56 protein-coding genes (1 of these 56 cut by a window edge) are annotated in these 55309 nt (G+C 73.9%); 37 read left to right on the forward strand and 19 right to left on the reverse strand.

Annotated elements, in window-relative coordinates:
• The 4 genes from ACIBCT_RS23515 to ACIBCT_RS23530 form a co-directional block, all read left to right on the forward strand.
• On the forward strand, positions 1-459 hold a 459-nt coding region (locus tag ACIBCT_RS23515), incomplete at its 5' end, for an alpha-L-arabinofuranosidase C-terminal domain-containing protein (protein WP_399191853.1).
• Positions 460-479: 20 nt separating this feature from the next.
• Positions 480-1805: an extracellular solute-binding protein gene (locus ACIBCT_RS23520; protein WP_399191855.1), complete on the forward strand. Its 1326-nt coding sequence runs from the start codon at positions 480-482 to the stop codon at positions 1803-1805.
• On the forward strand, positions 1802-2707 hold the full coding sequence (locus ACIBCT_RS23525) for a carbohydrate ABC transporter permease (RefSeq protein ID WP_399191857.1): 906 nt from the start codon (positions 1802-1804) through the stop codon (positions 2705-2707). Before ACIBCT_RS23520 ends, ACIBCT_RS23525 begins: the two co-directional genes overlap by 4 nt.
• Positions 2704-3540, forward strand: coding sequence for a carbohydrate ABC transporter permease (locus tag ACIBCT_RS23530; RefSeq protein WP_399191859.1), 837 nt, complete (start codon positions 2704-2706; stop codon positions 3538-3540). Before ACIBCT_RS23525 ends, ACIBCT_RS23530 begins: the two co-directional genes overlap by 4 nt.
• A 218-nt stretch (positions 3541-3758) precedes the next feature.
• On the opposite strand, the gene ACIBCT_RS23535 is transcribed toward ACIBCT_RS23530, so the two are convergent.
• Both ACIBCT_RS23535 and ACIBCT_RS23540 read right to left on the reverse strand, forming a co-directional pair.
• On the reverse strand, positions 3759-4676 hold the full coding sequence (locus ACIBCT_RS23535; protein WP_399191861.1) for a glycosyltransferase: 918 nt from the start codon (positions 4674-4676) through the stop codon (positions 3759-3761).
• Positions 4673-5212, reverse strand: coding sequence for a D-glycero-alpha-D-manno-heptose-1,7-bisphosphate 7-phosphatase (locus tag ACIBCT_RS23540; RefSeq protein ID WP_399191863.1), 540 nt, complete (start codon positions 5210-5212; stop codon positions 4673-4675). The genes ACIBCT_RS23535 and ACIBCT_RS23540 overlap by 4 nt, the downstream gene beginning before the upstream one ends.
• Before the next feature lie 111 nt (positions 5213-5323).
• Between ACIBCT_RS23540 and ACIBCT_RS23545 the strand changes: the two genes are divergently transcribed.
• From ACIBCT_RS23545 to ACIBCT_RS23590, 10 genes are all read left to right on the forward strand, one after another.
• Positions 5324-6964 carry a carbamoyltransferase gene (locus ACIBCT_RS23545; protein WP_399191865.1) on the forward strand — a complete coding sequence of 547 codons (1641 nt, stop codon included), beginning with the start codon at positions 5324-5326 and terminating at the stop codon, positions 6962-6964.
• Positions 6961-8016 carry a glycosyltransferase family 2 protein gene (locus ACIBCT_RS23550; protein WP_399191867.1) on the forward strand — a complete coding sequence of 352 codons (1056 nt, stop codon included), beginning with the start codon at positions 6961-6963 and terminating at the stop codon, positions 8014-8016. The genes ACIBCT_RS23545 and ACIBCT_RS23550 overlap by 4 nt, the downstream gene beginning before the upstream one ends.
• 146 nt (positions 8017-8162) lie before the next feature.
• A complete protein-coding gene (locus ACIBCT_RS23555) occupies positions 8163-9164 on the forward strand; it encodes a glycosyltransferase family 9 protein (RefSeq protein WP_399191869.1) in 1002 nt (333 codons plus the stop codon).
• Positions 9161-10375 carry a glycosyltransferase gene (locus tag ACIBCT_RS23560; RefSeq protein WP_399191871.1) on the forward strand — a complete coding sequence of 405 codons (1215 nt, stop codon included), beginning with the start codon at positions 9161-9163 and terminating at the stop codon, positions 10373-10375. Before ACIBCT_RS23555 ends, ACIBCT_RS23560 begins: the two co-directional genes overlap by 4 nt.
• Before the next feature lie 2 nt (positions 10376-10377).
• Entirely contained in the window at positions 10378-10929 is a 552-nt protein-coding gene (locus ACIBCT_RS23565) for an SIS domain-containing protein (RefSeq protein WP_344904015.1), read from the forward strand.
• Positions 10926-12500, forward strand: a complete 1575-nt coding sequence (locus ACIBCT_RS23570) for an adenylyltransferase/cytidyltransferase family protein (protein ID WP_399191873.1) — start codon at positions 10926-10928, stop codon at positions 12498-12500. The genes ACIBCT_RS23565 and ACIBCT_RS23570 overlap by 4 nt, the downstream gene beginning before the upstream one ends.
• 40 nt (positions 12501-12540) lie before the next feature.
• On the forward strand, positions 12541-13221 hold the full coding sequence (locus ACIBCT_RS23575; protein ID WP_399191875.1) for an SDR family oxidoreductase: 681 nt from the start codon (positions 12541-12543) through the stop codon (positions 13219-13221).
• The gene (locus tag ACIBCT_RS23580) at positions 13212-14204 is read left to right on the forward strand and encodes a glycosyltransferase family 9 protein (RefSeq protein WP_399191877.1); all 993 of its coding nucleotides are present in this window, start codon (positions 13212-13214) and stop codon (positions 14202-14204) included. Before ACIBCT_RS23575 ends, ACIBCT_RS23580 begins: the two co-directional genes overlap by 10 nt.
• Positions 14201-15187, forward strand: coding sequence for a UDP-glucuronic acid decarboxylase family protein (locus ACIBCT_RS23585; RefSeq protein ID WP_399191879.1), 987 nt, complete (start codon positions 14201-14203; stop codon positions 15185-15187). The genes ACIBCT_RS23580 and ACIBCT_RS23585 overlap by 4 nt, the downstream gene beginning before the upstream one ends.
• A gap of 3 nt (positions 15188-15190) precedes the next feature.
• A complete protein-coding gene (locus ACIBCT_RS23590; RefSeq protein WP_399191881.1) occupies positions 15191-16081 on the forward strand; it encodes a glycosyltransferase family 2 protein in 891 nt (296 codons plus the stop codon).
• Positions 16082-16090: 9 nt separating this feature from the next.
• On the opposite strand, the gene ACIBCT_RS23595 is transcribed toward ACIBCT_RS23590, so the two are convergent.
• The gene (locus tag ACIBCT_RS23595) at positions 16091-16600 is read right to left on the reverse strand and encodes a nuclear transport factor 2 family protein (protein ID WP_399191883.1); all 510 of its coding nucleotides are present in this window, start codon (positions 16598-16600) and stop codon (positions 16091-16093) included.
• Between the two features lie 109 nt (positions 16601-16709).
• Here ACIBCT_RS23595 and ACIBCT_RS23600 point away from each other — a divergent pair, with 109 nt between their 5' ends.
• Positions 16710-17693 carry a LysR substrate-binding domain-containing protein gene (locus ACIBCT_RS23600; RefSeq protein WP_399191885.1) on the forward strand — a complete coding sequence of 328 codons (984 nt, stop codon included), beginning with the start codon at positions 16710-16712 and terminating at the stop codon, positions 17691-17693.
• Here the strand turns inward: ACIBCT_RS23600 and ACIBCT_RS23605 are convergent.
• On the reverse strand, positions 17690-18814 hold the full coding sequence (locus ACIBCT_RS23605; RefSeq protein WP_399191887.1) for a hypothetical protein: 1125 nt from the start codon (positions 18812-18814) through the stop codon (positions 17690-17692). The two genes, ACIBCT_RS23600 and ACIBCT_RS23605, sit on opposite strands and share 4 nt — an antisense overlap.
• 130 nt (positions 18815-18944) lie before the next feature.
• Between ACIBCT_RS23605 and ACIBCT_RS23610 the strand changes: the two genes are divergently transcribed.
• The 5 genes from ACIBCT_RS23610 to ACIBCT_RS23630 all read left to right on the forward strand — a co-directional run bounded on the left by ACIBCT_RS23610 (position 18945) and on the right by ACIBCT_RS23630 (position 22327).
• Positions 18945-20075, forward strand: coding sequence for a sensor histidine kinase (locus ACIBCT_RS23610; RefSeq protein ID WP_399191889.1), 1131 nt, complete (start codon positions 18945-18947; stop codon positions 20073-20075).
• Between the two features lie 106 nt (positions 20076-20181).
• Positions 20182-20832, forward strand: coding sequence for a response regulator transcription factor (locus tag ACIBCT_RS23615; RefSeq protein ID WP_399191891.1), 651 nt, complete (start codon positions 20182-20184; stop codon positions 20830-20832).
• A 95-nt stretch (positions 20833-20927) separates the two neighbouring features.
• A complete protein-coding gene (locus ACIBCT_RS23620) occupies positions 20928-21200 on the forward strand; it encodes a type II toxin-antitoxin system RelE/ParE family toxin (protein ID WP_399191893.1) in 273 nt (90 codons plus the stop codon).
• Between the two features lie 138 nt (positions 21201-21338).
• Positions 21339-21551, forward strand: a complete 213-nt coding sequence (locus ACIBCT_RS23625; protein WP_399191895.1) for a helix-turn-helix domain-containing protein — start codon at positions 21339-21341, stop codon at positions 21549-21551.
• Positions 21551-22327, forward strand: coding sequence for a Clp protease N-terminal domain-containing protein (locus tag ACIBCT_RS23630; RefSeq protein WP_399191897.1), 777 nt, complete (start codon positions 21551-21553; stop codon positions 22325-22327). Before ACIBCT_RS23625 ends, ACIBCT_RS23630 begins: the two co-directional genes overlap by 1 nt.
• 281 nt (positions 22328-22608) lie before the next feature.
• Here ACIBCT_RS23630 and ACIBCT_RS23635 read toward each other — a convergent pair whose 3' ends face one another.
• Entirely contained in the window at positions 22609-23502 is an 894-nt protein-coding gene (locus ACIBCT_RS23635) for a hypothetical protein (RefSeq protein ID WP_399191899.1), read from the reverse strand.
• Positions 23503-23659: 157 nt separating this feature from the next.
• Between ACIBCT_RS23635 and ACIBCT_RS23640 the strand changes: the two genes are divergently transcribed.
• Positions 23660-24865 (forward strand): sensor histidine kinase, encoded by a 1206-nt coding sequence (locus ACIBCT_RS23640; protein ID WP_399191901.1) that lies wholly within the window; start codon positions 23660-23662, stop codon positions 24863-24865.
• Positions 24862-25542: a response regulator gene (locus ACIBCT_RS23645; RefSeq protein ID WP_399191903.1), complete on the forward strand. Its 681-nt coding sequence runs from the start codon at positions 24862-24864 to the stop codon at positions 25540-25542. Before ACIBCT_RS23640 ends, ACIBCT_RS23645 begins: the two co-directional genes overlap by 4 nt.
• A 33-nt stretch (positions 25543-25575) precedes the next feature.
• On the opposite strand, the gene ACIBCT_RS23650 is transcribed toward ACIBCT_RS23645, so the two are convergent.
• The 5 genes from ACIBCT_RS23650 to ACIBCT_RS23670 all read right to left on the reverse strand — a co-directional run bounded on the left by ACIBCT_RS23650 (position 25576) and on the right by ACIBCT_RS23670 (position 30859).
• Positions 25576-26466: a hypothetical protein gene (locus tag ACIBCT_RS23650; RefSeq protein ID WP_399191905.1), complete on the reverse strand. Its 891-nt coding sequence runs from the start codon at positions 26464-26466 to the stop codon at positions 25576-25578.
• 270 nt (positions 26467-26736) lie between these two features.
• On the reverse strand, positions 26737-27282 hold the full coding sequence (locus ACIBCT_RS23655) for a hypothetical protein (RefSeq protein WP_399191907.1): 546 nt from the start codon (positions 27280-27282) through the stop codon (positions 26737-26739).
• Positions 27283-27398: 116 nt separating this feature from the next.
• Complete coding sequence (locus ACIBCT_RS23660; RefSeq protein WP_344904078.1) at positions 27399-28151, reverse strand: lysophospholipid acyltransferase family protein; 753 nt, start codon at positions 28149-28151, stop codon at positions 27399-27401.
• Positions 28152-28298: 147 nt separating this feature from the next.
• A complete protein-coding gene (locus ACIBCT_RS23665) occupies positions 28299-30089 on the reverse strand; it encodes a thiamine pyrophosphate-binding protein (protein ID WP_399191909.1) in 1791 nt (596 codons plus the stop codon).
• Positions 30086-30859: a cyclase family protein gene (locus ACIBCT_RS23670; protein WP_399191911.1), complete on the reverse strand. Its 774-nt coding sequence runs from the start codon at positions 30857-30859 to the stop codon at positions 30086-30088. Before ACIBCT_RS23670 ends, ACIBCT_RS23665 begins: the two co-directional genes overlap by 4 nt.
• Before the next feature lie 218 nt (positions 30860-31077).
• Between ACIBCT_RS23670 and dhaK the strand changes: the two genes are divergently transcribed.
• Genes dhaK through dhaM form a run of 3 tightly spaced genes read left to right on the forward strand, consistent with a single transcriptional unit; the run spans position 31078 to position 33137 of the window.
• Entirely contained in the window at positions 31078-32070 is a 993-nt protein-coding gene (gene dhaK / locus ACIBCT_RS23675) for a dihydroxyacetone kinase subunit DhaK (protein WP_399191913.1), read from the forward strand.
• Between the two features lies 1 nt (position 32071).
• Positions 32072-32725: a dihydroxyacetone kinase subunit DhaL gene (dhaL, locus tag ACIBCT_RS23680; protein ID WP_399191915.1), complete on the forward strand. Its 654-nt coding sequence runs from the start codon at positions 32072-32074 to the stop codon at positions 32723-32725.
• A 40-nt stretch (positions 32726-32765) separates the two neighbouring features.
• The gene (gene dhaM, locus ACIBCT_RS23685) at positions 32766-33137 is read left to right on the forward strand and encodes a dihydroxyacetone kinase phosphoryl donor subunit DhaM (protein WP_399191917.1); all 372 of its coding nucleotides are present in this window, start codon (positions 32766-32768) and stop codon (positions 33135-33137) included.
• Between the two features lie 107 nt (positions 33138-33244).
• On the opposite strand, the gene ACIBCT_RS23690 is transcribed toward dhaM, so the two are convergent.
• The 3 genes from ACIBCT_RS23690 to ACIBCT_RS23700 form a co-directional block, all read right to left on the reverse strand.
• Positions 33245-33607, reverse strand: a complete 363-nt coding sequence (locus tag ACIBCT_RS23690) for a hypothetical protein (protein ID WP_344904096.1) — start codon at positions 33605-33607, stop codon at positions 33245-33247.
• A gap of 277 nt (positions 33608-33884) precedes the next feature.
• Positions 33885-34055 (reverse strand): hypothetical protein, encoded by a 171-nt coding sequence (locus ACIBCT_RS23695; RefSeq protein WP_399191919.1) that lies wholly within the window; start codon positions 34053-34055, stop codon positions 33885-33887.
• A 128-nt stretch (positions 34056-34183) separates the two neighbouring features.
• Positions 34184-35128, reverse strand: coding sequence for an NADP-dependent oxidoreductase (locus tag ACIBCT_RS23700; protein ID WP_399191921.1), 945 nt, complete (start codon positions 35126-35128; stop codon positions 34184-34186).
• A 79-nt stretch (positions 35129-35207) separates the two neighbouring features.
• Here ACIBCT_RS23700 and ACIBCT_RS23705 point away from each other — a divergent pair, with 79 nt between their 5' ends.
• Together ACIBCT_RS23705 and ACIBCT_RS23710 are read left to right on the forward strand one after the other, a co-directional pair.
• Entirely contained in the window at positions 35208-35636 is a 429-nt protein-coding gene (locus ACIBCT_RS23705; protein ID WP_399191923.1) for a winged helix-turn-helix transcriptional regulator, read from the forward strand.
• Positions 35637-36052: 416 nt separating this feature from the next.
• The gene (locus ACIBCT_RS23710; protein ID WP_399191925.1) at positions 36053-36355 is read left to right on the forward strand and encodes a hypothetical protein; all 303 of its coding nucleotides are present in this window, start codon (positions 36053-36055) and stop codon (positions 36353-36355) included.
• Between the two features lie 175 nt (positions 36356-36530).
• Here ACIBCT_RS23710 and ACIBCT_RS23715 read toward each other — a convergent pair whose 3' ends face one another.
• A complete protein-coding gene (locus ACIBCT_RS23715) occupies positions 36531-36785 on the reverse strand; it encodes a Smr/MutS family protein (protein ID WP_326638573.1) in 255 nt (84 codons plus the stop codon).
• The gene (locus ACIBCT_RS23720) at positions 36782-37045 is read right to left on the reverse strand and encodes a hypothetical protein (RefSeq protein ID WP_399191927.1); all 264 of its coding nucleotides are present in this window, start codon (positions 37043-37045) and stop codon (positions 36782-36784) included. The genes ACIBCT_RS23715 and ACIBCT_RS23720 overlap by 4 nt, the downstream gene beginning before the upstream one ends.
• A gap of 382 nt (positions 37046-37427) precedes the next feature.
• On the opposite strand from ACIBCT_RS23720, the gene ACIBCT_RS23725 reads away from it, so the two are divergent.
• Entirely contained in the window at positions 37428-40736 is a 3309-nt protein-coding gene (locus ACIBCT_RS23725) for a S8 family serine peptidase (protein ID WP_399191929.1), read from the forward strand.
• Between the two features lie 182 nt (positions 40737-40918).
• Here the strand turns inward: ACIBCT_RS23725 and ACIBCT_RS23730 are convergent, their stop codons facing one another.
• Positions 40919-41347 (reverse strand): CBS domain-containing protein, encoded by a 429-nt coding sequence (locus tag ACIBCT_RS23730; protein ID WP_399191931.1) that lies wholly within the window; start codon positions 41345-41347, stop codon positions 40919-40921.
• Between the two features lie 93 nt (positions 41348-41440).
• Positions 41441-42640 carry a helix-turn-helix domain-containing protein gene (locus ACIBCT_RS23735; protein WP_344904129.1) on the reverse strand — a complete coding sequence of 400 codons (1200 nt, stop codon included), beginning with the start codon at positions 42638-42640 and terminating at the stop codon, positions 41441-41443.
• 183 nt (positions 42641-42823) lie between these two features.
• Here ACIBCT_RS23735 and ACIBCT_RS23740 point away from each other — a divergent pair, with 183 nt between their 5' ends.
• The 6 genes from ACIBCT_RS23740 to ACIBCT_RS23765 all read left to right on the forward strand — a co-directional run bounded on the left by ACIBCT_RS23740 (position 42824) and on the right by ACIBCT_RS23765 (position 49480).
• Positions 42824-43657: an ABC transporter ATP-binding protein gene (locus ACIBCT_RS23740; protein WP_399191933.1), complete on the forward strand. Its 834-nt coding sequence runs from the start codon at positions 42824-42826 to the stop codon at positions 43655-43657.
• A 59-nt stretch (positions 43658-43716) separates the two neighbouring features.
• Entirely contained in the window at positions 43717-44550 is an 834-nt protein-coding gene (locus ACIBCT_RS23745) for an ABC transporter ATP-binding protein (protein ID WP_399192267.1), read from the forward strand.
• On the forward strand, positions 44547-45437 hold the full coding sequence (locus tag ACIBCT_RS23750; RefSeq protein WP_399191935.1) for a branched-chain amino acid ABC transporter permease: 891 nt from the start codon (positions 44547-44549) through the stop codon (positions 45435-45437). The genes ACIBCT_RS23745 and ACIBCT_RS23750 overlap by 4 nt, the downstream gene beginning before the upstream one ends.
• Entirely contained in the window at positions 45430-46557 is a 1128-nt protein-coding gene (locus ACIBCT_RS23755) for a branched-chain amino acid ABC transporter permease (protein ID WP_399191937.1), read from the forward strand. The genes ACIBCT_RS23750 and ACIBCT_RS23755 overlap by 8 nt, the downstream gene beginning before the upstream one ends.
• Before the next feature lie 4 nt (positions 46558-46561).
• Positions 46562-47842: an ABC transporter substrate-binding protein gene (locus ACIBCT_RS23760; RefSeq protein ID WP_399191939.1), complete on the forward strand. Its 1281-nt coding sequence runs from the start codon at positions 46562-46564 to the stop codon at positions 47840-47842.
• 231 nt (positions 47843-48073) lie between these two features.
• Positions 48074-49480 carry an aminopeptidase P family protein gene (locus ACIBCT_RS23765; RefSeq protein WP_399191941.1) on the forward strand — a complete coding sequence of 469 codons (1407 nt, stop codon included), beginning with the start codon at positions 48074-48076 and terminating at the stop codon, positions 49478-49480.
• 124 nt (positions 49481-49604) lie between these two features.
• Here the strand turns inward: ACIBCT_RS23765 and ACIBCT_RS23770 are convergent, their stop codons facing one another.
• The gene (locus tag ACIBCT_RS23770) at positions 49605-50738 is read right to left on the reverse strand and encodes a cation diffusion facilitator family transporter (protein ID WP_399191943.1); all 1134 of its coding nucleotides are present in this window, start codon (positions 50736-50738) and stop codon (positions 49605-49607) included.
• A gap of 201 nt (positions 50739-50939) precedes the next feature.
• On the opposite strand from ACIBCT_RS23770, the gene ACIBCT_RS23775 reads away from it, so the two are divergent.
• From ACIBCT_RS23775 to ACIBCT_RS23785, 3 genes are read left to right on the forward strand one after another with little or no spacing between them, the layout of a single operon-like run.
• Complete coding sequence (locus ACIBCT_RS23775) at positions 50940-51530, forward strand: MarR family winged helix-turn-helix transcriptional regulator (protein ID WP_399191945.1); 591 nt, start codon at positions 50940-50942, stop codon at positions 51528-51530.
• Positions 51531-51589: 59 nt separating this feature from the next.
• Positions 51590-52273 carry an LppX_LprAFG lipoprotein gene (locus tag ACIBCT_RS23780; protein WP_399191947.1) on the forward strand — a complete coding sequence of 228 codons (684 nt, stop codon included), beginning with the start codon at positions 51590-51592 and terminating at the stop codon, positions 52271-52273.
• 2 nt (positions 52274-52275) lie between these two features.
• The gene (locus ACIBCT_RS23785; protein ID WP_399191949.1) at positions 52276-53988 is read left to right on the forward strand and encodes an MFS transporter; all 1713 of its coding nucleotides are present in this window, start codon (positions 52276-52278) and stop codon (positions 53986-53988) included.
• Positions 53989-54153: 165 nt separating this feature from the next.
• Here ACIBCT_RS23785 and der read toward each other — a convergent pair whose 3' ends face one another.
• On the reverse strand, positions 54154-55309 hold the 3' portion of the coding sequence (gene der / locus ACIBCT_RS23790; RefSeq protein WP_399191952.1) for a ribosome biogenesis GTPase Der. The gene runs 290 nt beyond the window's last position; only the last 1156 of its 1446 coding nucleotides appear in the window; its start codon lies off the right edge, out of view; its stop codon occupies positions 54154-54156.

The raw sequence follows: 55309 nt of genomic DNA on the forward strand, positions 1-55309 counted from the left end.
AACGTGATCGCCCCGATCAGGACCGAGCCGGGCGGCCCGGCCTGGCGACAGAGCATCTTCCACCCGTTCGCGCTGACCGCGAAGTACGCCCGCGGCCAGGTGCTGCGGGTCGAGCCCGAGTGCGCCACCATCCCCACCGACAGGTACGGGGAGGTGCCCGCGATCTGGGCGACCGCCACGCACGACGAGGAGACCGGCGAGCTGGCCCTGTTCGTGGTCAACCGCGACCGGCACCGCCCCTGCGAGCTGGAGCTCACACTGCCCGAGGGTCTGCGGCCGGTGGAGCACATCGAACTCGCCGACGACGACCCCTCGGCCGTCAACACCGCCGAGGCGCCCGACCGCGTCGTGCCCCGGCCCGGCGCGGGCGCCCGCATGGAGGGCCACCACGCATCGGTGACCCTGACGCCGGCCTCCTGGAGCGTCGTCCGCTTCACCGGCGTTCCTGACCGGGAGTAAGCTTTTCCCGGGAGCAAGAAATGACCGGTACCCTTTCGCGCCGTTCGGCCCTCGGCCTCTGCGGCGCCGCGGGCCTCGCCGCGGCGCTGCCCTCCTGCGGAAGGGACGCCGGGACCGGTTTCGCCCCGGCCTCGCCCGCGCTCCCGGCCGGGGAGTACTCCGGGCCCAGGGTGACGCTGGACTGCTGGAACGGCTTCACCGGCGGTGACGGCCCGTACCTGCGCGCCATGCTGGAGGCGTTCAACCGGAGGTTCTCGGGCCGGATCGCGGTCCGCAACGTCACCCGCCGCTGGGAGGACCTCTACCCCGCGATACCGATGGCCATCGCCGCGGGCAGGGGGCCGGACGTCGCGATCGTCCACAACGACTGGATCGCCACCCTCGCCGCGCGGCGGACGCTGGTCCCCCTGGACGACCTGGCAGGCGCGCTCGGGCTGACCGGGTCGGACTTCGTCCCCGCGGTGTGGAACGCCGGGATCTACCGGGGCAGGCGCTACAGCGTGCCGTTCGACGTGCACTGCCTGGGCGGCTACTGGAACCGGGCCCACCTGGAGAGGATCGGCCTGACCGGCGCCCCGGCGGACGGGGTCTCCTACGAGGAGGCGCTCGGACGGCTCCGGCAGGCCGGGATCGCCGCCCCCTTCTGGGTGCCGAACAGGTGGCCCGGGCATCTGATGTTCATGAGCCTGCTGTGGCAGTTCGGCGGCGAGCTCTACAGCGAGGACGGCTCGAAGGCGCTGTGGGGCTCCGACGCGGGGGCCAAGGCCCTGGGCTGGATGGTCGAGCAGATCGACAAGGGCCTCAGCCCGGCCAAGGTCGCCCAGGACGGCCAGTACGCCGCCTTCAAGAACGGCGCGAGCAGCTTCACCTGGGACGGGATCTGGCAGATCAACGATCTGACGTCCAACACCGGATCGCTGCGGTGGGGTCTGTCCCCGCTCCCCGTCGTCGGCGGCACGGCCGCGGTGTGGAGTTCCTCCCACAACTTCGTGATGACCTCCCGCGCGGGCGGGGACCCGGACAAGGTCCGGGCGGCCGGTCTCCTCATCGACCACATGAGCCGGCTGTCCGCCCGGTGGGCCGGGGCCGGGATGATCCCGGCCCGCACCTCCGTCCGCCTGGATCCCTCGCTCGCCGGTCTGCCCCAGATCAGGCTGGCCGCCGACCCGGGCGTCCTGCGTTTCCTGCCCTCGCTCCCCGGGGTCGGGGACGTGCAGACCAAGGCGCTGGAGCCGGCGGTGGCCAGGGCCGTGCTGAAGGAGGCGTCCCCGGCGGAGGCGTTGAAGGCGGGCGTGGCGCTGGCCGACAGGCTGCTGGCCGAGAACACGCGGAAGTACGGGCGATGAGCACGCGGACCGCCGGGTCCCCCGGTGTCGTCCGCAGGATGCGCCCCTGGACGCCGTACCTGTTCGCCGCCCCCTACCTCGCCCTGTTCGCCGTCTTCATGCTGCTGCCCATCGGCTTCGGGTTCTGGACCGGCCTGCACAGATGGGACATCGGCCTCCCGGACAGGCCGTTCGTCGGGCTGGAGAACTACGCCGAGCTGTTCGACCCCGCCGGCGTGGAGGGGGCGCGCTTCTGGACGGCGATGCGGGCCACCGGAATCTTCACGGTCGCGTCGGTGCCGCCGCTCATCGTGCTGCCGCTGCTCACCGCGCTGCTGATGAACGGGCGCTTCGCCGGGCGCGACGTCTACCGGGCCGTCTACTTCGCGCCGTACGTGCTGGGCGTGGCGGTCGTCGGGTTCGTCTGGCGGTTCCTGCTGGACGGCAACATCGGCCTGGTCAACCACTACCTGGGCCTGGACGTGCAGTGGACCACCGACGTGCCGGCCGCCTGGGTCGCCCTCGTCGGGGTGACGGTCTGGTGGACGCTCGGCCTGAACGCCGTCATCTTCCTGGCCGGGCTGCAGGACATCCCGCGCGAGCTGCACGAGGCCGCGATGGTCGACGGTGCCTCCGCCTGGCAGCGGTTCCGCTCGGTGACCCTGCCCGGCCTGCGGCCGGTGACGATCTTCGTCCTGAACACCACGATCCTGGCCTCGGCCAACATGTTCGGCCAGTCGTACCTGATCACGGGCGGCGCTCCCGCCGACCAGACCAAGACCGCGATCCACCTCATCGCCGAGACCGGCCTGCGCCAGTTCGACCTGGGCACCGCCTCGGCCATGAGCTTCATCCTGGCCGCCTTCCTGATGGTGACCAGCGCGCTGGTGTTCGGCGCCCTCGGGAACAGGGGCGGATCGTGACCCGGGACGTCCGCGGCCTGCGGCGGGCCCTGCTCCATCTGACCCTCGTCACGATCGCGGCGCTGTACCTGAGCCCGCTGGCCTACATGCTGTCCACCTCGTTCAAGACCCGCCGGGAGGCCGGGGTGGCCGAGCCGCGGTGGATCCCCGCCCCGGCGACCCTGGACGCCTACCGGGAGATCCTCACCGGTACGGACAGCCCGATCGCCAGGTGGTTCGTCAACAGCCTCGCCGCCGCCACCGGCCACGCCGCCCTGGTCCTGGTGACCGCCGCACCGGCCGCGTACGCACTGGCCCGGCTCCGCTTCCGCGGCCGGAACACCATCTTCGCGACGGTCGTGGCGACCCTGTTCGTGCCGCCGGTGGTGCTGCTGGTCCCCACCTTCCTGATCGTCAACGAGCTCTCCTGGGTGGACGACCTGCCCGCGGTGATCGTCCCGGCGGCGGCGGGGGCGTTCGGCGTGTTCTTCCTGCGGCAGTTCTTCGTCACGCTGCCGCGGGAGCTGGAGGAGGCCGCCGAGCTGGACGGCTGCAACCGGTGGCAGATCTTCACCACCATCGCGCTCCCGCTGGCCCGCCCCGCCCTGGTGACGCTGTTCCTGCTGTCGTTCCTGACCAACTGGAACGACTTCCTGTGGCCGCTCTACGTCCTGTTCAGTCCCGAGTCGCTGACCCTGCCCGCGGGCCTGGGCAACCTCCAGGGCGCCAACAGCATCCGCTACGACCTGCTGATGGCCGGGGCGGTGATCGCGGGCCTGCCGGTGATCGTGCTCTACCTCGTCGCCCAGCGCTGGGTGATCCAGGGGGTCTCCCGGTCCGGGCTCAAGGGATGAGGGGGGCGCGACGCGCGGCCGTCCGGCGGGGCCGTTCACCCGGACCGGCCTCGCACCCGTCCCGGCCGCGGAACGGTGGCGCACGACCGGGATGAAGATCACATGGAATACGGTTAGGCTTCGCTGCCTACTTCATTACACAGAGTATCCGTTCTGTCGCCCTACGCCATGTCACCCTATGAGTGACTATTTGGGGTGAAAGGGACAGAGCTCATATGTCACATCGTGACCAGCAGGCGATCCCAGTCGGACAGGAAGCGGCCGAGCCCGTACCTGCCGAGCGCGGCCTCGCGCCCGGCCTCGCCCGCCCGTCTGGCGCGGCCGGGATCGGCGACGAACTCCCGCAGCGCGGCGGCCAGGGTCTCGACCCTGGTGGAGATCACTCCCGCCGCCGCGGGCACGGCCTCGACGGCCTCGGTCGTGGCGAGCGCGACGACCGGCATGCCCAGGTGCATGGCCTCGACCAGCGCCAGGCCCAGCGACGTCCAGCGGTAGGGGTGCAGGTAGACGCGGCGCCTGGCCAGCTCGGCGTGCATCGCGGCCTGCGGCAGGTCGTAGGCGGGGTAGGCGAGCCCGTCGGCCTTCATCCCGAACACGTCCAGCGGCGCGGCCCCGGCGAGCCGGGGCAGCAGGTCGGTGCCCGCGACCCGGGTGCGGCGCACCGGCTCGTTGACGACCACCCCGGCCCGGGGCAGCTCCCCGGTGTAGAGGGGGCCCGGGTCGACGACGCCGTGCTCGATGACGCGCGTGGGCGCCCGGCCGTTGTCCCAGAACAGCTCGTTGAAGTGGGTGACGTGCACGATCGGGACGTCGCTCCGCCCGGCCAGCGGGTGGCGGGTGTGCGGCACGTCCCCGGCCGGGGTGTTGTGCTCGACGTACACGCCGGGCAGGTCGCGGCCCAGCCACTCGCGGGCCAGCTCCATCTCGTGCGGGCGCTGGTAGACCACCGCGTCCAGGGGCTCGTGGCGCAGCGCGTCCCAGGGGACCTCGCGCACGCCCTCGGGCCAGGCGAACGTCCGCGCCCTGCCGCGCCCGTCCGGGCCCCGGCCGGGGACGAGCGGCACCACGTAGTCGTGGCGGCCCTGGACGAACGCCGTGGTCCACGAGCCGTGCACGTGCCACAGCATGATCCTCATCGCCGTACCCGCACGCCCAGCGCCCTGGTGACGGCCTCGGTGAGGTCGGCGGCCACCTCCGGCGCGGCGGCCACCTCTCCGGCCAGGGTCTCCGCGGTCGGCACCAGGATGCCGCGCGCGCCCGCGGCCGCGGCGGCCTCCATGTCGCCGCCGATGTCGCCGATCACGACGCAGTCGCGCGGATCGACGCCGAGCGCCGCGGCGGCCCGCAGCACCAGCCCGGGGGCGGGCTTGCGGCACGCGCAGCGGTCGTCCTCGCCGTGCGTGCAGACCGCCCAGGTGTCGAACGTCCCCAGCAGCCGCTCGACCTCCGCGTTGACCAGGTCGAGCTGCTCGCGGGTGATCAGACCCCTGGCGACGCCCGACTGGTTGGTGATCACTCCGGTGGGCACCATCGCGCGGCGCAGCCGGTCGAGCGCCTCCCGGGCGCCCGGCACCGGCTCGACCAGGGCGGGGTCGGCGTTGTAGGGCACGTTCCTGATCAGTGTCCCGTCCCTGTCGAACAGGACGGCGGCCGGTGGCCGGATACGGTGCATGAGCTGCGGCTACCCGGTCTCCGATCAGCCCAAACGGCGACCGGCGAGGCCCTGACCTCCCCTTTCGCCATCACAGCCGATACGTGAGACACCTTTCGGAAGGGGAGCTCGATGAGGTTCCTGGGCATCAACGCGATCTTCCACGATCCCGCCGCGGCCCTCGTGGTCGACGGGGAGGTCGTGGCCGCCGCCGAGGAGGAGCGCTTCAGCCGCCGCAAGCACGGCAAGCGGCCGGTGCCGTTCTCGGCGTGGGAGCTTCCCGAGCAGGCGGCCGGCTGGTGCCTCCGCCAGGCGGGCCTGAGGCCGGAGGATTTGGACGCCGTCGCCTACTCCTACGACCCCGACCTGGTACGGCCGGGCCAGGAGGGGCTCGACGGCGGGTGGGAGGAGCTGCGCACGACCTACGCCCGGCGGGCGCCGGCCTTCCTGGCCACCGCGCTGCCCGGCCTCGACCCGGCGCAGGTCTCCTACGTCCCCCACCACGTGGCGCACGCCGCGTCGGCCGGGCTGGCCTCGCCGTACCGCGACTGCGCGGTGCTGGTGTGCGACGGCCGGGGCGAGGCCGTGTCGCACCTGGCGGGGCACTACCGCGACGGCGAGCTGACCGTGCTGGCCGCCCAGGCACTGCCGCACTCGCTCGGGCTGATGTACGAGGAGGTCACCGAGCACCTGGGGTTCCTGCGCTCCTGCGACGAGTACAAGGTGATGGCGCTGGCCTCCTACGGCACGCCCCGCCACCTGGCCGCGCTGCGCGAGCTGATCGTCACGACCGGCGACGGCGGGTTCAGGGTGGAGCCGATCGACTGGGGCGGCTACGCCAAGGCCCTGGCGGCCGGGGAGCCCTGGTCCGCCGACCACGCCGACCTGGCCGCCAGCGTGCAGGCCAGGCTGGAGGAGGTGCTGCTGGAGCTGGCGACGTGGCTGCACGGCCGTACCGGTGACCGCTATCTGACGCTCGCCGGGGGCGTCGCGCTCAACTGCGTCGCCAACACCCGGCTGCTGGCACAGAGTCCGTTCGAGGAGGTGTGGGTGCAGCCCGCGGCGGGCGACTCGGGCACCGCGCTCGGCGGGGCGCTGCACCTGGCCAGGGCCCACGGCGAGGTCACGGTACCGATGCCAGGCGCCGACCTGGGGCGGGGCTGGAGCGAACAGGAGCTGGCCGCGTGGCTGGACGTGGCGCGCGTGCCGCACACCCGGCCGCGCGACCTGGCCGCCGCGGTCGCGGCCGAGCTGGCCGCCGACCGGATCGTGGCCTGGTTCCAGGGTCGCGCCGAGTACGGGCCCCGGGCGCTGGGGAGGCGCTCGCTGCTGGCCCATCCGGGGTACGCGCGCAACACCGAGCGGCTGAACGACGTCAAGGGCCGCGAGCAGTTCCGGCCCATCGCGCCGATGGTGCTGGCCTCGCGCGCCGGGGAGATCTTCTCGCGGGGGCCGGCGTGCTCGCCGTACATGCTGTTCGTGCACGACGTGGAGCCGTCGTGGCGGGAGCGGATCCCCGCGGTGGTGCACGTGGACGGGACCGCGCGGGTGCAGACGGTCTCGGAGCGGCAGGAGCCGCTGCTGGCCCGGATGCTGGGCGAGTTCGAGGCGCGCACCGGCCTTCCCGTGGTGGTAAACACCAGCCTCAACACCGCAGGGCGGCCCATGGTCGACGACCCGCGCGACGCGTTGGAGTGCTTCGGTTCCTCACCGGTGGACGTGCTGGCGCTCGGCCCGTTCCTGGTACGGCGCGGGGAGGTGTTCGCCTCGTGACCCGCCTCGTGACCGGCCCCGTGACCGGCCCCGTGACCGGCCCCGTGACCGGCCCCGTGACCGGCCCGGTGACCGGCCTCGTGATCTCCGTCGTGGTGCCCACCGTCGGCCGGCCGAGCCTGGCCGCCACGCTGGCCGCCCTCCCGCCGGAGCTGGAGGTCGTCGTCGTCGACGACCGGCCGCCGGGACCGGGCCGGGGCGAGTTGGGCGGGCTTCCCCGGCACGCGCGCGTCGTGCGCTCCGGCGGGCGCGGGCCCGCCGCGGCCAGGAACGCGGGCTGGCGGGCCTCGGAGGGGGAATGGGTCGCCTTCCTCGACGACGACGTGGTCCCCGGGCCGGGCTGGGCGCGGGCGCTGCTCGCCGACCTCGCGGGCCTGCCCGCCGACGTGGCCGCCTGTCAGGGTCGCATCGAGGTGCCGCTCCCGGCGGACCGGCGGCCCACCGACGCCGAGCGCGACACCGCCGGGCTGGCCGAGGCCGAGTGGATCACCGCCGACATCGCCTACCGCCGCTCGGCGCTGGAGCGCACCGGCGGGTTCGACGAGCGTTTCCCGCGCGCCTACCGCGAGGACGCGGACCTGGCCCTGCGCGTGTCCGGGGCCGGTCTGCGCCTGGTGCGGGGAAGGCGGGTCAGCCTGCACCCGGTGCGCGACGACGGTTTCCTGGTCAGCCTGCGCCGCCAGCGCGGCAACGCCGACGACGCCCTGATGCGGCGCCTCCACGGGCCCGGGTGGCGCGAGCGGCTCGGTGGCGCCCCCGGACGCCTGCGCCGCCACGCGCTGACCAGCGCGCTGGGGGTGGCGGCGGCCGGGCTGGCGGCGTCCAGGTGGACCGCGCCCAGGTGGACCGCGGCCGGGTGGGCGGCGGCCGGGTGGGCGGCGGCCGTGGCCGGGCTCGGGTGGGCCGCGCTCACCGCGGAGTTCGCCTGGGCGCGCATCGCCCCCGGCCCCCGCTCCGCCGGGGAGGTCGCGCGCATGCTCGTGACCAGCGCGGCGATCCCGCCCGCCGCCTGCCTGCACCGCGTACGCGGTGAGCTGAGGGCGCGCCGGTGAGCGCCGCCACCGCCGGTCGGGCCGGGCCCGGCGCACGGGCCGGGCGGAGAGCTCGGGCCGCGCCGGGGGGACGGGCCGCGCCGGGGGAACAGGCCGGACCGGCGGAGCAGACCGGGCCGAGGGGACGGGCCGCGCCGAAAGGACGCGTGCTCGTCGCCCGGACCGACAACGCCGGTGACGTCCTGCTGGCCGGTCCCGCCGTCAGGGCGGTGGCCGCGTCCGCCGCGCACGTCACCTTCCTGGCCGGCCCGCACGGCCGGGCCGCCGCCGGGCTGCTGCCCGGCGTGGACGAGGTCGCCGAGTGGCGTACCCCCTGGATCGATCCCGCCGCCCCGGCCGTGACGCCCGGGCACGCCCGGGCGCTGCTGGACCTGGTCGCCGCCGCCCGCCCCGACGAGGCGCTGATCCTGACCTCCTTCCACCAGAGCGCGCTGCCGCTGGCGCTGCTGCTGCGCCTGGCGGGGGTCGCGCGGATCGCCGCGATCAGCCAGGACTTCCCCGGCGCGCTGCTCGACGTGCGGGTACGGGTGGACGAGGAGCGCGACGTCCCCGAGGCCGAGCGGATGCTCGCCGTCGCCGAGGCCGCGGGCTTTGCGCTGCCGCCCGGCGACGACGGGGCGCTCGCCGTCCGGCGCCCGCTGCCCGCCGCCGCGCACCTGACCGGGCCGCCCGGCTACGTCGTCGTCCACCCGGGGGCGTCGGTGCCCGCCAGGACCTGGCCGGCCGAACGGCACAGGGACGCGGTCGCGGAGCTGGCGGGCGACGGCCACCGGGTCGTCGTCACCGGCACCGCGGCCGAGCGGGACCTCACCGCGTACGTGGCCGGCCGCGACGGTCTCGACCTCGGGGGGCGCAGCACGTTCGCCGGGCTCGCGGCGGTGCTGGACGGCGCGGCGGCGCTCGTGTCGGGCAACACCGGGCCCGCCCATCTCGCGGCGGCGGTCGGCACGCCCGTGGTCAGCCTGTTCTCCCCGGTCGTGCCCGCCGGGCGCTGGGCGCCCTACCGCGTGCCGTGCGTTCTGCTGGGCGACCAGCACGCGCCCTGCCGCGCCACCCGGGCGCGCGTCTGCCCGGTACCCGGCCATCCGTGCCTGGCCTCCGTCGGCCCGGAGGAGGTCGTCAAGGCCGTGAGGGAGCTGATCGCATGAGAATCGAAATGATCTCCGAGCACGCCGATCCGATGGCGGCCGTGGGCGGGGCCGACGCGGGCGGCCAGAACGTGCACGTCGCCGCCCTGGCCGTCGAGCTGGCCCGGCGGGGACACGACGTCGTCGTGCACACCCGGCGCCACGACGCAGCCCTGCCGCTGACGGTGTCCCTGGCACCGGGGGCGACCGTGGAGTACGTGCCCGCGGGACCCGCCCTGCCGCTGCCCAAGGACGAGCTGTTCGGGCACATGCCCACGTTCGCCGCGCACCTGGCCAGGCGCTGGGCCACGCAGCGGCCGGACGTGGCGCACGCGCACTTCTGGATGAGCGGCGTGGCGGCGCTCGGGGCGACGCGGGGCGTGGCCACGCTCGGGGCCGCGTACGGCGTGCCGGTCACGCAGACCTTCCACGCGCTCGGCGTCGTCAAGCGGCGCTGGCAGGGGGCGGCCGACACCAGCCCCCCGGAGCGCATCGCGATCGAACGCGAGATCGGCCACCGCGTGGACGCGGTGATCGCCACCTGCGACGACGAGGTGACGGAGCTGCGCGCGATGGGCGTGCCCCACGAACGGGTGCGGGTCGTGCCGTGCGGGGTGGACCTCGGCCGGTTCCGGCCCGAGGGGCCCGCGGCCGGGCGCACCGGCGCGCACCGCGTCCTCAGCATCGGCCGCCTGGTACCGCGCAAGGGGGTCGACACCGTGATCAGGGCCCTGGAGGAGCTGCCCGGGGTCGAGCTGGTGATCGCCGGCGGCCACCCGGACGACGAGGAGTCGCGGCGGTTGCGCGCCCTGGCCGAGTCCCGGGGCCTGTCCGGCCGGGTCCACCTGCTCGGCAGCGTCGGCCGCGAGGAGGTGCCGGGCCTGATGCGCTCGGCCGACGTGGTGGTGAGCGTGCCCTGGTACGAGCCGTTCGGCATGGTGCCGCTGGAGGCGATGGCCTGCGGCGTCCCCGTGGTCGCCTCGGCCGTCGGCGGGCACCTCGACACGGTCGCCGGCTGCGGGCTGCTGGTGCCTCCGCGCGACCCGGCGGCCCTGGCGGAGGCGCTGCGCGGCCTGCTCGCCTCCCCGGGGCGAAGGCGGGCCATGGGCGAGGCGGGCGTCCGCAGGACCGCGGAGAGGTACAGCTGGCCATACGTGGCCGGGCAGACCGAGGCGGTCTACCGGAGTGTCGTCGCGGCACGCCAGGACCGGCTCGCGGTATCGGGAGGCTGATCATGAACGCACATCTGGCCGACCTCACCGGGACCCTGGCGAGGATGGACGGGAAATGCGCCCTGGTCCAGGCCTGGGGCATGAAGCTGGCCACCGTCCTCGAGAGCGGCGGCAGGCTCCTGGCCTGCGGGAACGGCGGATCCGCGGCCGAGGCCCAGCATCTGACGGCCGAGCTGGTCGGCAGGTTCAAGAAGGACCGCCGCCCTTTCGCGGCGATACCGCTGCACGCCGACGGCTCGTCGGTGACCGCCATCGCCAACGACTTCGGGATCGAGGAGGTCTACGCCCGCCAGGTGCGCGCCCACGGCCGGACCGGGGACGTGCTGATCACCCTGTCGTGCAGCGGCACCAGCCCGAACGTGCTGGCGGCGGCCAGGGCCGCGCAGCAGACCGGCCTGCTCGTGTGGGCGCTGACCGGACCGGCCCCCAACGCGCTGGCCGAGCTGAGCGACGAGGTCGTGGCCGTGCCCTCGCCCGACACCTCGATCGTCCAGGAGGTCCACCTGGTGCTGATCCACATGCTCTGTTCCGCGACCGAGGAGGCCCTGACATGAGGGGTGCCACCGGACCGCTGGTCGTCGTCGGCGACACCGTGCTCGACGTGGACGTCGAAGGCGAGAGCGAGCGCCTCTGCCCGGACGCGCCCGCGCCGGTCGTCGACGTCGGCGCCGAGCACCCGCGACCGGGCGGCGCGGGCCTGGCCGCCCTGCTGGCCGCCCGTTCCGGCGCCGAGGTCGTCCTGGTCACCGCGCTGGCCGACGACCCCTCCGGCCGGGTGCTGGCCGGGCTGCTGACCCCGTACCTGAGCGTGGTGCGGCTGCCGTCGCGCGGCACGACGGTCCGCAAGAGCAGGATCAGGGTGCGCGGCCGGACGCTGCTGCGGCTCGACACCGGTGACGGCGTGACCCCCGCGGGCGGCGGGGAGGCCGCGGCCCGTGCCCTGCGCGGGGCCGGGGCGGTGCTGGTCTCCGACTACGGCAGGGGCGCCGCGGACGCGGTGCGGGACCTGCTCGGCGGCCTCGGCGTGCCGGTCGTGTGGGACCCGCACCCCCGGGGGTCGCCGCCGCCGCCGGGGTGCGCGCTGGTGACACCGAGCGAGGCCGAGGCGGCCGTGCTGTGCGGGCGGACGCCCGGCGGTGCCCGGACGGCCGGCGCGTCGTACGGGCGGGCGCCCGCCGATCCCGGGCGGGCCGCCCTTCACCTGGTGGCGGCGCTCCGCGCCGGGGCCGTGGCGGTCACGCTCGGCGCCCGCGGGGCGGTACTGGCCTGCGAGGACGGTCACCGCTCGCACCTGCCCGTCCCGCCGTCCGTGCCGTCCGCGCCGTCCGCGGTGTCTCTGCCGTCCGCGGTGTCTGCGGCGCCTGCGGTGTCTCTGCCGGCCGCGCCGTTCGAGGGGCGTGACACGTGCGGCGCGGGCGACCGGCTGGCCGGTGCCGCGGCGCTGGCGCTGCGCGACGGCGCGCCGGTGCGGGACGCGGTCGCGGCCGGGGTGCGGGAGGCCGCGCGGTTCGTGAACGAGGGAGGGGCCGCGTCGGTCCGGCCGGTCCCGTCCCGCGGGGAGGCCGTCCCGGACGGGGACGACCGCGGGGCCTCCCGGATCCGCTCCCTGAACGGGGACGGATCCGCAACGGCGTCGCTCCGGCCGGCCGCCCCGGCAGCGGGCGACGGGCCGCGCGACGCGCTGCGGACCGCCGAGGCGGTCAGGGCGGGCGGCGGGCGCCTGATCGCCACGGGCGGCTGCTTCGACCTGCTGCACGCCGGGCACGTCAGCCTGCTGCGCAGGGCCAGGGCCCTGGGCGACGCGCTGGTCGTCTGCGTCAACTCCGACGCCTCGGTGCGCAGGCTCAAGGGCCCCGGCAGGCCGGTCGTCGGGCAGCACGACCGGGTCGAGGTGCTGCGCGCCCTGGGGTGCGTGGACGCCGTGCTGGTGTTCGACGAGGACACCCCGTGTGCGGCCATAGAGCTGCTCCGGCCCGAAGTATGGGTGAAGGGCGGCGACTACGACGGCCGGGTACTGCCGGAGACGGCGGTGCTCGACCGGCTGGGCGCCGAGAGCGTCGTACTGAGCCACGTCCCCGGCCGCTCCACGACCGGACTGATCGCGGCCGCGCAGGCGGCCTCCTGACCGTCGCCGTACGGGCGGCACGCCGAGAAGGGGAACACCGATGCTGGGAAACATACTGATCACCGGAGGAGCGTCCGGGCTGGGCCAGGCGACCGCCAGGGCCGTCGCCAAGGCGGGCGGGCGGCCGCTCGTCGTCGACCTGCGGGCCCCCGGCGACGGCTTCGACCACGTCACGGCCGACCTGGCCGACCCCGAGCGGGCCGCGGGGGCCGTACGGGAGCTCGCCGCGCTGGCCGGAGGGCTGGACGGGGTGGTGACCGCCGCGGGCGTCGACGCCTGCGGGCCGCTGGCCGAGGTGCCCGCCACCGACTGGGAGCGGGTGATCAGGGTCAACCTGCTGGGCACGGCGACGGTCGTGCGGGCGGCGCTGCCGTACCTGATGGAGTCGCGCGGCCGGGTGGTGACCGTGGCCTCCACCCTGGGGCTGCGCGCGGTGGGCGACGCCACCGCCTACTGCGCCAGCAAGTTCGGCGTGGTCGGCTTCACCCGGGCGCTCGCCACCGAGCTGGCGGGCATCGTCGGGGTGACGCTGCTGGTGCCCGGGGGGATGCGGACCGCCTTCTTCGACGACAGGACCGAGCAGTACCGGCCCGGTGCCGACGCTCTGCTCAACCGGCCCGAGGACGTCGCCGACACCGTGGTCTTCGCGCTGGGCCAGCCTCCCGGCTGCGAGGTACGGGAACTGGTCGTCTGCCCCTCGACGGAGCCCTCGTGGCCCTAGAGGTGCTGGTGCTGCGCGGGCTCGGGCTCGGCGACCTGCTCACCGCGGTGCCCGCGCTGCGGGCGCTGCGGCGCGCCTTCCCGGACGGCCGGATCACGCTGGCCGCGCCGGCCGTCTACCGCGGGCTGACGGCCCGCACCGGGGCGGTGGACGACCTGGTCGACGTCTCGGGTCCGGGCCCGGTGCCGTACGCGAGGGCCGTCACCGCTCGCGGGCGACCGTGCCCGGCCCCGCGCGAGAGGTCCGTCGCCGCCCCGCAAGGGCCGGGCCCCGCCCCGTACGGGGGTCCCGACGTCGCGGTCAACCTGCACGGCAGGGGTCCGCAGAGCGTCGAGGCGCTGCGCCGCACCGATCCGGGCAGGCTGCTGAGCCACGAGGTGGACGGCGGCCCGCCGTGGCGTGCGGACGTCCACGAGACGCGCCGCTGGTGCGACCTGCTGGGGTGGTACGGCATCCCCGCCGACCCCGCCGACCTGTCCCTCGGGACCTCGGACCTGCGCGGGCCCGTCGTCGTCCATCCGGGGGCGGCCTCGCCCGCGCGCAGGTGGCCGCCCGGGCGGTTCGCGCTCGTCGCGGCCGCGCTGCGCCGCGGTGGCGCCGAGGTCGTGGTGACCGGCGGCCCGGCGGAGGTCGCACTGGCCCGCGAGGTGGCCGGAAGGGCGGGCCTGCCGGCCGGGAGCGTGCTGGCCGGGCGGACCGGGCCCGCCGAGCTGGCCGACCTGATCGGCGGCGCCAGGCTGCTGGTCTGCGGCGACACCGGGGTGGCCCACCTGGCCACCGCGTACCGGACGCCCTCGGTGGTGCTGTTCGGCCCCACCTCCCCCGCGCTGTGGGGACCGCCACCGGGCGGCCCGCACGTGGCCCTGTGGACCGGCCGCACCGGCGACCCGCACGCCGCGTCGCCGGATCCCGGCCTGCTGGAGATCGAGACATCCGAGGTTGTCGACGCGGCCCTGGGGCTGCTGGAGGTGAGGGCGTCATGAGAGCGGTGGTGGCCGGCGGTGCCGGATTCCTGGGTTCCCATCTGTGCGAGAGGCTGCTGGCCGACGGCACCGAGGTGGTCTGCATGGACAGCTTCCTCACCGGCTCGCCGGACAACGTCTCCCACCTGCTGGGACGGCCGGGCTTCCGGCTCGTCGAGTGCGACGTGACGGGCTTCGTGCACGTGCCGGGCGAGGTGGACCTGATCCTGCACCTCGCCTCGGCCGCCTCCCCGGCCGACTACCTGGCCTACCCGATCGAGACGTTGAAGGTGGGCAGCCTGGGCACGCTGCACCTGCTCGGCCTGGCCAAGGAGAAGGGCGCCAGGTTCGTGCTGGCCTCGACCAGCGAGGTGTACGGCGATCCGCTGGAGCATCCCCAGCGGGAGACCTACTGGGGCAACGTCAATCCGGTCGGCCCGCGCAGCGTCTACGACGAGGCCAAGCGGTTCGCCGAGTCGCTGACGGTGGCCTACCGCCAGACCCACGGCGTCGACACCGGCATCGCGCGCATCTTCAACACCTACGGCCCCCGGATGCGGCCCTTCGACGGCAGGGCGATCCCGACGTTCGTCAGGCAGGCCCTGCGCGGTGAGCCGATGACGGTCACCGGGGACGGGCGGCAGACGCGTTCCATCTGCTACGTCGACGACACGGTCGAGGGCATCCTCGCCCTGGCGAGCCGCGACGTCGCCGGGCCGGTCAACATCGGCAACCCCGGTGAGCTGACGATGACCGCACTGGCCGAGACGATCCGTGACCTGGCCGGTTCGTCCTCGCCGATCGAGTACGTCGCGCGTCCCGCCGACGACCCCCGGGTGCGCAGGCCCGACACCACGCTGGCCGCCCGCTGTCTCGGCTGGCACGCCGGGATCGACGCCGCCGAGGGGCTGCGCCGCACGATCGGCTGGTTCCGCGCCGAGCTGGAACGCGACGGCGTCGACGCCTCGGCCCGCCCGGCCACGCCGCCGCTGACGAGAGGCTGAGGGGTGCGCGACCGGCCGTCCGCGGAGACCTGGGTCGGCGGGCGGGCGGACCCGCGCGCGCGGGTGACGGTGGTGGTGGCCAGCCGCGACCGGCGCCGGGAGCTGGAACACTCCCTGTCCCGTCACGAGGGGGCCGTGATCCTGCTCGACAACGGCTCGGCCGACGGCACCGCGCCCGCCGTACGGCGGCGCTTCCCGCACGTCGAGGTCGTCGAACTGGGCCGCAACCTGGGCGCCCCGGCCCGCAACATCGGGGTACGGCTGGCCACGACGCCCTACGTGGCCTTCGCCGACGACGACTCCTGGTGGGCGCGGGGCGCGCTGGCCCGCGCCGCCGGCGTGCTCGACGCCCACCCCCGGCTGGCGGTGCTGGCGGGACGCGTGCTGGTGGGCCCGAAGGAGCGTCCCGACCCGATCTGCGCGGCCATGGCCGCCTCTCCGCTGGGCACCGAACCGGACCTTCCCGGGCCGAGCGTCCTGGGGTTCCTGGCCTGCGGCGCGGTGGTGCGGCGGGACGCCTACCTCGCCGCGGGCGGGTTCGACGACGTCGTCTTCTTCTTCGGCGAGGAGGAGCGTCTGGCCCTGGACCTGGCCGCGGCCGGCTGGGGACTGGCCTACGTCCCGGACGTCGTCGCCCACCACCATCCCTCCCCCTCGCGCGAGCCGCGGGGCAGGCGGACCCTCGCCGCCCGCAACGCGGTGCTCACCGCGCTGCTGCGGCGGCCGTGGCCGGTGGTCGCGCGCAGCGTGCTCGCCGCCGCGTGCGGCGGTCCCGAGGGACGGCGGGGTCTGTGGGACGCCGCCCTGCGGTCGCCCGCGGCGCTGGCGGACCGGCGCAGGCTGCCTCCGCCGGTCGAGACGGCACGGCGGGCCCTCGACGCGGCCCGGCCGTGACGGTGCCCCTCAGCCACCGAAGATCGCGACGGGGTCGCCGGTGTACCAGGTGTTCTCGATGCGCAGGCGCTGGATGACCCAGCGCTCGCCGTCGCGTACCAGGTCGACGTCGTAGGGGTTCTTCAGCAGCGCGAAGGTGGCGTGGTCGCCGGTGAGCAGGTGCTGGGCCTCCACCAGGGCGGTGAGGCGCGCGGTGTCGCCGTCCACGGCGACGCGGGGGTTGGTGACCTGGTGGGTGGTGTCCACCCGGCCGGTGAACGCGTCCAGGATGGTGGTGACGATCGTGTCCCGCCCCGACATCGGGGGCGGCTCGCCGCCCCACCGGGACGCGGCGGGGCGGAAGTCCAGTTCGGCGTCGGCCGCGAAGGCCGAGGCGAACAGTTCCCGGTCCTTCAGGTCCTGTCCCAGGGCGAACCGGTGGAGCGCGTCCAGGATCTCGGCGCGGTCCCGCAGCTCCCGGACGACCGCCTCGGTCCCGGTGGCCGGGGCGGACAGGGCGCGCCCGTCGGTGACGAACATCGTGTGCTCCCGTGCTGGTCGGAGGGTGTTCGGGCGGTTCCCACTCTCGACCGGCCGACGGGGCCGATCAATACGGCCCTGTGCAAGGATCGTGAAGCCTGGTTCAACGATGAGGGGCGTCATGCTGGAGCGGTACGAGCTGGAGGCGTTCCTCACGCTGGCCGAGGAGCTTCACTTCGGCCGTACCGCCGAACGCCTGCACGTGTCCACCTCGCGGATCAGCCAGACCATCGCCAGGCTGGAGCGGCGGGCCGGTGTGCCGCTGTTCGACCGCACCAGCCGCCGGGTGGAGCTGACCCCGGTGGGCCGACGGCTGTACGAGGAGGTCCGTCCCGCCTGGGACCGGATCGCCACGGCGTTCGAGGAGGCGGTGGCCACCGGTCGCGGCCTCACCGGCGTCCTGCGGTGCGCCTTCCTCGGCCCGGCGGGCGGGCAGCTGCTGTCGGGGGTCGCCGGGCTGTTCCGGGAACGCCTGCCCGGCTGCGACGTCCGGCTCGTCGAGGTCAGGCCGGCCGACCTGGTCCCCTGGCTGCGCGACGGCGAGGTCGACGTCGCCCTGGGGCCCCTCCCCGTCCGCGAACCCGGAATCGCCAGCGGGCCGTCCCTGGTGTCCGAGGCGCGCATGCTCGCGGTCTCGTCCCGGCACCCCTTCGCCCGCAGGGAGTCGGTACGCCTGCAGGACCTGGCCCGGGTGAGGGTGCTCCGGCTCCCCGGCCTTCCGGGGGAGGACCCGACGCCGGCCGTCTCCTCGGAAGGCGACCGGACACCGCCCGGTCTCTCGGCAGAGGACCGGACGTCGTCCCGTTCCTCGGGAGAGGACCGGGCGTCGCCCGCCGGGTGGCCGGTCGAGGCGGGTCCCCCGGCCTCCACCCTCGACGAGGTGCTCACCCTGGTCGGCGAGGGCCGGGGCGTCCTGCCCGTCGGCGCGCACACCAGGCGCTACCACCCCCGCCCCGACGTGACCTACGTCCCCTTCGACGACGCCCCGCCGGTCCGCTGGGGTCTGCTGTGGCGTACCGACGGCGCCACCGCCCGTGTCCTCGCCTTCGCCGAGGCCGCCCGCGACCTGCTCTCGCCGGCGGGCAGGGCTTAGCCGACGGGCAGGACCCCGGTGGCGGACGGGGTCCCGGTCGCGGCCGGGCCGCGCCCGCAGCGGGAGCACCCGGGGCGCCTGCGCAGGTGGTAGGCCAGGGCGGCGGCGGCCAGGGCCGCCCCCCAGACGGGCCAGAAGGTCTCCGGGAGCCAGGCCCCCCATTCGGCCAGGTCGAACCGGCCCGCGACGGTCCAGCGGATGTAGGTCAGCCCCGCGACCGTGACGATGATCGAGACGAAGCCGGCCGGGACGACGGCGAGGAGAACGGGCACGCGCCTGCCGCGCAGGCCCGGGATCCAGCGAGGGAAGACCTCACCCCAGCGCTGGACCAGCCCCAGCGTGAGCACGCCGCCCAGCGCGCCGAACGTCGCCAGGTACGCGCCGGCCAGCCAGATGCCCGGGGTCTCTCTCGATCCCTCCTCCAGGAACTCCCGCCTCACCCCCAGCGGGATGCCGAGGGCCCAGCTCCACCGGGTCGCGCAGTACACCAGCGGCACGGCGACGGCGACGGCGACGGCCGTACGGCCCCAGCGGGCCGCCGCGGCCGGGGAGGTCCACCCGTCGTGACCGGTGCGCCCGCAGTCGGCGCAGGCCCCGTGGCGGCGGCGCCGGAAGTTCAGCGCGGCGGCGGCCAGCAGCAGCCCGCCGGCGACACAGAGCAGCTGGTTGAGCACCGGCCACGGCCAGGCGTCGGCCAGGGTGGTACCGCCCAGGCTCAGGTCGAACAGGGGCGCCACCAGCAGCAGCGGGGTGTAGGCCACGCCCATCATCAGCCTGGAGTCGGGGATCACCAGGACCAGCAGCACGACCATGGGCCAGGCCGGGAACAGGGGCACGCGGCCGGCCGCACCGCGCCCGCCCGTCAGGGTCAGGGCCAGCGAGACGACCACGCCCAGCGCGCAGAAGGCGGCGATCCACCAGCCGCCGGGGACCGGGCTCGCACCGGCGAGGACGGACAGCTCGCGGTCGAGGTCGGGATCGGACGCCCCCCAGGGGAAGCCGGGAGCGCCGAGCGCCCACGACACGCCGAGGGCTCCGTAGCCGAGCGACCAAAGGGCCGCCGCGTACCCCTGCCAGGGGGGTCGGTGAACGCGCCGGGCCGGCGCGGTGATCGTTGTCATGCGACCAGCGTCCTGCCGCGGACCGGTGAGCGGCCATGTGCCGTTCGGCAGGTCTTCGCGGCCCCGGCGCCCCGCACCCGTGCCGTACGGCAGGTGCGTCACGGGGTCCCGCCTGCGTATCGTCGGCCCGGTGAGCGTTCGTGAGAACATCCGGGTGGCCGCGGTCGTCGCGGTGGTCCTGGCCGGGATCGGCGGTGCGCCGGTGTTCGGGGCGGTGCCCATGGCGTCGGTCACGACGGCGGTGGCCGCCCTGGTCTGGGTGGTCGCGGGCCGGTGGGCACGGGCCCGCCTGGCCGCCGTGACCCGCGTGGCCGCGGCCGTGTCCCTGGCGGTCACCGTGGCCACCCTGGCAGGACTTCCCCTGTCGCACGAGGCGGGCATGTTCGGGCTGGCCGAGAGCGTGACGCTCATGGTGCTGGCCGGCCTGACCGTCCGGTGGTCCCCGGTACGGCAGGCGGTGGTCACCGGCGCGTTCGCGGGCCTGGCGTCCGCCGGCTGGCTGCTGCGGTTCATCGCGCCCTCGTCCCTGCTCGAAGCGGTGGGGGCCTGCGCGTTCTGGTCGGTCGGCACGCTGATCGCGGCGGGCACGGGGGCGTACCTGCGTTCCCTGGACGTCCGGCGGGCCCGCGCGGTGGCCGACGGCCGCGCCGCCCTGCGCCTGCAGCTCGCGGGGGACCTGCACGACTTCGTGGCCCACGACATCAGCGAGATGGTGGCGCACGCGCAGGCCGGCCGGACGGTCGGGCCGGGTGATCCCGGGCAGGCGCTGGCGGCCCTGGAGCGCATCGAGAGGGCCGGGCAGCGGGCCATGTCGGCGCTGGACCGGACCGTGCTCATGCTGCACGGGGACGAGCTCGCGACCACCTCACCGCTGCCGGGCCTGGCCGAGCTGTCCGGGCTGGCCGAACGGTTCGCCGCGGCCGGGCGGGCACGCGTCCGGGTGAACGTGGACCCGGGCCTGGAGGAGACGGTGCCGCGCGAGACGGCCGCCACCGCGTTCCGGGTCGTGTCCGAGTCCCTGACCAACGTGCGCCGCCACGCCCCGGACGCCACCCTGGTGGACGTCACCGTCGCGGTGGAGTCCGCCGCGCTCGTGGTCACGGTGAACAACGACGGGGTCACCGGGCCGGACGGGAGCGGGCGTGGCGGGTTCGGCCTGCCGGTCCTGGCCGACCACCTCCGGTCGCTGGGCGGTCTCCTGCGCGCCGGTCCCGTACCCGGCGGGTGGTCGCTGACGGCCCGCGTCCCCCTGGCACCGTGAGCGACATGTCGATCCGCACCCTCGGCACCATGGATGACACGTCGATCCGCACCCTCGGCACCATGGGCGACACGTCGATCCGCATCCCCCTGGCACCATGAGCGACATGTCGATCCGCATCCTCGTCGCCGACGACCAGGAGGGCATCCGTACCGCCTTCCGTCTCATCCTCGACGCCCAGCCGGACATGACCGTCGTCGCCGAGGCCGCCGACGGCGTCACCGCCATCGAGTCGGCCCGCCACCTGCGTCCCGACGTGGTGCTCGCCGACATCCGGATGCCCCGCGCCGACGGCATCGAGGTCACCCGCGCCCTGGCCGGCACCGGCGTGCGCGTGGTCGTCGTCACGACGTTCGGGCTGGACGAGTACGTGCACGCCGCGCTCGGCCACGGCGCCGCCGGGTTCGTCCTGAAGCGCTCGGGCCCGGCCCTGCTGGTCGAGGCGGTACGGGCGGCCGTGAACGGTGACGTGCTCATCAGCCCGCAGCTCACCCCGCGGCTGCTGGACCGGGCCGGCCTGTCGTCCGAGGAGGCCCCGCCGGACGCGGGGCTGACCGAGCGCGAGACCGAGGTCGCCCTGCTGGTCGCCCGGGGCAGGACCAACGCAGAGATCGCCACCGAGCTCTTCCTCTCCCCCGGGACGGTCAAGAACCACATCGCCGTCATCCAGCGCAAGCTGGACGTGCGCAACCGCGTCGGCATCGCCTCCTGGGCCTGGAGCACGGGCAGGCTTCGTCCGGGGCCTGACCCCGCCTGAGCACTCGTCGAGGCCGCCGCCGAGGCGAGCGGCGACACGACCACCGAGGAGGAGATGGCCGCCGTCATGGCGGCCCGCCTCGGTAAGGCGACCGCGTGAGCGACCGGTACACCGTCCTGCTGGATCCGCCTGCCCGGCGCGCCCTCGCCTCGGGTCTGCCCGAGACCGTGGCGGCCGCCGCCTGGGAGTTGATCACCGGCGCCATCGCACGCGAGCCCTGGCGTGTCGGCAAGCCGCTCCTGGAACCTTACGAGGAGCTGCACGTCGCCCGGCGCGGAACGTATCGCGTGATCTACCGCATCGACGAGGACAAGCGCACCGTGACGATCCAGACGATCGAACACCGCCGAGACGCCTACCGCCCCTGACGGAGCCAGGCCGCACAGGTCGTACGTGCGCACCGCCTCTCACCGTGCGGACGGACACGCGCCGGAGAGCACCGGACCGACCTTCGTCAGCATATGTTGACGGCCTGGCGATCGTCAGCATATGCTGACGAAGTGTCCATGAGCGCCGATCTCGAACAGGCCGTGCACGGCTCCGACCCTGACGCGGCGCTGCGCGCCGTGGCCCGCCTGCGACGGCTGGTGGAGCAGCTGGAGGCCGAGCACGTGGCGGCGGCGCGGCGGGCGGGGTGGTCCTGGCAGGACATCGCCGCCCGGCTCGGCGTCACCAAGCAGACCGTCCACCGCAAACACCACCGTGCCCAGGAGGACTGATGTTCCGAGGCGACCACCCCGAACTGCGCCGGAGGCTGGGCCTGGCCCTGAGGCTGGCACGTGACCTCGGGCATCCCCGTACGGGCAGCGAGCACCTGCTGCTGGCCCTCACCGAGGACGTCGACGAGAGCGGCGTCGAAGGCGGCATCGACGTCGTCACCGGCATCGACGACGGTGTCGACGGGGACCGGGGGCGCGTCGCCGCCGTCCTGGCCGGGTACGGCGTGACGCCGGAGGCCGTCCGGGAGGCCGTCCGCGAGGTGGCGCCCGCCGGGGCCGGAGCCGCCGCCGACCGGGACACGCTGGCCGTGCTCGGCATCGACCTCGACCGGCTGCTCGGCCCCTCCGGGACCGGGACGCTGGACCGCCCGCCCGTACGCGAACCGCTGTTCCCGCTGGGGGCGGCCGGGGCGCGGCGCCGATGCGCCCGGACGCGCCCGCCGCTCGGCCTCGACGCCCAGGCGGCCTACGAGGCGTCGCTGCGGCTGGCGCTCGCCCGCCGGGAACGCGAGCACCGGCCCGAGCACCTGGCGATGGCGCTCGTCGCACTCGACCCCGGCGCGGCCCGGGTCCTCGCCACCACCGGCACCGACGCGCGGGCGCTCCTGGACGCGCTGGCCGCCGCGTTCCCGCCACCGCGGCGCGCCCTCCCGCTGCGCGTCGAGCGGCGGCTCGGCCGGGGGGTCCGCCTCCGCGACATCGCGCGGCGCTACCGGCACACGACGGGACGCGCCGTGGTCGCGGGCCCCGCCCTCGCCTCGCTCATCGACGGCTGACCGTCCCCGGGCATCAGGTGCTGTCGTACCCGGTCCCCGCGCCGGCCGTGGTGACGGGCGCGCGCTGCGGGCCATCCGCGGCGAGCCGGGACGGCGATGGAGCGTCGAGGAGCTGGGCAGGTGCGCGGGTCTGTCCCGCGCGGCCTTCGCCCGGCGGTTCACGGCCCTGGTCGGCCGGCCGCCTACCGCGGCGGGAGCGGGTGCGGGCCGGGGAGTGACCCCGGCGGCGACACGGCGGGCCGTACTCCCGGCCCGGGTCGTCGCCCTCCAGGGCAGGGCCGTCACCCTTCCGGGCCGAAGAGCACCAGCACCAGGGTCAGCGCCACGGCCAGGGCGGTCCACGCCAGGATCCGGCCGGTGGGCCCGGGGCCCTCGCGCAGCACCCGTACGCCCAGCGGCAGGAACGCCACGCACAGGCAGGCCAGGGCGACCAGCGACTGCGGCTCGGTGCCCTTGAGCGTGCCCAGGGCGAGGACCCACATCGCGCCCAGCGCGACGGAGCGGACCGGTCCCAGCACCCCGGACCGGTAGGCGCCGACCGCGAGCACCACCCAGCCGGTGACGATGGTGACGGCGGGGAAGCGGAACACGTGCCAGGCCGCGTAGGAGCCGGCGACCGTCCGGGTGGCCGGCTCCAGGCCGTACAGGTCGACGAGCTGGAAGGCCAGGTGGTCGATGCCCCCGTGGAAGGTCCGGGTGAACAGCCCGAACATCACCAGGGTGCCGCCCCAGACCGCCCAGCCGGGCCTGGTGGCGCCGATCAGCCGGGCGAGCGTCATCACGGCGGGCCACATGAGCACGTTGCCCGCGACGAAGAGGGAGTAGGCGGCGACCATCAGCCGCGGTTCCGCGTCGTAGGCCGCCAGCTGCTGCGGGAAGAAGTGGTGGTACCTGACGCGGAGGAGCACCCCGGCGGACATCAGCAGGGGGCCCAGGATCATCGCGATCCCGCCCACCCAGGGTCCGGGGAACCAGAACGGCTCGGTCCGACGCGCCCGCCCGGCGACGGGATCGGCGGCCGCTCCGGCGGCCGGGTGACCGACAGGGTGGCCGGCCGGGTGGCCGGCCGGGTCGGAGGCGGGTTCGCCGGTGCGCCCGGCGGCCCGCCCGGAGGCGCGTTCGGCGGCCCGCCCGGTGACGGGAGCGGCGGCAGAGGAGGGAAGGTCGTCGGTCATGCCCCGACGGTCGCGGACTGCGGGGTGCCCGCGCATCGGGCCGCGGTCGGACATCGCCGCCGTGCCCGGGGACCTGCTCCCGGCCCGTCTCCTATGCCTCCGGTCGTCCGACCGTGGTCGGATGTCCCGGTCCGTACCGGGACGGTAGCGTCGCGGTGTGCCCAGCTCCCGGGAGATCGTCTTCCCCGCCCCCCTCGACGTCGTGGCGGCGATGATCCTGCTGCCGCTCGCCGCGTACGCGATCTTCGAACCTCCCCTGCGGGTGTTCACCGGTCCGGCCTGGGCGGCGTGGGCGACGGCGGCGCTCATCGCGCTGCCGGTGACGGCACGGCGGCGGTGGCCCTGGACCGCGCTGGGCCTGTCGGGGGCGGGCGCGACGGCCGCGACGCTGCTCGGCGTGATCGGCGCCGGGGCGATCTGGGTGGCGTACGTCCCGGTGGCGCTGATCCTTCACCGTGTCGCGGTCACCGAGCCACGCAGGCGGTCCCTGGCCGCCCTGGGGATCGGCCTGCTCACCTCGGCGGCCGCGGTCGCCCGCCTGTACGCGACGCTCGGGATCGAGGTCCGTTCCGGGTCCGCGCCCGGCGAGCCGGCGCTCGCCTGGCCGATGGAGGCCGGCGCGATCTGGGTGGTGACCGGTGCGTCCTGGGCGGCCGGGGCGCTGGTCCGGCGGCGGCGGGCCGCCGCCGAGCGGCTCTCCCGGCAGGCCGTGGCCGACGAGCGGCTGCGCCTCGCCCGCGAACTGCACGACATCGTCGGCCACAGCATGAGCCTGATCGCGGTCAAGGCCACGGTCGCCGGTCACATCGCCGAGACCGACCCGCGGCAGGTGCTGCCCGCGCTGGCCGTCATCGAGCACACCAGCAGGGCCGCGCTCACCGACATCCGCCGCCTGCTGGGGGTGCTCCGCGACGACACCGCCTCCCCCGCCGACCTGGAACCGGCTCCGGGGCCGGACCGGCTGCCCGAGCTGGCCGAGCGCACCCGCGCGGCGGGCGTCCCCGTCGAGCTGGAGGTGCGCGGTGCCGACGAGCTGCCCGAGGCGGTGGGCCTGTCGGTGTACCGCATCGCGCAGGAGGCGCTGACCAACGTGGTCAGGCACGCCGCCCCGGCCCGGTGCCGGGTCCGCGTCGAGGCCGACGGGCGGACCGTGCTGGTCGAGGTGGTCGACGACGGCCGGGGACGAGGCGGCGCCGAACCCCGGGGCGGCGGGGGGCACGGGGGGCACGGGGGGCACGGGCTGATCGGCATGCGGGAGCGGGTGACGCTGTACGGTGGCACGCTGAGCGCGGGCCCGGTCCCGGAGGGCGGCTTCCGGGTCTCGGCCACCCTGCCGTACGAGCCGCGGGAACGGCTCCCGTGAGCGGGGTCGCGCCGATCCGGGTGCTGCTCGCCGACGATCACGTACTGCTGCGCGACAGTTTCCGCGCCCTGGTCGACGCCACCCCCGGGATGACGACCGCCGGTGAGGCCGCCACCGGCACCGAGGCGGTGCGCCTGGCCGAGCGGGAACGCCCGGACGTCGTGCTGATGGACGTGCGGATGCCCGAGATGGACGGTATCGAGGCCACCCGGCTGATCTGCGGCTCACCCCTGACGGCCGGGGTGCGGGTGCTGATCCTGACCACGTTCGACCTGGACGAGTACGTCTACGCGGCCCTGCGCGCCGGGGCGAGCGGTTTCCTGGTCAAGGACACCACCGCGGCGCACCTGCTGGAGGCGATCCGCGTGATCGTCGCCGGGGACGCGCTGCTGGCCCCCGGGGTGACGCGGCGGCTCATCTCCGAGTTCACCCGGCGGGCGGCACCCGGCAGGCCGCTCGGACGTGAGCTGGACGAGGTCACCGCGCGCGAGCGCGAGGTGCTCACGCTGATCGCCCGGGGGCTGTCCAACTCCGAGATCGCCGGGTCCCTGCACCTCAGCGTCGGCACGGTGAAGACGCACGTGGGACGTCTGCTGGACAAGCTCCGGGCGCGCGACCGGGCCCAGCTGGTGGTCGTCGCCTACGAGACGGGCCTCGTCGTCGCCGGTCACCGGTGATCCGCGGGACCGGCGACGACGAGGGCCCCGGGGTCAGGGGCTCGGGGTCGGAGTGGGAGTCGGAGTCAGGGTGGGGGTGGGGGTCGGGACGGGCGTGGGGGTCTCGGCGGGCGGCACGGTGTCCGTCACCGTCGGGGTCGGCTCGGGGGTGGGGAAGTCCGTGGGCGGCGGGGTCTCGGTGGGCGGCAGCGTGTCCGTCACCGTCGGGGTGGGAGTGGGGGTGGGCGGCGGCACGGACGGCGTGGGGCAGGAGGCCGGGGCCCGCCACTTCTTGCCCGGCCGCCACGGCTTGTAGGACCACCAGCCGTCACCGCGCCAGAAGTGCTTCTTGGGACGCGTCAGGTCGAAGACGTAGGCGGCCGTCGGCGTCTCGCCCACGTTCGTCGCGGTCAGCGACACCCAGTCGCCCTGCCTGATCTCGTTGCCCCGCCGGCCCGCCAGGGTCCGGGTGGAGTCGGTGATCGCGTACGCCTTCTCGAAGCCGTCCTGGCTGCGCACGGTGATCGAGTCCTCCGCCAGGGCGACGGCCTTTCCGGTCTGGGCGAACACCGTGAAGCCGCAGCCCTCCCGGTCCGGCAGGACGAACTCGCCGTGCAGCGTGCTGGGGAAGGCCAGCGGCGGTACGCGGGGCACCGGCTTGACGGTGGGGCTGGGCGACGGTTCCACGGTCTGGGTCACCGTCACGGTGGGAGCGGGTGTCTCGCTCATCGTCACCGACGGCGTGGGGGTCGGCGTGTCCGTCGCTCCGGGGACGGGCGCCGGTGTCGCCGACGCCGCCGCGGACACCGCCACCCCGCTCGACGCCGCCAGTGCCAGGGCGGCACCGAAGACCACGGGCCGTGAGACGCGCCGGCGCGGCCCGCCCGATCCGCCCGATGCGCTCGGCAGGATCTCGTCTGGCCTGTCCGGGTTCGTTCGCGTCACCTTGTCCTCCAGCTGGCTCGATCCGAAACCGGCGGCGGTATGGCGCGAGGGTGCGTGCGCCCGCCACCGAGACGGAGGGCCACGTGCCCGGCTGTGATCCTCCGTCGAAGGGCGCGGAGGAGACTTCCCGCTTTCTCCGGACACATGCGGACGAAATTTGTGGGAGTACGCTGTCAGGTGATCTTCTCGCAGCTCATCGGCGATTTTCACGAATTCGAACGCCCGCCGCGAGAGCGCGCCGGACGGACTCCGTCCGGCGCGGGCGGCCGGTCAGAGCGAGGCGGCGACCAGCCCGACGAGGACGCCGGCGAGCGAGACGCACGTCAGGACGGAGCCGGCGACCACCGCTCCCCGCCTGCCGCGCCGTACCCCGAGGACATGGAGGAGCGCGTACGGCAGGAAGGCCGGCACGCCGACGCCGAGGAACGGCATGGTCAGCGCGGCCAGGACCCCGGCGGTGCCGGTCGGCACGGCGCGGTCGCCCTCCGGGGCGAGCCGGGCCCGCGTGACGTCACCGGCGCGGGAGTCGGGCGAGGCGTCGACCGCGATCGCGGCGCCACCGCCGTCGGGCGTGAAGCGGCCCTTGCAGTCGTAGCGCCCCTCCCCCAGGTCCTCGCACGACAGGACCGTGAGGGTGCCGGGGGTGCCGACGGCCCCCGTGGCGAGCCTCCACCCGGGCACCGCGGAGACGAAGCACGACACCGCGAGCCCGGCCCAGAGGATCATCAGGATCGACATGCCGATCCTGCCCGGTGTACGGCCGGGACCGGGGGCCGGCAGGAGGACATCGGTCAGGGTGTCGAACGCATCGCTCATGCGGACAGGATGGGACACCCCACTTGTGAACGACCTGCCCCGCACTTGTACGCGTCCCCGGGCGTCGCCTTCCGTCCATGGAACGCCCGCGACGGGTCGTCACCGATGACGGCGCGTCACGCCCCGTGGCGCGTCGCCCTCTCCGCGGCCTCGGCGGCGTCGAGCTTGGCGGCCTCCTCCGGGGTGGGCGCGGTGCCTCCGAGGTGGCGGGGCTGCCACCAGACGCCCTGCGGGATCTCCGGGTAGCCGCGCTGCGCCCGGTCGAGCATCTCGCCCATCCGCCCGTGCAGGTCGGCGGTGACGGCGTCGTAGTCGTCACCGCGCTTGGGGTGCATGGGCTCGCCCACCAGGATGGTGATCGGCACGTGCCGCTGGAGCAGGTTCCGGGGGCGGCCCTTGGTCCACAGCCGCTGGGTGCCCCACAGGGAGACCGGGATCATCGGCACCTTGGCGCCGACGGCCATCCGGACCGCGCCGTTCTTGATCTCCTTGACCGTGAAGGACCTGCTGATCGTGGCCTCGGCGAACACGCCGACGACCTCGCCGTCCCGGAGCGCCTTCAGGGCCGCGCCGAACGCGGCGGCCCCGGCCGCGCGGTCGACCGGGATGTGGTGCATGCCGCGCATCAGCGGGCCGGAGATCCGATGGTCGAAGACCTCCTTCTTCGCCATGAAGCGCACCAGGCGCCCGGCCGGGCGCGCGGCCAGGCCCGCGAAGATGAAGTCGAGGTAGCTGATGTGGTTGCTGACCAGCACGGCCCCGCCGGTCCGCGGGATGTTCTCGGCACCCTCGATGCGGATCTTGAGGTCCAGCGCGCGGAACACGGTCAACGCCGCCCCGACGACCGGGGGGTACACGATCTCAGCCATGGCTGAACCGTACCTCAGCTCCGCCCCGGGCCCGGACCGGTGCCCACGCCCCTTCCGGTGTCCCTTCCGACGCCGTCATGGGCGTCCCCGTCCGCGTCCCGTCTCAGTGTCCCGTGTGTCCCCGTCAGTGTCCCCGTCTGTGTCCCGTCAGTGTCCCCGGAACGCCTCCTCCAGCCACCACGCCCCCCTGGAGCGGACGACCCGGGCGTGGACCAGCAGGGGCCGGTCCCTGGCGCCGTCCAGCAACCGGGCCACCTCGGCGAGGTCCGCCACGTCCCGTACGGTGACCGCGTCGCAGCCGAAGCCGCGGGCGATCGCGGCGATGTCCGCGGGCGGGAAGGTCACGGTGTCCAGCGGGTGCCCGTCCGGCCCGAAGTGGTGCACCTCGGCCCCGTAGCCGTCGTCGTCGTACACCACGATCACCATCGGGATCCCCAGCCGTACGACCGTCTCCAGCTCGGAGACGCCCATCAGCGCGCCGCCGTCGCCGAGGGCGGCCACCGGGAGACGGTCCGGCCGGGCCAGGGCGGCGCCGATCGCGGTGGCCAGGCCGAGGCCGACCGACTGGAACGCCTGGGTGAAACAGAATCCCCGCTCGTCCGGAACGTCGAGGAACATCGACGGATATCCCATGAAATTTCCGGAATCGACGGCGACGACGCGCTCGGCGGGCAGCAGGTCGTCCAGCCCGATGGTCAGCGTCCTGGGGTCGATCCTGCCGTTGCCGCCCTCGTCCTCGTACGGGACGTCCCGCCAGCGGCCCTCCCGGGCGATCCGCGCGGCCAGCCCCGCCGAGCGGTAACCGGCGGCGTCCCCTTCACCACCGGATCCGCGACCACCTGCTCCGTCACCACCGGCTTCGTCGCGGTCCCCGCCTGCGCCATCACCGTCCCCGCCTGCGCCATCACCGTCCCCGTCGCCCCGGTCGTCGCGGTGACCGTCGCCGTGGCCGCCGAGGAGCCGGACGACCGCCCGCGCGGTGCGGGCCACGTCACCGGTCACCCCCAGGTGGACGGGACGGTGCGCGCCGAGCGCGTCCTCGTCCAGATCGACCTGGACGACGACGGTGTCGGGACCGATCAGCGTGCCGTGCCGGGTGGTCCACATGGTGAACGCGCACCCCCAGCCCACCAGCACGTCGGCGCCGCGGACGAGCTCGGCCGTCAGCGGTGAGGCGAAACCGCCGCTGACGTCCAGGTCCCACGGGCTGCCCCGGAACAGGCCCCGGGCCACCGCGGAGGTGGCCAGCAACGCCCCGGTCAGGTCCGCCAGCTCCTCCAGCTCCCGCCGGGCCGCCCGGGCACCCCGCCCGGCCACGAAGACCGGACGGCGCGCCGCCGAGAGGACCTCCGCCAGCCGGGCGGCCTCCCCGGGCGACGGAGCGCCCGTCCCCCCGGTCCCTGCCCCCCTCAGGGCCTCCGTCACACCGGCCGTCGTTCCCCCCTCCCCCGCGGGGACGTCCAGTGCCTGCACCGCCAGCGGGAGGTTGAGCAGGACCGTCCTCCGCTCGTCGCGGGCGACGCGGAAGGCCTCGGTCACCTCTGCGACCGCGGTCCGCGCGGAGACGATCCGCATCGGGACCGCGCCCACCGCCTCGGCCAGCGCGGCCTGGTCGACGAAGAAGTTGGAGCGCCGCTCGGTCACCTCCCCCGCCAGCACGACGAGCGGGGTACGGCTCTTGGCGGCCTCGGTGACGCCGGTCATCGCGTTGGTGAGCCCCGGCCCCTGGTGGACGCTGAGCACGCCGACCCGGCCGCTGAGGCGCGCGTAGGCGTCGGCCATGGTCGCCGCGCCGCCCTCGTGGCGGGCGGCGACGTAGCGCACGCCGTGCGCGACCAGGGCGTTGGTCACGTGGAAGTTGCCGCTGCCGACCACGCCGAAGGCGACCTCCACGCCCAGCGCGGCCAGCGTCGCGCCCACGACCTCGGCGACGTTCACCTCTCGACCAGGGCCAGCACCCGCAGCGGGCTGCCCGAACCCCCGACGATGGGCAGCGGCGGGGCGACGACCACCGCGCCGGTCACCGGGAGCCGGTCGAGGTTGCGCAGCTGGGTCAGGCCGTACTTCCCGGCGCCCAGCAGGAACGAGTGGCACGGGAAGGCCGGGTCGAAGCCGTGCGCCGCGCCCGCGTCGGTGCCCACGGTCTCCACGCCCAGCCCGGCGATCGGGCTCTCCTCGGCGAGCCAGCGGGCGCACTCGACCGAGACACCGGGGGTGTGCGGGCCGGTCTCGTTCGCGTTCAGGAAGCTCTCCTGGTCGTGGGAGCGGGCGTCCCAGCCGGTGCGGTAGAGCAGCCAGCCGCCCTCGGGCAGCGGGCCGTTGGCCTGCTCCCACGCCCTGACGTGCGCGATCTCCAGCAGGAAGTCGGGGTCCTTCGCCGCCTCGTCGGCGAGGTCGAGGACCACGGCCGGGGCGATGAGCCGTTCCGGCGGCACCTGCGAGACGTCGTCGCCGTCCCTGCCGGTGACCCAGTGGACGGGCGCGTCGAAGTGGGTGCCGGTGTGCTCGCCGGTGACGATGTCGTTCCAGTACCAGGCCGGGCCGCGGTCGTCGTAGCGGCTGATCTCCCGCAGGGAGAACGGGACGGTGTTGCCGAACGGCTCCGGCAGCCGCAGGATCGGCGTCTGCGGGGACAACGGCGCCGTCAGGTCGATCACCTCGATCCCGCCGTTCCGGATGCTCTCCACCAGATCGCGCAGCACCGACATGACGCCTCCTGTATGGGACGGGACCTGCGCAGATCCTCCTACAGCGGCACCCGCCGCCGCCACCTCCGCCGCCGCCCCGGCCCGGGCCGGATCCGGCCGCCGTCGCGCGGCAGATCCTCCTCCGTCGCACGGCCGGACCTCCTCCGTCGCGCGGCAGATCCCCGGCTTCGCGCGTCCGGTCCTTGCCATCGCGCGCGAACGGGGCGAGGTTGGACACCGTGAAGAAGCTCATCAACGACGCCGGGACGGTCGTTCCCGACGCGCTGCGCGGTGTCGCGGCGGCCCATCCGGGGCTCCGGGTGGACGTGGACAACCAGATCGTGTTCCGGGCCTCGGGTCCGCGTACGGGCAAGGTGGGGTTGGTGTCCGGCGGCGGGTCGGGGCACGAGCCGTTGCACGGCGGGTTCGTCGGGTACGGCATGCTCGACGCGGCGTGCGCGGGTGAGGTCTTCACCTCGCCCGTCCCCGACCAGATGATCGAGGCCACCTCCGCGGTCGACGGCGGGGCGGGGGTGCTGCACATCGTGAAGAACTACACCGGCGACGTGCTGAACTTCCGGATGGCGGCCGAGCTGAGCGCCGAGGAGGGGGTGCGGGTGGAGAGCGTCCTCGTCGACGACGACGTGGCCGTGCGCGACTCCCTCTACACGGCCGGACGCAGGGGCACCGGCGCCACCCTGTTCGTCGAGAAGATCGCCGGAGCCCTGGCCGAGACCGGGGCTCCGCTGGCCGAGGTCGCCCGGGTGGCGCGGGAGGTCAACGCGCGCAGCCGTTCCTTCGGGATCGCGCTGAGCCCCTGTACCACCCCGGCCGCGGGAAGGCCCACCTTCGAGCTCTCCGACACCGAGGTGGAACTGGGCATCGGCATCCACGGCGAGCCCGGCCGGACGCGCTCGGCCCTGCGCCCGGCCCGCGAGCTGGTGGACCTGGCGATGGACGCCGTCCACGAGGACCTGCCGCTGTCGGGCGACCTGCTGGTCATGGTGAACGGCATGGGCGGCACCCCGCTGATCGAGCTGTACATCGCCTACGCCGCCGTCGCCGACCACCTGGCCGGCAGGGGCGCGCGGGCGGCGCGGTGCCTGGTCGGCAACTACGTCACCAGCCTCGACATGCAGGGCTTCTCGGTCAGCGTCTGCCGTCTGGACGACGAGCTCACCGGCCTGTGGGACGCTCCCGTGGAGACCCCTGCCCTGCGCTGGGGCCGCTGAGATGGACGTCGCCTTCTTCGCCTCCTGGATCGAGGAGGCCGCCAGGGCCGTCTCGTCCGACAGGGAGCGGCTGACCGCGCTGGACGCGGCGATCGGTGACGCCGACCACGGGTCCAACCTCGACCGGGGCTTCACCGCGGTCGCCCACGCGCTGGGCACGGCCGAGCCGGCCACCCCCGGGGCGCTGCTGACGCTCGTGGGCAGCACGCTGATCCGCAAGGTCGGCGGGGCGTCCGGCCCGCTGTACGGCACGTTCTTCCGGGAGACGGGCAAGGCGCTGGGGGACGACGCCGAGGTGTCCGTCGCGCGGCTGCACACCGCCCTGCAGGCCGGGCTCGCCGGGGTGCGGGCGCTGGGATCGGCCGCCGAGGGGGACAAGACCATGGTGGACGCCCTGGCCCCGGCGGTACGGGCCCTGGAGGAGGCCGTACGGGACGGTGGTGACCCGGCCGACCGGGCGAATCCGATCGATCCCGCGGAGGCGATCGGCGCCGCGGCGGCGGCGGCCCGCACCGGGGCCGAGTCGACGATCCCGCTCCAGGCGCGCAAGGGCCGGGCCAGCTATCTCGGGCCCCGCAGCGTGGGCCACGAGGACCCGGGCGCCGCCTCCACCGCGCTCATCCTGGCCGCCCTGCACGCGGTGGCGACACGGTGAGCCGGACGGGCCGGGCGGGCCGGACGGGCCGGGTGCGCCGGTGGTAGGCATCGTCCTGATCTCGCACAGCGGGCCGCTGGCCGCCGAGGTCGCGCTGTTGGCCTCGCAGATCGGCGGCTCGGAGGTGCCGCTGGCCGCCGCCGGGGGTACCGAGGACGGTGGTCTCGGCACCTCCCCCGACCTGGTGGCGGCGGCGATCGAGACGGCCGACCGGGGGGACGGGGTGATCCTCATCCCGGACCTGGGCAGTTCGGTGCTCACCGCCCGGCTCTTCGCGGACGAGCGGGTGGTGATCGCCGACGTGCCGTTCGTGGAGGGGGCGATCTCGGCCGTCGTGTCCGCGGGCACGGGCGCCGCCCTGCCCGAGGTGCTCGCGGCGGCCGAGGAGGCCAGGACCTTCCGCAAGCTCTGACGGCCCGGCACCCTCGACCTCCGCGGAGGTCGAGGGCACCGGGCCGTACGGGAGCGACGGCCGGGCCGGACCTGGCCGGGGCCGGGCCGAGCTGGGCCGTCCGGGCGCTAGCGGGTGGCCAGCAGGCCCTCCAGCAGGCCCAGGACGGCCTGGATCGGCGGGGGCGTGGTGCCGAACTCCACGTCGGTGCCGCTGACGGAGTCCATCACGGTGACCGAGTTCAGCGGCAGCCCCCAGCGCTCGCCGCCGTCGTGGCCCACCCCGACCTCGATACCGGCGAAGGTGACGTACTCCCAGTTCTTGAGCTCCCGGCGCAGTGCCTCGTGGCCGCGCGAGGTCGCCCACTCGGCGGTGGCCGTCAGGATCCCGCCGAGCGTGTTCTCGCGCTCCTTGAGGTCGCCGGACTGGAGTTCCTCGATCTGGCGGTCCAGCTCGGCGCGCTGGGCGAGAAGTGCATTGAGATCGGTCATAGGGGGCCTTTCAGAGGAGCCGTGAGGGTATGCGGGGAGGCGATGGTCTCCACGGGCGTGTCCACGCGAGGATCGGGCCGTCCCCCGGCCGGAGGATCCCGCCGCGCTGCGTGACCTGCCGATCGGCCGTACCGATCACCGGAGAGGACATTGCCGTCATGCGTCACATAATGGTGCCGTACGACCAGGCCCGCCGTCGATCCGCAAAAGTGGCGTCCTCACCGCTCAGAGGCCTCGGCCCCCGGAAACGCCCGGCGCGCCCGGCCGGGACGTCCCCTCAGGCGAGACCGCCTCCATCACCCCTCGTGCGCCGCTGCGCCCAGCCGGCCACCAGACCGGCGACGAACATGACGGCAGCGATGATCAGCAGCCATTTCAGGGCCTTGACCACGATGGCGATCGCCCCGAGGACGATCGCGCCCAGCATGAGCAGCAGGACCCACACCACGTCGGGCCTCCTCGGTTCGGTTGGGGATCCCTGTGAGCATTCCCCTTCCGGGCCGGTTTCACGCGGTCGTCCGCCATGTCCGGATCATGGCACGGGCCGGACTTCGCCAGGACCGGCCGGTCCGCCGGTCACGGGGTGAGGACGATCCGGCCGCCGACACCGCCCTTCTCCAGCAGCTCGTGCGCCTCGCGCGAGCGCTCCAGTGGGAGCGTGTGCGCGACCCGGAGGGTGAGGACGCCGTCGTCGACGTACCCGGCCAGCTCGGCGAGCCGGTTCCCGTCGGCGAGGACCTCCTGCACGACGACACGGGTGCCCCGGATCGGGGGCGGCGCGAACGGGGCGACGAGCGCGACGAAGACGCCGCCGCCGCGCAGCGCCTGGTGCGCCGTGATGCCGAGGATCGCGGCGTCGATCACCGCGTCCACACCGCCGGGGACGATCCCGCGCACCACGGGCCCGAGGTCGTCGGAGGAGGTGACGACCTCGTCGGCGCCCAGGGCGCGGACCCGGCCGGCGTCGTGCGGGCGGGCGAGCGCGATCGTCCGCAGCCCGCGCAGCGCCGCGAGCTGGAGCGCGAAGCCGCCGACGCCACCGGAGGCGCCGGTGACCAGGAGCGTCGAGCCCGGTTCCAGGCCGGCCAGGTCGAGGGCTCGGTCCGCGGTCAGCGCGTTCAGCGGGAGGGTGGCCGCGTCCGTGAGCGGGACGGACACCGGGGCGGGCGCCAGGGCCTGCTCGTCCAGCACCACGTACCCGGCGTGCGCGCCCCCGGCGAACAGCAGGTCCCGCAGCCCGACGACCGGGTCCCCCACCCGGAAGCGGGTGGCTCCCGGCCCGGTGGCGTCGACGTGCCCGGCGACGTCCCAGCCGAGCCCGAACCGGGGCATCGGCGGCATCAGGCCCGCGGCGATGAGGCGTCCCGCGCGGGCGGACAGGTCGATGGGGTTGAGCGAGGAGGCCTCGACCCGCACCAGCACCTGACGCGGCCCGGGCTCGGGAATCGGGCCCTCGGCCAGTTCGAGGACCTCCGGGCCCCCGGGCGTGCGGACGACGATCGATGTCATGGAGTTGTTCACGGAATGAACGCTAGGCAGCGGTGGTTGGCCCCGGGAAGAAGGCACTTGCGAGTGCCTGGAGTACCCGGAGGAACCCACCGTGACCCTGAGCGCCGCGCAGAAGCGCGAGATCACACGGCAGGAGTACAACGCCGACCTCGCCGAGTGCCCGGGGCACGAGGTGCTCGCGACGCTGAGCGACAAGTGGGTGACGCTGATCGTCGACGCGCTGGCCGACGGGCCGCTCCGGCACGCCGAGCTCGCGCGGACCGTCGCCGGGGCCAGCCGGAAGATGCTCACCCAGACCCTGCGCAAGCTCGAACGCGACGGCCTGGTCGGCCGCACCGTCACCGCCTCGATCCCGCCGCGCGTCGACTACGAGCTCACCCCGCTGGGCCACAGCCTGCTCCCGATCCAGCGGGCCATCAAGACCTGGGCGGAGACCCACATCGAGGCCGTCCACCGCGCCCGCGACCTCTACGACACGGCCGAGGAGCAGGACCCGCCGCGGGCCACGCCCCGCCCCTGACCGCCGGGGCGGAGTCCGGCTCGGCCATCGCCGCTGCCGCGGCTCGGGCGGGGATAGCAGACCCTCTGCACGGCTCGCCTGTCGATGTTCCGCGCCTGATCCCGGCATCCGACACGGTTCGGCCCGGAACCGCGGCCATCGGCACGCGTCGGGCCGGTGTGGACGTGCTCCACGGCACCGTCGTCGATCCCGGCCCCCGGAGGAGTCCGGCGAACGACCTCCGGCCGACTACGACGGTGTGACGCACCTGATCGCCGCCGCGATGAAGTTGTCGGCGTCGGCTCGGACTGTGGGGACGGGGACGACGACCGGCTCCGGGATACACGCCGGATCCGCGCGGCCTCTAGGCTTTGCCCGTGAAGACGGACGACTTGACCGGGCGCATCGGCGCCAGTGTCGCGGTCCTGATCGGGGACGTGGCTCTGTTGACGGCTGCGGGGTTCGCCATCGACCGGGCACGCAACCGGGGCGTGCTGTGCGACGGCGCCACCGTGCTCTGCTCGGGCGGAGACCCCTCTCCCGCGCAGTGGCAGGCGGAGATGGCCTTTCGCTCCACCGTCGCCTACGGCTCCTTCGCAGTCGTGGCCCTGATCTTGATCGTTACCGTGGTTGCCGCCTGGCGGCGCCGACGTAACGGCATCGTGGTCGTGCAGCTCATCGCCTTCGCGGCCGTGGCGGTGCTCGGCGCTCTGTGGGAGCCGTACGTTGCGCAGCACTGACAGGTCTCTGCCCTGAAGACCGGTACTCAGCAGAGCCTCATCACGCTGCCGCGCAGGGCACACGCGGGGCACGTCACAACGGAATCGCCCGCGACTCGATGAGACCCGGAGGGACGAGGAACCCGGGTCGGACGCGGTTCACGACGGGTCTCCGCGGGCCGGAGACCCGTCCTTCCTACTTGTAGCGGAAGTAGACGAAGAGCCGGCCGTGGTTCTTGGCGTCCTTGTCGATGCGGTGGTAGAGGGCCTTGATCTCCTTCTGCTCCAGGAAACGCAGGACCTTCTTCTTGAGCTGGCCCGAGCCCTTGCCGGGGATGATCTCGACCTCGGTGGCCTTCTTCCTGATGGCCTCGTCGATGACGCCCCGCAACGCCTTGTCGATCTCCCCGCCCCGGTTGTAGATGGGGTGCAGATCCAGCTTGAGCTTCACACCGTCCCCTTCACCGCCAGGCCCGGGGGCCGGACGTGACACCGATGCCGGCGGAAGACCGGCGCCCTCCAGGGTACGGCCTGCGAGCCGTCACGGACAGGTGGCGTACGGCCCGCGAGACCGGCGCGGGCGGGGGGCGGACCCGCGGGCACGACGTGGACGACGTGGACGACGTGGACGACGTAGACGACGTAGACGGCGCGGACGGCGCGGACGGCGCTGCGGGCCTTCCCGGTCGCCGTGGACCGTGCGTCCGCCAAGGACGGGAACGTGGAACCCGGCCGAAATCGCGGTACAGGCGCACGCTCGGACAAAAGCGACACAAAAGGCTCTCATCAAGCCCGAACACGTTCTCCCGGAACCCCGCAGGAGTCTGCACTGAAATCTGACCAATTAATTGGTTGATTGTGTCAATTTCACGATCTAGGCAAATAAATCCTCTCTGGTTAGGCTCCCTCTGATGATCGGCCGCTCCTCGTGGGCGGCCGGTCGCGTCACCCGACGGGGAGGGTCGAGGCCTTGCCAGGCATGCCCTGCCCCGGGCACGCGGGTGACCGTCCCCCCTCCCTGCCGCGTGAGCTGTTCACGTTCCAACAGGGAGGTCCGTTGACCAGGAAGCCCCACTTACCGAGGATCAGGCGCGTGGCGGTGCTCGCCGCCGGCGTCGGGCTCGTCGCGGCGATGGCGCCGCCGGCGAACGCCGATCCCACCCCCACCCCCACGCCGTCCACCAAGTGGACGGCGACCCCCCTGACCGGGGGTGAGCCGGTACAGGGCGCGAAGTCCCCGACCGGCAGGCTCGCCCGGAGTGACGAGGGGCTGCTGAAGTCCACCTCGGGCGCCACGGTCAACGTGATGGTGAAGCTCGACTACGACTCCTTCGCCGCCTACCAGGGTGGCCTGAAGGGGCTTCCGGCGACGAGCCCGGCCAAGACCGGGAGGGCACTCGACGTCAAGAGCGGCGACGCCAAGAAGTACCAGAAGCACATCGAGGACGTGGAGAACGGCTTCCTGGCCGCGCTGGCGAGGAACGTTCCCACGGCCAAGGCGGGCCAGAAGCTGCGGACCGTCTACGGCGGCATCGCGCTGCGCCTGCCCGCCAACAAGGCGGCGGCCCTGCTCAGGCTTCCCGGTGTGGCCGCGGTCCAGGAGGACAAGCCCGAGCAGCTGCTGACCGACTCCAGCCCGGAGTTCATCGGCGCGCCCTCGATCTACAACAAGCTGGGCGGCAGCTCCTCGTCCGGCAAGGGCGTGGTCGTCGGCATCCTGGACTCCGGTGCCTGGCCGGAGCACCCCCAGTTCGCCGACCCGGGCACGCTGCCCGCCGTGCCTCCGACCAAGGACGGCACCCCGCGCGTCTGCGACTTCGGCGACAACCCGCTGACCCCCGCGGCCGACCCGTTCACCTGTAACCGGAAGGTCATCGGCGGCGCGCCGTTCCTGGAGACCTACAACGCGATCTACCCCGGCGAGGTCTACCCCGACAGCGCCCGCGACTCCAACGGCCACGGCACCCACACCGCGACCACCTCGGCGGGCGGCCCGGTGGCCGACGCCAACCCGCTGGGCATCAGCCGCGGACCGATCCACGGCATCGCCCCGGCGGCGCACGTGTCGGTCTACAAGGTCTGCGGCGTCGAGGGCTGCTTCCCCTCCGACTCCGCCCAGGCGGTCGGCCGGGCCATCCTCGACGGCGTCCGCGTGATCAACTTCTCGATCTCCGGCGGCACCTCCCCCTACAGCGACCCGGTGGAGCTGGCCTTCCTGGACGCGTACGCGGCGGGCGTGCTCGTGTCGGCCTCGGCGGGCAACGCCGGGCCGGGCGCGGCGACGGTCAACCACGTCTCCCCGTGGGTGACGACGGTGGCCGCCTCCACCCAGACCAGGACCTTCCAGTCGACCATCACGCTGGCCGGTTCCGGCGGCGCGACGGCCACGCTCAAGGGCGCCTCCATCACGCCCGGCCTGCCCACGCCGCTGCCGCTGGTGCTCGCCTCGGCGCCGCCGTACTCCGACCCGCTCTGTGAGGCCCCGGCGCCCGCCGGGCTGTTCACCGGGAAGATCGTCGTCTGCGAGCGCGGCCCCGGCCGGGTCATGAAGGGCTACAACGTCAAGCAGGGCGGCGCGGCCGGCATGATCCTGTACAACTCCAGCCCGCTCGACGTGATGACCGACAACCACTGGCTCCCGTCGGTGCACATCGACAAGCCCGAGGGGGACGCGCTGCTGGCGTTCCTGACGGCCAACCCCGGAGCGACGGCCTCGTTCACCCAGGGCACCAAGACGACCTGGCAGGGCGACGCGATCACCACGTTCTCCTCCCGCGGCCCCGGCGGCGACTTCCTCAAGCCGGACGTCACCGCTCCCGGCCTGCACATCCTGGCCGGTCAGACGCCGACCCTGGAGGACCCGGCCGGTGGCCCGCAGGGCAACCTGTACCAGGCCATCTCCGGGACCTCGATGTCGTCGCCGCACGTCGCGGGCTCGGCTGCGCTGCTGTTCGCGCTGCACCCGGACTGGACCCCCGGCCAGGTGAAGTCCGCGCTGGAGACGACGGCCAAGACCTCGGTCACCAAGCAGGACCGCGTCACCCCGGCCGACCCGTTCGACACCGGCGGCGGCCGCATCGACCTGACCAAGGCCGGCGACCCCGGCCTCACCCTGGACGAGACCGGCGCGAACTTCGCGGCCTCGGCCGCCGACCCGCTGAACCGCATCGACCTGAACCTGCCGTCGGTGAACGCCCCGATCATGCCGGGTCTCATCACCGCCGAGCGGAAGGTCACCAACGTCACGGACAAGACGCTCATCTTCACGGCCACGGGCAAGACCGTCAGCGGCGCCAACATCACGGTGCTGCCGCCGCTGCTGAGCGTGAAGCCGGGCAAGACCGCCACGTTCAAGGTGGTCATCACCGCTCCGGACCTGCCCGAGGGCCAGTACTTCGGCCAGGTGGACCTCAAGCAGGTCGGCGGCTCCCGCAAACTGCACCTGCCGGTCGCGTTCTTCCGCAAGGAGGGCGCCATCCCGGTGGACCAGACCTGCGTCCCGGCCACCATCGCGCGCAACACCGGCGAGTCCACCTGCACGGTCACCGTGAAGAACGAGACCCTCGAGGACGCCGAGGTCACCGCGGTCAGCACGCTGGACTCCAAGCTGCGGCTGAACTCGGTCACCGGCGCCGCCAAGATCGGCACCCAGATCGCGACGGCCAAGACCACCCTGGCGGCCAGGCAGCCGGACAGGCCGGGCATCGCCCCGGGCACCGGCCCCGCACCGTACCTGCCCCTCGACGCCTTCGGCATCGCCCCGACGCCGATCGGTGACGAGCAGGCGCTCAACTTCACCGTTCCCGCCTTCCAGTACGCGGGCAGGACCTACACCAGGATCGGCGTCGTCTCCAACGGGTACACGATCGCCGGAGGCAGCGCGGGAGCGACCGACATCTCGTTCCAGCCGCAGACCCTCCCCGATCCGGCGCCCCCGAACAACGTGCTGGCCCCGTACTGGACCGACCTGGACGGCACCGGCACGCCGGGCGTCTACGTCGGGACCCTCACCGACGGCGTGAGCGACTGGCTCGTCGTCGAGTGGCGGGTCAACCCGTACGGCACCACCGACACCAAGGTGTTCCAGCAGTGGATCGGGCTCAACGGGACCGAGGACATCACCTACACCTACGACCCGGAGAACCTGCCCGGTGACCCCCCGGCGGGCTACGGCCTGACCGTGGGCGCCGAGAACGCCGAAGGCACGGCCGGCGGCCAGATCAGCGGCCCGCCGACCCAGGACCTCCGGGTGACCAGCACGCCCGGCGCTCCGGGCGGCACCCTGAGCTACACGATGAAGATCAAGGGCGTCAGTCCCGGGGCCGGGACGGTGACGACGGGCACGTCGACACCGCAGGTCAAGGGCGTGACCATCGAGGTCGACAGGATCACCGTGCAGTAGGGGCGGAGCAGCACGTGCGACGGGCCCGGCGCGAGGCGCCGGGCCCGTTCGTCGTCTCCGTGCCCCGGCGGCCTTGCGGGCCTTGCCGCGGACCGGCCAGGGGCCCTCGTGGACCGCTCGTGGACCGCTCGCGGGCCCGTCCCGGCCGGCCGTGCCCGGGACGGGCGCTACGGGCCGCGGGATCAGTGCTGGAGGTAGTCGACCAGGTAGGCCTTCTCGCTCTCCAGGGCCTCGATCGAGCTCTTGACCACGTCGCCGATGCTCACGATCCCGGCCAGCCGGCCGGAGTCGACGACCGGCACGTGCCGGATGCGGTGCGTGGTCATGGTCTGGCGCAGGTCCTCGACGTCGGCGTCCGGAGGGCAGGTACGGACCTCGGTCGTCATGATGGACGAGACCGCGTCGTCCAGCACGCCCGCGCCGCGGTCGTGCAGCCGCCGCACCACGTCGCGCTCGGAGACGATGCCGGCGATCGACTCGCCGTCCTCGGACACCACCACGGCGCCGATGTTGTTCCCGGCCAGAACGGCCAGGAGCTCTGTGACCGTCGCGTCCGGGCGCACGGTCGCCACCTGCGTCCCCTTGCCTTGCAGAATCGTACCGATCAGCATCGACACCACCTCGGTTCGCCTGGCGCGGGTATCCCTTTCCTTTGCCCGATCGAGCCTCGGGCTAAGCGTCCGAAGGAGCAAAGGGTGTGATTGTTACGTTACGGGTAGCAGCCGTACCGCGTCGAGGGCCAGGGTGAGCTCCACGATGTCCAGCGGGCGTGCCAGCGAGCGCCCGGTGAGCTGCTCGATGCGGCGGATGCGGTTGAAGACCGTGTTGCGGTGGCAGTAGAGCTGCCCGGCCGCGCGCATGGCCGAGCCCTCGCAGCGCAGCCACGCCTCCAGGGTGCCGAGCAGCACCTCGCGGTCGGCCTGGTCGAGGGCGAGGATGGGGCTGAGCACGGCCCCGCTGAGATGGCCGGCGAGCTCGGGCTGGCTGACCACGAGCGCGGCGGGCAGCCGGTCCTCCAGCCGGGCGATCTCCGGGCCGTCGCCCACGCAGGTCCGCAGGGCCAGCTCGGCGAGCCGCCGGGCGCGGCCCAGCTCGGCCAGCCCCTCGACGACCGGGCTGATCCCGGCGCAGCCGGTGACGTGCGGGCGCAGCTCTCCGGCCAGGTCGTCCATGCCTGCCTCGTGCAGCAGCACCACCGAGACCTCGTAGTCGGGGCGCATCCGCCACAGCAGCCGCATCGTGCCCAGCGAGGTCGGCCGAGGCTCGTCGTCGCCGTGGTCGTGCCGGCCGGGCAGCCGGGTGATGACGACGGCGTACCGGCCCAGCTCGGGCAGGTCGAGCGCGGCGGCGGCGCTGCGGACCAGGGCGGCGTCGGCCCGGTCCTCCAGGAGCGCGTCCAGCAGGGACTGGACCCTTTCGGCTGTGCGGCCGAACATCTCGGCCTCCCGTCTTCGATAGGCCTCGGCGGCGGCGATGGCCTGCCGATCGATGGCGTGCCAGACCTTGGTGGCGCTGCGGATGAGCACGGGCAGGCTGTCGGAGTCCTCCTCGGCGACGACGTCGATGAGTCCGTCCCACATCACCTGCGCCGAGAGGCGGTAGCTGCGCAGCAGTGAGTCCATGGGCAGGCCCTGCTCGGCCCTGCGGCGGGCGGTCTTCTCCGCCTGGGGCAGGTCGCGCCGTTCCGGCCTGGGGAGCAGAATGGCTCCGATGCCGTCGCGCATCGCCTCGTACACGCTCTGCCAGTGGTCGTCGGTCGGTACCATCCGGCGATAGGCCTCGTCGGTGTCGCGGATCTTGGCGACGAGTTCGTCGGTCAGCTCGGGAAGTCTCAGCAGCAGCCTGCGAGCGGCCAGCCGCATGATCCTGCGTACTTCGTCGTCGGTGACGGGCCGGGTCCCCATCCGGTGATGGTGTCAGCAGAACACGTACGGAACAAGGTTCTGTTCTGTTTCGTGATGAGGGGTTGTGCCGGTGCACAACCCGCACCCGTCCGGCCTGGGCGCCCGCCCCGACTTCACGCCCGCCTCTGGACGCCGGTGAACCGCCTCGGTTGGGTGCGTTCATCGGCTGTCAGGAGGCAGAACATGGACGTGCACGACCCTCGCCCGCCCGGGGACTCCGGGCTGGTCGTCAGGGATCTGGCGGTGAGCTACGGCCCGGTCCTTGCCCTGCGGGGTGTCTCGCTGGACGTCCCGCGCGGCTCGGTCGTCGCGGTGCTCGGCGGCAACGGCGCGGGGAAGTCCACCCTGCTGCGCGCGGTGTCGGGCACCCTGAGGTTCCACCGGGGCGGGATCACCTCCGGCGAGATCGCCTTCGGCGGGAAGCGCCTGTCCGGGGCCGCCACCTCGTCGGTGGTGGCCGGCGGCGTCGTCCAGGTTCCCGAGGGACGGCGGGTGTTCGCCCGGATGACCGTGGAGGAGAACCTGCGGGCCGGCGCGCTCGGCGCTCCCGACCGGCGCGCCGCGGCCGAGGCCAGGCGGGAGGTGCTCACGCTCTTCCCTGTCCTGGCCGAGCGCGCCGGGCAGCGCGCCGGGCTGCTGTCCGGCGGCGAGCAGCAGATGCTCGCCATCGGCCGGGCGCTGATGGCCTCCCCCAGGATGCTCCTGCTGGACGAGCCCACCCTCGGCCTGGCCCCGATGATGGCCGCCCGGATCGCCGACACCGTCCGTGAGATCAACGCCCGGGGCACCACGGTCCTGCTGGTCGAGCAGAACGCCGCGATGGCCCTGACGCTCGCCTCGCACGCCTACGTACTGGAGGTGGGCGAGGTGGTGCTCTCCGGACCGGCCGCCGAGCTCGCCGCCAGCGACGAGGTGCGCCGCCGCTACCTGGGCATCGAGGACGCCCCCGAGGAACTGCCCGCGACCGGCCGGGCCGCCGCGTCGTCCCGCCCGGTCCTGGCGAGGTGGTCGTCGTGACCGAGGCGACCGGGACGGGCGGGGGAACCGGCGTGAGCACGACATACCAACCAGGCGGTATGGAGGACTCCGTCCCCCGGCTGGAGGTCCGCGACGTCACGGTGCGGTTCGCCGGGCTCACCGCGCTGGACGCGGTCGGCTTCACCGTCGAGCCGGGCAGCGTGCACGCGGTGATCGGGCCCAACGGGGCGGGCAAGTCGACCTGCTTCAACGTGCTGTCGGGCGTCTACCGCGCCACCTCGGGCAGCGTGCGGTTCGGCGACGCCGAGCTGACCGCGCTGGCCCCGCACCGTATCGCCGCCCTGGGCGTGGCGCGCACCTTCCAGAACATCGCGCTCTCCGCGCACCTGTCGGTACGCGACAACCTCATGCTCGGCCGTCACCGGCTGACCCGCGCCGGGTTCGTCTCGTCCGGGCTGCGGCTGCCGTCGGCCCGCCGCGAGGCCGCCGCGCACGGCGAACGGGTGACCGAGATCGCCACGTTCGTCGGGCTCGCCGAGCGGCTCGCCACCCCGGTCGGGCTCCTGCCGTACGGGGTGCAGAAACGCGTGGAGCTGGCCCGGGCCCTGTGCATGGAGCCGCGGCTGCTGCTGCTGGACGAGCCGGTGGCCGGGATGAACGGCGGCGAGCGGCGCGACATGGCCGAGCTGATCATGGCGGTGCGCGAGAGCCTCGGCATCTCGATCCTGCTGGTCGAGCACGACATGGGGATGGTCATGCGGCTCGCCGACGCGGTGACCGTCCTGGACTTCGGCAGGCGCATCGCCGACGGGACGCCCGCCGAGGTGCAGAACGACCCCGGCGTCGTCCGCGCCTACCTGGGCGCGGCGGCCGAGAGCGTCACCATCGACGGCATCGACGGCGCGGACGGGACCGGAGGGGTCACTTCATGATCACTTTTCTTGAGCTCCTGGTGAACGGGATCTCCGTCGGGGCCGTCTACGCGCTCATCGCCCTGGGCTTCGTCATCATCTTCAAGGCGACCGAGGTGGTGAACTTCGCGCACGCCTCGCTGCTGCTGGTCGGCGGCTTCGTGGTCGCCAAGCTGCACCCGTCGGTCGGCTTCTGGGCGGCCCTGGCGCTGGGCGTCACCGTGGCGGCCGTGGTGGGCGCGCTGATCGAGTTCCTCATCATCCGCCGGGCGAACGTCACCTCGCACAGCGTCCTGGCGATCGTGACGATCGGCGTCGACATCGTGCTCGTCACCGAGCTGACCCGGCGGATCGGCACCGACGTGCTCGCCCTGGGCGACCCGTGGCGCGACCGGGTGCTGCACCTGGGGGAGGTCAGCGTCGCGCAGACCCGGGTGGTCGCCCTGGGAGTGGCCGCCGCCCTGATAACCGCGTTCCTGCTGGCCTTCAAGTACACCAACTGGGGCATCGCCATGCGGGCCACCGCCGAGGACTCCGAGACCGCCGCGCTGATGGGCGTGCGGCGCGGGCGGGTCTCGATGGGGGCCTGGGCCGTGGCGGGTGCGCTCGCCGCGGTCGCCGCGCTCTTCCTGTGCGTCTTCCCCACCCCCGGGCTGGACCGCAGCACCACGTTCGCGGCGATGAAGGCGTTCCCCGCGGCGATCCTCGGCGGCCTGGACTCCACCACCGGGGCACTGGCCGGCGGGCTCATCATCGGCGTCACCGAGGCCATGATGAGCGGCTACCAGAACGACCTGGCCTTCCTGGGACGGGGCATCGGCGACGTCGCCCCGTTCCTCGTGATGATCGTGGTCCTGCTCATCCGCCCCGCGGGGCTGTTCGGGACGAGGGAGCTGGCGCGTGTCTAAGAAGGTCATCCTCGCCTGCGTCGCGCTGGCCGCGGTGGCGGTCGCCGTGCCGTTCTACCTGGAGGGCTTCTGGCTGCAGGCCGGTCTCTTCGCGATGTCGGCCGCGATCGGGGCGATCGGCATCAACCTGCTGACGGGTGCCACCGGCCAGCTGTCCATGGGCCACGCGTTCTTCCTCGCGGTCGGCGCGTACGCCTACGTCTACTTCTCCTCCGAGCCCGAGGGCGGCGCGCACGCCCTCGGCGGCCTGGGCCTGCCCACCCCCCTGGCCGCGCTGCTCGCGGTGGTGGCCGCGGGCGCGGCCGGCGGGCTGTTCAGCCCCATCGCCGGCCGCCTGAAGGGCGCCTACCTGGGCATCGCGACCCTGGCGCTGATCTTCGTCGGCCAGCACGTGCTGTTCAACGCCGAACCCGTGACGGGCGGCTACAACGGGCGCCCGGTGCCGCCGATGGAGCTGTTCGGGCTCGTCTTCGCCGACACCCCCGAGCTGGTGATCGCCCAGGTGCCGTTCGGGGCGCTGGAACGGCTCTGGTTCCTGGGGCTGGTCCTGCTGACCGGCGCGGCGCTGTTCGCCCGCGGCGTGCTGCGCGGCAGGCCCGGACGGGCCATGAACACCATCCGCGACCACGAGATCGCCGCCGGGGTGATGGGCGTGCCGGTGGCGCGCTACCGCGCCGGGGTGTTCGTGCTCTCGTCGATGTACGCCGGGCTGGCCGGGGTGCTGGTCGCCCTGGTCTTCCAGCGGACCGTACCGGACTACTTCGGCCTGCTGCTCTCCCTCGACTACCTCGCGATGATCATCATCGGCGGGCTCGGCTCCGTCGCGGGCGCGGTCATCGGCGCCTTCTTCATCTCGATGCTCCCGCAGGTGCTCAGCCGCTACAGCGACGCCCTGCCGCTGGTGGCCGAGCCTGGATCCGGTGGGGTCTCCCCCGCCGAGGCGGCCCGCATCCTGTACGGCGCCGCCGTCGTCGTCATCGTGCTCTTCCTGCCCGGCGGGCTGCTCGGCCTCGCCAGGCGGGCCGGTCTCGCCCTGCGAGGGCGGGCCGGCACCGCCGCACCCGCGAGGCAGGCCCCGCTGTCCCCCTCTCCCGCCCCGTCCCCCGACCCAAGGAACTGATCACATGCGAAACTCGAGAACCCCGGTCCGGCGCATGGCGGCGCTCGCCGTCCTGGCCCTGGCCGTCACCGCGTGCGCCAGCGAGAAGGCCACCGGGGGCAGCGGGGGCGCCGCCCCCTCCGCCGTCGGGGGGGACGGTGTGAAGACCGGTCCCGGCGTCACCGCGGACAAGATCACTCTCGGTCTGATGACCGACCTCACCGGCCCGTACGCCTCGTTCGGCAAGAGCCTGACCCAGTCCCAGCAGCTGTACTTCGAGCAGGCGAACGCGGCCGGGGGCGTGTGCGGGCGGCAGCTGGAGGCCCTGGTGCGCGACCACGGCTACGACGCGCAGAAGGCGGTCGCGACCTACACCGAGATCGCCCCCCGGACGGTGGCGCTGGCCCACGTCGTGGGCTCGCCGATGGTCAACGCCATCAAGCAGCGCCTCGAGGCCGACCAGATGCTCACCATCCCGCAGGCCTGGGCGACCGCGCTGCTGGGCAGCAAGCCGATCCAGGTCACCGGGACGACGTACGACATCGACATGATCAACGCGGTCGACTTCCTGACCAAGGAGAAGGGCGTCAAGTCCGGGGACAAGATCGGCCACCTGTACTTCGAGGGCGACTACGGCGAGAGCGCGCTGAACGGGTCCAAGTTCGCCACCGGCAAGCTCGGGCTCACCCTGGTGGAGCAGAAGATCAAGGCCACCGACCAGGACATGAGCGCCCAGGTCGCGGCGTTCAAGGCCGAGGGCGTCAAGGCCATCCTGGTCTCGGTCGGGCCCCGGCAGACCGCCTCGCTCGTCGGTGTCTCGCTGGCCAAGGGCATGGACGTGCCGTTCGTCGGCAGCAACTCGGCCTACTCCCCGCAGCTGCTGCCCACCCCGGCCGGGCCCGCGCTGCTGAAGGACTTCTACTTCATGACCGCGGGCACGCCGATCAGCGCCGACAACGCCGCCATGAAGAAGCTGGCCGCCGACTACGCCGCGAAGTACCCCGACACCGCGATCGACAGCGGCGTGGCCGCCGGTTACTCGTCGGCGGCGATCGTGGTCGACGCGCTCAGAAAGGCCTGCGAGAACAAGGACCTGAGCCGGGCCGGCGTGGTGGCCGCGCACCGCAGCCAGTCGGCCTGGGGCGAGGAGTTCGGCGCCGTGATGGACTTCACCTCGTTCGACAGGCCCGCCTCGCTGCTGTCGTACGTCGTCAAGCCGGACAAGGAGGCCCTGGGCGGCGCGAAGATCTTCAAGGAGGCCGCCACCTCCGACCTGGCCAAGGAGTACCAGGTGCCGGTCGGCTGACCGGCGGGCCCCGGCCGGGCGCCGACCGGACCGGCCGGATCGGCCGATCAGGCCGATCAGGCCGTCGGACGGGCACCGGCCGGGCACGGTTCCGGGTACGGATCGGGAACGGGCCGTCCGGTACGGATCGGGGAACGGGCCGCGTCGCGGTCGTGCATCACCGGGGATGCGCGGCCGTGGCGCTCCGGTTAGCGTGGACGGCACACGCAGACCTTCGCTCCCGGGGACAAAATGACCCAAAAGCTCAATATCGGTAGCCACGACCTGCCGGTCTCCGACGCACTCGCCGCGTTCATGACGACCGGCTGGGCCGACACCCACCGCGACGACCTGGCGCCGCTTCCGCAGGTCTCCTACACCGCCAAGCGCCGCGCCGCGCTCGCCGCCCGGTTCCCCGGCGAACGGCTCGTCATCCCCTCCGGCACGCTCACGACGCGCAGCAACGACTCCGACCACCGGTTCCGGGCGCACACCGCGTTCGCCCATCTCACCGGCGGCCAGGAGCCCGACGACGTGCTGGTCGTCGAACCCTCCGGGGAGGCCGTGCTGTTCCTGCGCCCCCGCTCGCCGCGCTCGGCGCCCGGCGAGGCCGGCCAGGAGTTCTACCGCGACCGCCGCCACGGCGAGTTCTGGGTGGGACGGCGTCCCGACCTGGCGGAGGCCGAGGCGCTCCTGCAGATCGCCTGCGCGCCGATCGACCGGCTGGACGACCTGCTCGGCGGGCCCGCGCGGGTGCTGCGCGGGGTGGACGTCTCGGTCGACAGGCGCGTCGCCCCCCACGACGGGGACGCCGAACTGGAGACGTTCCTGTCCGAGATGCGGCTGATCAAGGACGAGTGGGAGATCGCCGAGCTCCGGTTCGCGGTGGAGGCGACCGTCCGGGGGTTCGAGGACGTGGCACGGGCGCTGCCCGCGGCCCTGGAGCACCGGCGCGGCGAACGCTACCTGGAGGGGGTCTTCGGGCTCCGTTCCCGCCTGGAGGGCAACGCGGTCGGCTACGACAGCATCGTGGCCTCCGGCGCGAACGCGTGCGTGCTGCACTGGATCCGCAACGACGGGCGGCTGAACGAGAACGAGCTGCTGCTCCTGGACGCGGGCGTGGAGACCGACCACCTCTACACCGCCGACATCACCAGGACCCTGCCACTGTCCGGCCGCTTCGACCCGGTCCAGCGCCAGGTCTACGAGCTGGTCTACCGGGCCCAGGAGGCGGCGATCGCCACCCTGCGGCCCGGCGCGCGCTTCCGCGACTTCCACCGCGCGGCCATGCGGGTCATCGCGGAGGGACTGCACGACTGGGGCGTGCTGAAGATCAGCGCGGACGAGGCCATGGAACCCGGCAGCGGCCTGTACCGGCGCTACACGCTCTGCAGCAGCGGCCACATGCTCGGGATGGACGTGCACGACTGCGCCAGGGCCCGCTCCGAGGTCTACCTGGACGGCGTACTGGAGGAGGGGCAGGTGCTGACCGTCGAACCCGGCCTCTACCTACAGCCCGACGACCTGACGCTCCCGCCGGAACTGCGCGGCATCGGGGTGCGCATCGAGGACGACCTCGTCATCACCGCCGACGGGGCCCACATGTTGTCCTCGGGTCTTCCCCGGCACCCGGACGAGATCGAGAAATGGTTGTGTTGATGGCGACGCTTCGCGTCGCGGTGAGGCCCTGCTTATGGCGACGCTTCGCGTCGCGGTGAGGCCGCTCTTATCCGGTGACTTCCCTCGTCGCTCATCCGCTTCGCTCCTTCGCTCCTCAGTCCAGTCACCGGCGCGGCCTCACGGGCCGGTCCGTGGTCGGAGGCGCGGGGTCCGCGGGGGCGTCGCCGCTCTCCAGGTCGTCCCACCCTCCCCGCCCGTCACGGCCGGCACCCGAACGGTCGCGCGTCCCCGAGCGGTCTCCGGCGTCCGGGTTCTCCCGGGCACCCAGGCCGGGGGTGGGGTCCAGGAACACCTGCACGATCTGCGGGAAATGCTCCCTGAGCGTGCCCTCCACCCGGTCGGCGGCCCGTTCCAGGCTCGCCCCGGTGGCCTCGTCCACGAAGTCGATCCGGGCCGCGACCAGGATCTCCCCCGGGCCCATCATCATGGTCAGCAGCTCCACCACGTTCTCGACCTCGGGCATGGACCGGATCTCCTCACCGATCCGCTCGGCGATCGACGCGGGCGCGGCCTGGCCGATCAGCAGCGAGACGTTGGTCCGGATCAGGTTGATCGCGACCCACAGGAGCAGCAGGCCGATCAGCACGGAGGCGACCCCGTCCCAGACGGACGAGCCGGTCAGCTCGGCGGCCAGCAGGCCCGCCCCGGCGATCAGCAGCCCGGCCAGGGCCGCGGCGTCCTCGAAGAGCACGGCCTTCAGCGCGGTGTCGGAGGTCTTCGTGACGTACCGCCGGGGGCTCACCTCGTACCGGCGGGCCTGGCCGCGCACCTGCGCCAGGGCCCGCAGGAACGACACCCCCTCGATCAGGAACGAGACCGCGAGGACCACGTACGAGATCGTCAGATCGCTGAGCCTCTCGCCCGCGCCGATCTCGTGCACGCCGTGGGTGATGGAGAACCCGGCCCCGCCGACGAGGGTGGCGAAGGCCGCCATCAGCCCCCAGAAGAACCCGGCCCTGCCGTGCCCGAACGGGTGCCGCGCGTCGGCGGGCTGCCCGCCCCTGCGCACCGCGACGTACAGCAGCACCTCGGTGAGGGTGTCGGCGGCGGAGTGCGCGGCCTCGGACAGCATCGCCGAGGAGCCGCTGATCAGCCCGGCGACCAGCTTGGCGACGGCGATCGCCAGGTTGGCCAGGCCCGCCACGACCACCGTGATCAGGCTCTCCGACGCCGCCCCGCCCCCGGTCCCCCCTCCGGTCCCGGCCCCGGCACCCGTACCCGCCGCGTTCTCCCCCATGCGGTCACCCTACGTGCGCCCGCTGACCCGTCCGGCGGCGGTGCCGTGAACCACCGCGGGACGCCATACGTATCCGTACATGACACGAAACGAGCGGGCAGGCAGAGCCCATGGGATCCGGTGATCCACGACATGATCGACGCCGGAACACCATGTCGGCGACCACGAAAGATCGGCATCCTGTGAGGTAGATTCTGATCTATGACCGTGAAGCAAGCCTCATCCGGCGAGCGGAGTGGTCGGCCGGGGGATGAGACCACCGAGAGCACCGGGGCCGGTGAGGCCACCGGCGCCACGGGAGCGGTGGACGAGAGGGGTGAACGACCGGTGGACGGTGAGGAGACCCACTGGCTCTCCCCGATCGAGCAGGGGGCATGGCGCGCCCATCTGGCCGCCCACAAACTTCTCGAACACCGCCTCGACCGGGAGTTACAGCCCTTCGGGCTCTCCTTGAACGACTACGAGATCCTGGTGAACCTGTCGGAGATCGCCGACCGCCGCATGCGGATGAGCGACCTGGCCGAGGCCACGATCCAGTCCCGCAGCCGGCTGTCGCACCAGATCTCGCGGATGGAGAGCGCCGGCCTGGTCGCCAGGGAGACGTGCGCCGACGACCGGCGCGGCACCTTCGCCGTGCTCACCGAACACGGCTGGGCCACCATCCAGAAGGTCGCGCCGCACCACGTCGGCAGCGTGCGCCGGCACTTCATCGACCTGCTCACCGACGATCAGCTCATCGAGCTGGAGACGGCGTACGCCCCCGTGGTCAAGCACCTCAAGGGCATTCGCTGACGCGAAACCGATACCCCCCGTTCTCCACGAGTAGACCGGGGGATGGCTACGATCCGGCCATGCCTGCTCGCCGGATCCTCATCGCCGCGGTGATCGCCGCGCTCTCCCTGATCACCGCATGCAGCGGGGGAGGCGGAGCCGGCGCCACGGCCGCGCCCCTTCCCAGCGGTACCGAACTGGTCAAGAAGTCCGCGGAGGCGGCACGCGCCGCGAAGTCCGTCACCTTCTCGATGGAGACCGAGGGCACCCCGCCGGTACAGGTCAAGAAGGCCTCCGGCCGCCTCACGGGGACCGGTGACGCGGACGGCACCCTCCAGGTCGACGTGCTGGGCACGCTGCAGGAGATCAGCTTCGTGCTGCTCGGGGAGACCGTCCACTTCAAGGGCGCGACCGGCGGCTTCCAGAAGATGTCACGGAGCCAGCTGGCGGCGATCTACGACCCGTCGGCCATCCTCGACCCCGACCGGGGCGTGGTGCAGCTCCTGGGCACCGCGCAGAACCCGAAGACGCAGGCGGCCGAGACCCTGGACGGCGCCGACGTCTACCGGGTGACGGCCACCCTCTCCAAGCAGGTGCTCGCCACGATGGTGCCCGGCATCGCGCAGAACGTCGACGCGACGCTGTGGATGGACCGGGCCACCGCCCGGCTGATCAAGGCGGACCTGCCGCTGACCGGCGGCAAGGTGATCGTGGGCTTCGGCGACTACGACGTACCGGTCGAGATCACCGCCCCGGCGGGGTGACGGTGTCCCACCTCGCCCCCGGGGCCCCCGGGGACCGTCGCCCGGACCCCGACTCCCCCAGCTCCTTCGGCTCCCCCGAGGGTTCCCTCACCGGCTCCGCCCTGCCCGGGGGTGGCGCCGACGGTTCCGGGAGTGGCTCCCCCACCTCCCCGGCCCCCCTGGGCCGTGGCTCCGCGGCCAGGCGGCGGGTCGCCCTCGGCGTCGGCGGCACCGCCGTCCTGCTGGCCGCCCTGGACGCGTACGTCGTGGTCACCGTCCTCGTCGACATCGCCAGGGACGTCGACGTCCCGCTCAACCACCTGGAGCGGGCCACCCCGATCGTCACCGGCTTCCTGCTCGGCTACATCGCGGCCATGCCGCTGCTCGGCCGGCTCTCCGACCGGTACGGCAGGCGCCCCCTCATCCAGCTCTGTCTGGCCGGTTTCGCCGTGGGCTCGGTCGTCACCGCGCTGGGCGAGACCGTGCCCTGGCTGGTCGCGGGACGGGCCCTGCAGGGCGTCGCGGGCGGCGCGCTGCTGCCGATCACCATGGCCCTGATCGGGGACCTGTGGGAGGAGGACGAGCGTCCGGTGGCCCTCGGCGCGGTGGGCTCGGCCCAGGAGCTCGGCAGCGTGCTGGGCCCGCTGTACGGCGCCGCGCTGGCCGCGCTGGTCCCGGCCACCCTCCAGCTCGGCGGCGTGCAGCTCGGCGGCTGGCGGTCGATCTTCTGGCTGAACCTTCCGCTGGTGGCCCTGGCCGCGATCGCCGTGCAGCGGTCGGTGCCGCCGCCCGCCCGCGACCGGGCCCGCCACGGCCACGGCGCTGACCAGGCCGAGCGCGTCGACGTCGTCGGCGGCCTGCTGCTGGCGCTCGCGCTGGGCCTGCTGGTGGTCGGGCTGTACAACCCCGACCCGGGCGGGGCCGTCCTTCCGCCGTGGGGCCTGCCCGCCATCGCCGCCGGGGTGGTGTCCGGTGCCGCGTTCGCCGTCTGGGAGGCGCGCGCCAGGACCCGGCTGATCGACCTGACCGGGGCGCTGCGCCGCCCGTTCTTCGCCACGCTCGGGGTCGCCTTCGTGACCGGCGCGGCGCTGCTGGTCACCCTGGTCGACGTACAGCTGTCGGCGCAGACGCTGCTGAACCTGCCGGCCCTGGACGGCGCCCTGGTGCTCTCGCGCTTCCTGATCGCGCTCTCCGTGGCCGCGGTGGCGGGCGGGTTCCTCTCCCGCCGGTACGGCGAGCGCGCGGTGTGCGTGGCGGGGCTCGCGGTGGCCGCGGCCGGGTACGTGCGGATCGGCCAGTGGCCGCTGGACCTGGCCTCGGCCGGGTACCGGATGGACGTCGACCTCGTCGTCGCCGGTCTGGGCCTCGGCCTGGTGATCGCGCCGATCTCCTCGGCGGTGCTGCGCGTCGTCCCCGCCGCCCAGCACGGGGTGTCCTCGGCCGCGGTGGTCGTGGCCAGGATGATGGGCATGCTGCTCGGTGTCGCGGCCCTGTCCGCCTGGGGTTTCCACCGCTTCCAGTCCCTCACCGCCGACCTGGACACCCCCCTGCCGTTCGGGGTGGACGCGGCCGTGTACGCCACCCGGCTGGCCGAGTACCAGGCGGCGATCAAGGCGGCGCTGCACACCGAGTACAGCGAGATCTTCCTGATCACCGCCGTCCTGTGCGGGGTGGGCGCGCTGACCGCGCTGCTGCTGCCCGGCTCCGGTCCGGTGCGCGAGACCCCCGGAAGGTAAGCCCCGCCCCGCTGGAGTTCACCGGACGCCGGAGTCCACCGGACGATGGACCTGCGGACGACCGGAGGGCGGGCGACCGGCACTCGCGGATCACCCGGAGACGAACGAACGACCCGGCAGGGGCCGGGTCGTTCGTTCGTTCGCGGGATCGCCCCCCGGAGGGGACTACTTCCGCTTGCCCTGCGGCTGGCGCTTCTCGCGGATCTTCATCGTCACCTCGATGGGCGAGCCGGCGAAGCCGAACTCCTCGCGGATCCGGCGCTCGATGAAGCGGCGGTAGGTCTCCTCCAGGAAGCCCGAGGTGAACAGCACGAACTTCGGCGGCTCCGTCGACGCCTGGGTGGCGAAGAGGATCTTGGGCTGCTTGCCGCTGCGGACCGGTGGCGGGGTGGCCGCCACCAGGTCGGTCAGGAAGGCGTTCAGGCGGGCCGTGGGCACCCGGGTCGACCAGGAGTCCAGCGCCTTCTCGATCGCCGGGACGAGCCGGTCGACGTGCCAGCCGTTCTTGGCGGAGATGTTGACCCGCAACGCCCACGGTACGCGGACGAGCTGGCGGTCGATCTCCTTCTCCAGGTAGTAGCGGCGGTCCTCGTCCAGCAGGTCCCACTTGTTGAACGCCACCACCATGCACCGGCCGGACTCGATCACCAGCGAGATGATCCGCAGGTCCTGCTCGGTCAGCACCTCGCTGGCGTCGATGAGCACCACCGCGATCTCCGAGCGCTCCAGGGCCCCCCGGGTGCGCATGCTCGCGTAGAAGTCGGCGCCCTTGAGCTCGCGGTCGCGCCGCCGGATGCCGGCGGTGTCGATGAACCGCCAGGTCTTGCCGCCGAGCTCGATCAGCTCGTCGACCGGGTCGCGGGTGGTGCCCGCCATGGGGTCGACCAGCACCCGCTCGGAGCCCGCCAGCTTGTTCAGCAGCGAGGACTTGCCCACGTTCGGCTTGCCGACCAGGGCGACCCTGCGCGGGCCGCGTTCGGCACCGAAGCGCTGCTCCGGCGTCTCGGGCAGCTTCTCCAGGATCACGTCCAGCAGGTCACCGCTGGAACGGCCGTGCAGCGCCGAGACCGGCTGCGGCTCGCCCAGGCCCAGGGACCACAGCCCGGCGGCCTCCAGCTCCATCTGCTGGTTGTCGACCTTGTTGGCGGCGAGGATGACCGGCTTGCCGGACCCGCGCAGCACGTGGCCGACGATCTCGTCCGCGTCGGTCACGCCCACGACGGCGTCCACCACGAACAGGATCACGTCGGCCAGCTCGGCCGCCACCTGCGCCTGCTCGGCGATCTTCAGCGCCATGCCGGTGGCGTCCGGGTCCCAGCCG

Source organism: Streptosporangium sp. NPDC050855, from assembly GCF_044456585.1.
Lineage (GTDB): Bacteria > Actinomycetota > Actinomycetes > Streptosporangiales > Streptosporangiaceae > Streptosporangium > Streptosporangium longisporum.

Excerpts from the sequence above, each read along its gene's own strand:
- ACIBCT_RS23525 (WP_399191857.1), top strand. The coding sequence starts at position 1,802 with ATGAGCACGCGGACCGCCGGGTCCCCCGGTGTCGTCCGCAGGATGCGC.
- ACIBCT_RS23570 (WP_399191873.1), top strand. The coding sequence starts at position 10,926 with ATGAGGGGTGCCACCGGACCGCTGGTCGTCGTCGGCGACACCGTGCTC.
- ACIBCT_RS23775 (WP_399191945.1), top strand. The coding sequence starts at position 50,940 with ATGACCGTGAAGCAAGCCTCATCCGGCGAGCGGAGTGGTCGGCCGGGG.
- ACIBCT_RS23615 (WP_399191891.1), top strand. The coding sequence starts at position 20,182 with ATGTCGATCCGCATCCTCGTCGCCGACGACCAGGAGGGCATCCGTACC.
- ACIBCT_RS23585 (WP_399191879.1), top strand. The coding sequence starts at position 14,201 with ATGAGAGCGGTGGTGGCCGGCGGTGCCGGATTCCTGGGTTCCCATCTG.
- ACIBCT_RS23565 (WP_344904015.1), top strand. The coding sequence starts at position 10,378 with ATGAACGCACATCTGGCCGACCTCACCGGGACCCTGGCGAGGATGGAC.
- ACIBCT_RS23575 (WP_399191875.1), top strand. The coding sequence starts at position 12,541 with ATGCTGGGAAACATACTGATCACCGGAGGAGCGTCCGGGCTGGGCCAG.
- ACIBCT_RS23735 (WP_344904129.1), bottom strand. The coding sequence starts at position 42,640 with ATGGGGACCCGGCCCGTCACCGACGACGAAGTACGCAGGATCATGCGG.
- ACIBCT_RS23740 (WP_399191933.1), top strand. The coding sequence starts at position 42,824 with ATGGACGTGCACGACCCTCGCCCGCCCGGGGACTCCGGGCTGGTCGTC.
- ACIBCT_RS23730 (WP_399191931.1), bottom strand. The coding sequence starts at position 41,347 with ATGCTGATCGGTACGATTCTGCAAGGCAAGGGGACGCAGGTGGCGACC.
- ACIBCT_RS23635 (WP_399191899.1), bottom strand. The coding sequence starts at position 23,502 with ATGACCGACGACCTTCCCTCCTCTGCCGCCGCTCCCGTCACCGGGCGG.
- ACIBCT_RS23595 (WP_399191883.1), bottom strand. The coding sequence starts at position 16,600 with ATGTTCGTCACCGACGGGCGCGCCCTGTCCGCCCCGGCCACCGGGACC.
- ACIBCT_RS23690 (WP_344904096.1), bottom strand. The coding sequence starts at position 33,607 with ATGACCGATCTCAATGCACTTCTCGCCCAGCGCGCCGAGCTGGACCGC.
- ACIBCT_RS23545 (WP_399191865.1), top strand. The coding sequence starts at position 5,324 with ATGAGGTTCCTGGGCATCAACGCGATCTTCCACGATCCCGCCGCGGCC.
- ACIBCT_RS23535 (WP_399191861.1), bottom strand. The coding sequence starts at position 4,676 with ATGAGGATCATGCTGTGGCACGTGCACGGCTCGTGGACCACGGCGTTC.
- ACIBCT_RS23770 (WP_399191943.1), bottom strand. The coding sequence starts at position 50,738 with ATGGGGGAGAACGCGGCGGGTACGGGTGCCGGGGCCGGGACCGGAGGG.
- ACIBCT_RS23655 (WP_399191907.1), bottom strand. The coding sequence starts at position 27,282 with ATGAGCGATGCGTTCGACACCCTGACCGATGTCCTCCTGCCGGCCCCC.
- ACIBCT_RS23660 (WP_344904078.1), bottom strand. The coding sequence starts at position 28,151 with ATGGCTGAGATCGTGTACCCCCCGGTCGTCGGGGCGGCGTTGACCGTG.
- ACIBCT_RS23630 (WP_399191897.1), top strand. The coding sequence starts at position 21,551 with ATGTTCCGAGGCGACCACCCCGAACTGCGCCGGAGGCTGGGCCTGGCC.
- ACIBCT_RS23765 (WP_399191941.1), top strand. The coding sequence starts at position 48,074 with ATGACCCAAAAGCTCAATATCGGTAGCCACGACCTGCCGGTCTCCGAC.
- ACIBCT_RS23670 (WP_399191911.1), bottom strand. The coding sequence starts at position 30,859 with ATGTCGGTGCTGCGCGATCTGGTGGAGAGCATCCGGAACGGCGGGATC.
- dhaL (WP_399191915.1), top strand. The coding sequence starts at position 32,072 with ATGGACGTCGCCTTCTTCGCCTCCTGGATCGAGGAGGCCGCCAGGGCC.
- ACIBCT_RS23760 (WP_399191939.1), top strand. The coding sequence starts at position 46,562 with ATGCGAAACTCGAGAACCCCGGTCCGGCGCATGGCGGCGCTCGCCGTC.
- ACIBCT_RS23605 (WP_399191887.1), bottom strand. The coding sequence starts at position 18,814 with ATGACAACGATCACCGCGCCGGCCCGGCGCGTTCACCGACCCCCCTGG.
- ACIBCT_RS23745 (WP_399192267.1), top strand. The coding sequence starts at position 43,717 with ATGGAGGACTCCGTCCCCCGGCTGGAGGTCCGCGACGTCACGGTGCGG.
- ACIBCT_RS23540 (WP_399191863.1), bottom strand. The coding sequence starts at position 5,212 with ATGCACCGTATCCGGCCACCGGCCGCCGTCCTGTTCGACAGGGACGGG.
- ACIBCT_RS23750 (WP_399191935.1), top strand. The coding sequence starts at position 44,547 with ATGATCACTTTTCTTGAGCTCCTGGTGAACGGGATCTCCGTCGGGGCC.
- ACIBCT_RS23625 (WP_399191895.1), top strand. The coding sequence starts at position 21,339 with ATGAGCGCCGATCTCGAACAGGCCGTGCACGGCTCCGACCCTGACGCG.
- ACIBCT_RS23780 (WP_399191947.1), top strand. The coding sequence starts at position 51,590 with ATGCCTGCTCGCCGGATCCTCATCGCCGCGGTGATCGCCGCGCTCTCC.
- ACIBCT_RS23560 (WP_399191871.1), top strand. The coding sequence starts at position 9,161 with ATGAGAATCGAAATGATCTCCGAGCACGCCGATCCGATGGCGGCCGTG.
- ACIBCT_RS23520 (WP_399191855.1), top strand. The coding sequence starts at position 480 with ATGACCGGTACCCTTTCGCGCCGTTCGGCCCTCGGCCTCTGCGGCGCC.
- ACIBCT_RS23600 (WP_399191885.1), top strand. The coding sequence starts at position 16,710 with ATGAGGGGCGTCATGCTGGAGCGGTACGAGCTGGAGGCGTTCCTCACG.